Origin of the sequence: Phenylobacterium sp. (assembly GCF_030681155.1) — a bacterium.
GTDB lineage: Bacteria > Pseudomonadota > Alphaproteobacteria > Caulobacterales > Caulobacteraceae > Phenylobacterium.
On record NZ_JAUXXE010000039.1, the window covers coordinates 1 to 55382 of the forward strand.

Consider the following 55382-nt stretch of genomic DNA (forward strand, 5'->3'; position numbering starts at 1 on the left):
CTGGCGGGGCTTTTTTATGTGTGATTTCAACCCCAACACACACCAATACATTGCAATGGGCCGTAGCGCTCGTAGTGTTGATTGCCCGGCGCCAACGCCGGGTCGCAAGACAGGAGCACAGTGATGGCGCTCATGGTCACGTATGACGAGCCCAATGTCAGCCGCGAAGACTACGACTCGGTGCGCGCGCAGGTAGGCTGGGAAGCCGCCCCGCCATTGGGATGCCTGCTCCATATGTCCTACTTCGACGATGCCGGCTTCCACACCGTCGACATCTGGGACTCGCAGGCCGAGCTGGACGCCTATCTGGCCAAGCGGTTCAACCCCGCCTTGAAGGTCCTGCAGCTTCCAGACGCGGCGCCGAAGGCGATGGAGCTTCATCTTGTCGCCGCCTCCCCCGCTCTGGAGAAGTACTTCCTGCCGGCCGCGACGGTCGACTAGGCGGGCCTGGCGAGCAGCGTGAGGACGGCGTCGGCGGCCGCCTCGGAGGGGTCTGGCCCACCGCGCCCCATCTTCAGCAATGCAGCCGCCTGCGCCTCGACCTGGCGCCGGCGCAGCTCGGGATCGTCCAGACGCTTGGCGACTTCACGCGCCAGTGCTGGGCCGTTGCAATCGTCCTGGACGAGTTCTGGCGCCACGAAGTCCTTCGCGGCGATGTTGAAGAGCGTGATGTAGGGCGTGCGGATTAGGTGCTTGAGGATGGCGTGGGTGAGATTGCCCAGCCGGTAGCCCACCACCATCGGAACGCCGGCCATCGCCACTTCCGTCGTCACCGTGCCCGAGCAGGCCAGCGCGACGGTCGCGGCCTTCATGGCGTCGAGCTTGCCGCGCTCGCCCTCGACGATGTGCGCCCAACCTCCGGCCTGGGCCTTCACGGCCTCGGCGACGGTAGGAGCGGCCGGGATGACCACGGCCAGGTCTGGGTGGCTCGCCTTCAGGATCGCCACGGCGTCTGCGAAGGGCGGTAAAATTCGTGAGATTTCACTTGGCCGGCTACCCGGCAGCACAAGCAGCAGCGGGACGTCGAGCGCCACGCCCAGCTCTCGCCGCAACCGCTCGCCGTCTGCACCCGAAAAATCGAGCGTAAGCGCCGAGTTGCCCACAAAGGTCGTCGGTAGACCCTCGGCCTCGAAATAAGGCGCGTCGAACACGTGGATCGAAAGCAGATGGTCGACGCTGGCGGCCAGGGTCTTGGCGCGGCCCGGCCGGGTCGCCCAGACCTGAGGCGCTACGTACTTCACCAGCGGCAGTTTCGGATCGAGCTTTCGCAGGCGCTGGGCTACGCGCAGGGTGAAGCCCCAGGAGTCGATCAGCACCACCACATCGGGCTTCTCGCGGGCCGCCAGGGCCACGGTGTCCTCGACCCGCGCCATCACCCGCCGATAGGCCAGCAGGCCTTCCAGCAGGCCCAGGATCGACAGCTGGGAGATATCGAACGGGCTTTGCACGCCCTCGGCGGCCATGCGTGCGCCACCGACGCCCACAAACCGCACGCCATCTCCCAGGCGTCGCCTCAACGCCCGGGCCAGACCGGCCCCTCGATCATCGCCCGAGGCCTCCGCGGCCACCAGCATGACGCACAGCGGCTTGGTCACGGCGCGGTCGACGGCTCCACGCCCACCACAAACAGGCCCAGCTCGTCGGCCAACTCGATCACGGCGTCGCGGTCGAGCACCAGCAGCCCCCCGGCCTGCCCTGCAACCCCTGCCAGGCCCGCCTGAGCAGCCCTGTGGATGGTGTTGAGGCCGATGGTCGGCAGATCGATGCGGGTCTCCTGGATCGGCTTGGGCGCCTTGGCCAGCACGCCGCGTGGCGCGTCCGGAGCACCGCGCAGGTTTCGGGGCAGTTCAGCCACCCGTCGCAGCATGGCGTCGGTGCCTTCCTGCGCCTCGACCGCGAGAACCAGGCCCTCGCAAACCACGGCGCCCTGCCCCACATCCAATTCGCCGACGGCGCGCGCGACCTTCAGGGCCCGCTCGACATCGGCCATTTGCTGGGCGTTGGGCGTGACACGGCCCAGCGCGCCCACCGGCAGCGTCAGGTCGCCCATCACCTCATGGGCGCCTTCGACCGAGAAGCCTTCCTTCTCGAATTCCCCGACCAGGGCGCGCAACAAGGCGTCGTCGCCCTTGCGGGCGGCGGCGATGACGCTCGGCAGGGCCATCAGGCCCCTCAGGTCGGGGGTCAGCGACTTGAAGTCCGGACGATCGACCGTCCCGACCAGGGTCACGGCCTTGCAGCCGGCGCGCTTCAGCGCCTTGAAGCACTTGCCGAGCTCAGCCAGGCCGATGTCGGCGCCGGGATAGCGGGCGATGTCCGGACCGGAAAAACCCTTTAGCCGTACGATGAAGAATGGTCGTCCGGACTGTTCGCAATGCTGCGCGATCTCGACAGGCAGATTCCCGCCACCTGCGATGAGCCCCAGTTTCTGCACGTCCTAGATCTCCCGCACCGGCAAACACAGCGGCCGGCTGGCGTCCGCACGGATGAAGTCGATGATTTCCATCACCTCCGGGGTTCCCGAATAGGTCTCGACCGTGTCGTCGAGCCGCTCCTGGAATGTCCCCTCGTCGGCGAACAGCATCCGATAGGCCGCCCGCATGATGTTGATGGTCTCGCGGCTGAAGCCCCGGCGCTTGAGACCCAGCAGGTTCAAGCCCTCCAGGTGGGCGTGGTTGCCCCACACCGAGCCATAGGGGATGACGTCCTTCACAACGGCGGCCAGGCCGCCGACCATGGCGTGGCGCCCGACGCGGGTACGCTGGTGAATCGCCGCCAATCCGCCGACGATCACATAGTCGCCGATGTCGCAGTGCCCGCCCAGGGTCGCCTGCTTGGTCAGGATCACCTGATCGCCAACCACGCAGTCATGGCCGACATGGCTCTCGATCATGAACAGGCCGTCCGACCCGACCCGTGTGACGCCGCCGCCACCGACCGTGCCGGTGTTCATCGTCGCATGTTCGCGGATCAGGTTACGATCGCCGATCACCAGCTCAGTCGGCTCACCCTTGTAGGCGGTGTGCTGCGGTGGGCCGCCCAGCATCACGAACGGATAGAGGACATTGTCCTCCCCGACCGTAGTGCGGCCATCGACGACCACGTGGGACATCAACTTGGTGCGCGGGCCAAGCTTCACATCGGGGCCGACCGAGCAGAACGGGCCGATGACGACGCCGTCGGCGAGTTCCGCCTTCGGATCGACGACGGAGCTGGCGTGAACCTCGACGCTCATGGCGTTTCCACCAGCATGGCCGCGAACTCGGCCTCGGCGGCGGTCTTGTCGCCAACCATCGCCTTGCCCTGGAACTTGAAGAGGCCGCCCCGCACCCGCAGGACCTTGACGTGCATGTTCAGCACGTCCCCCGGGCGAACGGGTTGGCGAAATTTGCAGTTGTCGACCGAGGTGAAAAGGATGGTCTTGCCCGCCCGGTCGACGTTCAGCGACTTGGACATCAGGAGGGCGCCCGTCTGGGCCATCGCCTCGACGATCAAGACCCCTGGCATCACCGCATAGTCCGGGAAGTGCCCCTGGAAGAACGGCTCGTTGATGGTCACGCACTTGATGCCGACAATCGATTCATTCTGGCGATACGCCTCGGCGCGATCGACCAGCAAAAAGGGGTAGCGGTGCGGGATCCGCTCCATGATCTCGCCGATATCGATCGAAATCTCGGCCTCAGCCACATCAGTGCTCATTTGTCCGCTCCCTTGCGGTTGGCCGATCTAGAGAGCCACGCGACTTCACGCATCCAGCGGCGAATAGGTTGGCCCGGGAATCCGCCCCAGGTTTCTCCGGCGGGAATATCACGGAACACGCCCGCGGCGGCCGCAACCTGTGCGCCATCCCCGATGCTGACGTGATCGGCGACCCCGGCGCGACCGCCAAAGGCTGCGCCGTCCCCGATGGTGACACTGCCAGATATCCCCGTGTGGGCGGCCATGACGCAGTTGCGACCCACCCGGACGTTGTGGGCGATCTGCACTAGGTTATCGATCTTGGTGTTCTCACCGATCGACGTGTCGTCGAAAGCGCCCCGGTCGATGCAGCTATTGGCGCCGACCGTGACCCCGTCCTGCAGGATCACCCGGCCGAGTTGGGGGATATCCACCACGCCCTTGGTCCCGCCGGCCGCCCCGAAGCCTGGCTCGCCGATGACCGCGCCGGCAAGGATCCGAACCCGGTCCCCGAGCAGCGCAAAGCCGAGGGTGACATTGGCGCCGATGACGCAATCTCGGCCGATGGTGACGCCCGGACCGATGACGGTATTGGCGCCAACCAGCGTACGCGCGCCAATCCGCGCGCCAGGGCCGACCACCACGCCGGGGGCGAGGACGACATCCTCCTCAAAAACCGCGTCGGCCGAGACGGCCTGATCGCCCAGATGGCGTCTGGGCCGATGCAGGCGATTGGCCGCGCCGGCATAGGCCGCCTGGGGAACGGGCGTAATCAGCGCCGCGCAGCCCTCAGGCGCCAGATCGGCGTCCCGCTGGGTTAGGAAAACCGCGCCGGCCTTTGAGCTGGCGAGCTCGGCGGCGTGCTTTCGGTCTGAAAGGAAGCTGATCGTGTCGGGCTGGGCGCTGGCGAGGACAGCGACGGCGCGCACCTGGCGGGCGCCATCGTCAGGCGCCAGGAGTTCGGCGCCTGTCAGGCTCGCGAGCTCGGCGAGCGTGACAGGGCCAAGGTCTTCAAAGAAACGGGGGTCGGGCATCGAAATCCTTCGGCTCGACCCGCCTTTATCGCGAGTCGCGCCCTACTTGCGGGTCGCGGGCGCCGGAGTTTGCGCGGGCGCCGCCGCCTGGTCCAGACGTTCCCGGTCGAAGTTGAACTGGGTGATCTTGGCGTTCAGGGCGGTGACGACCGGCTGGCTGATATCCATCGCCGGATTGGCGATGACGACCGAGTCGCGGTTGAGCAGCAGGCTGCACTGACGCTGTTGATAAACCTGACGGATGATCGGGTCGAGTTCCTGACCGACGCGGCCAAGAGCCTTTTGCTGGGTGGCTCCGAGTTCGCGCTCACGCTGCTGGGCCTTGCGCTGGAAAGCATTGGCCTTGGTTTGCAGGGCGTTGGCGCGCGTCTCAAAGGTGGCTTGATCGAGCGAGGCGCGTTGACCTTCGAGGGTCTTGGCTTCGTTCTGAAGGGCGGCTTCTTCGGCCTTCAGTTCGGCCTGAACCTGGGTCGCGATCTGCTGCAGGCGCGTTTGCACGTACTTGCCGACCGTCGAACCGGTGATCGCGCCTTCCAGCGAGATCACGCAAACGCCGGGAAGCGCCGGGCCATGACTGACCGCCGGGGCGGCGGCTGGAGCCGCGGCCTGGGCGAAGGCCGCCGTCGACACGGACGCGGTGATGGCGGCGACGCAGGTCGCCGCAACTAGGGCTTTGATCGTCATGAGGAGATATTAGAACCTGGTTGAGGTTGAGAACCGGAAGGTTTCGGTCTTGTCGTAGTCTTCTTTGGCCAAAACTTGGCTGAAGTCGAATCGGATGGGGCCCATCGGCGACCGCCAGAAGATCGACAGGCCGGCGGTGGCGCGCAGAGACAGGTCGTCCTTGATGGCCGGGTCGACAGTGCCGTCGGCCTTCAGCTTGTACTCGTCATCCAACAGGCCGAGCGTACCGACATCGCTGAACAGCGCGGCCTTGATGCCGTACTGCTCGGGCAGGAACGTCGGAATGGTCAGCTCGGCGGTGCCGATCGCATAGGCACGGCCCCCCAAGGAGTCGGAGCGGCCGAAGTTGGTGTCACGCGGGCCGATACCAGCGGTTTCGAAGCCGCGGAAGGTGTTGCCGCCCTTGTAGAAGTGGCTGTTGACCCGAATGGTGTCCCCGTTCCAGCCGGCGATGTAACCGCCCTGGCCGGTCAGGCTGAAGATGAAGTCCTTGTTGAACCCGTGCCACCAGCCGCCAGTCACTTCGGTGCTGATATAGTTCACGTCGCCGCCCAGACCCGCCAGATCCTGGCTGATGTCGAAGCGGAAGCCACGGGTCGGATTGATCGGGTCGTTCCGGCGATCGTACAGATAGGTGTAGCCGATCAGCGACGTCAGGTACTCGCCGCGCTGGTCGCAGATCGAGCGCGACACCAACGGCGCGGCCGGATCGCAGTAGGAATCGTCGATCTGGACGTCTTCCTGCCGGAGCGTATAGCGCGTCGACATCCGCGAGTTCAGCGTCAGCGGGAAGGCCAAACGCAGGTTCCCGCCGACTGTGACGGTCTTGTAGGACGTGTATTCGGTCAGGTCGTAGCGGTACGAGTAAAGGTCGATGCCGGCGCCCAGGTCGCGGCCCAGGAACCGCGGCTCGGTGAAGCCGAAGTCGATCTGCTGACGCAGCGAACCGACCGACACCCGAGCTCGAACGCTCTGGCCGCGACCACGGAAGTTTCGCTCGGTCACGCCCAGGTCGAGCACCAATTGGTCGACGGACGAATAGCCGGCGCTGAAGGAGAGTTCGCCCGTGGGCTGCTCTTCAACCTGCACTCGCAGGCCGGTCCGGTCAGGCGCCGAGCCTGGCATTTCCTCGATGTTTACGTCCTTGAAGAAGCCAAGGGCGCGGACATTGTTGCGCGAACGATCGACCAGAGCGCGGTTGTAGGCGTCGCCCTCCACGATGTTCAGTTCACGGCGAATGACGGAGTCCAGCGTGCGCGTGTTGCCGGTGATGTCGATGCGCTCGACATAGACCCGCGGTCCTTCGCGAACCTGGAACACCACATCGACGAGGCCCGTCTCGCGGTTGGCGACATAGCGCGGACGCACGTCCACGGCGGCGAAGCCGGCGGCGCCGGCGGCGAAGGTCAGCGAGTCGGTCGCCGCCTCGATCTTTTCGTCCTGGTAGATTTCGCCCGAGCGGATCGGGACCAGCTGCAACAGGACATCCTTGTCCAGCTTCTGGAGTTCGGTTTCGACCGAGATCTTCCCGAACTTGTACTCCTGCCCCTCGTCGAGGGTGTAGCTGATCACGAAGCCGTTCTTGTCCGGGGCCAGCTCGGCGATCGCCGAGACCACGCGGAAGTCATAGAAGCCGCGGTTGCGGTAGTGCTTACGCAGCTGTTCCTTGTCGTACTCGAGCCGGTCCGGGTCGTAGTTCGCGTTGGTCGAGAAGAACTTGTACCAGCTCGACTGCTCGGTCACGACGACGTCGCGCAGGTCGTTGTCCGAAAATTCCTTGTTGCCCAGGAAGTTGACGCGCAGCACGCCGCTCTTGGGGCCTTCATTGATCTCGAAGATCAGGTCGACGCGCTTTTGGGGCAGTTCGACGATCTTCGGCGTGACGGTGGCCGAGATCCGGCCCGACCGGCGATAGAGTTCGACGATGCGCTGAACGTCAGACTGCACCTTGGCGCGGGTGAAGATGCCCCGCGGGCGAACGCTGACCTCGTCGCGAAGCTTTTCTTCCTTGAGGCCGGAGTTCCCCTCGAAGACCACCTTGTTGATGATCGGGTTCTCGACGACCGTCACGATCATGTCCGAACCCTGAAGATCGATCTTCACGTCGGCGAACAGGTCGGTGCGGAACAGGGTCTTCAGCGCCAAGTCAGCCTTGGCCGGGTCCAGGACCTCGCCCGGCTGGATAGGCAGGTAGGACAGCACGGTCGATTGCTCGATCCGTTCGTTTCCGCGCACGATGATCCGCTGGACCACGCCCGACTGCTGGCCCTGCACCTGCGGCGCGGCCTGAGCGGCCGGTGCAGCCGGCGTTGGAGCAGCCTCCTGCGCCAGCGCGGCGCCAGGCAAGGTGAGCGCCGTCGATCCCATCAACAGGGCGAGGCCGGAGGCGAGCGCGGCGCCATTGGCGCGGGTTCTTTGCATCGTATCAGCCGTCAACGGAAATGGGCGGGTCAGGAGAACACGCCGCCAAGGATTTTGAACACACGCATCTGCTGCAGATCGTTCCAGGTGGCGAACAACATCAATCCCAGCAGCAGCGCAAGCCCCACACGGTAACCGGCGGCCTGCACCTTGGCCGCCACCGGCCGGCGGGCCACCGCCTCATAGGCGTAGAACAGCAGGTGCCCCCCATCCAGGACAGGGACTGGCAGCAGATTCATGAAGCCGATACTCACCGAAATGAACGCAGCGAGTTGGAGCAGATTAACGCCGCCGCCGAGGATCATACTCCCGACGTCGGGCGCACCCTCCGCGCCAGCCTGGGCCACCTTGCCTGAGATTCGCGCGATTCCCAGCGGTCCGCTGAGCTGGTCGGCGGCCACCTGGCCGGTCACCATGCGGCCGAGATAGTAGACCGTTGTCTCAAGCGTCCGCCAAGTACGCTCTACCCCGCCGGCCACCGCCTGGATCGGGTTGTAGCGAACGTGAATGTAGTCGTTCTTGGATTGCGCCGGCGACAGGCCGAGCATGCCCTGACGGCGCTCGCCCGCGACCTGGTCGGTGCGCATAGCCCACTCAGGCGTGGCGACAATCTCGATCTCTCGCCCTGCCCGCTCGACGACGAAGTCGGTCGGGACATTGGCGCGCACCTGGACCAGCTGCGCGAGTTCATCGAAACCCTTGATAGGGCGGCCCTCGGCCTTGAGGACCAAGTCCCCAGGCAGGAATCCGGCCCGCTCGGCCGGGCTGCCCGGCTGCACGGCGGCGATCTTGGGCGGCAGGACGTACTGGCCGAACGCCAGCAACAGCGCGGCAAAGAGTGCGATGGCCAGGGCGAAGTTGGCGAATGGTCCGGCGGCCACCACGATGGCCCGCTGCCAGAGCGGCTTGAAATGGAAGTAGCGAAGGACCGCCTCACGTCCCTCCTCGGCCTCGATATCCCGGCGCAGATTCGCCAGGTTTTCGCTGTCGGGGACGCTGGCGGCGTTGTCGTCGCCTGAGAACTTGACGTAGCCGCCCAGCGGGATCCAGCCGACCCGCCATTCGACGCCCGACTTGTCAGTCCATGAGGCGATCGCCTTGCCAAAGCCGATGGAGAACCGGTCGATCGCCACGCCAAAGCTCTTGGCGGCCAGGAAGTGGCCCAGCTCGTGGATGGTCACCACCAGTCCCAACACCAGGACGAAGGGAACCACGAACGTTAGAGCGGTGAGGATGAAGTCGATCACAGGCGGTAGTCCTCCAGGACCCTAGCGGGTCAGGCCGCTGACGACGTCATTGGCCACACGGCGAGCGATCGAGTCTGTGTGCCGCGCGGTTTCGAGCGTGTCGCCATCGGTTGCCGCGGCCAAGCCCTGAGCGTCCACGCGTTCAAGCGTCTCGGCCACCGTGGTGGCAATATCGAGAAACCCAATCTTGCGGTCAAGGAAGGCGGCCACAGCGACCTCGTTGGCGGCGTTCATCACCGCGGGCGCGGCCCCACCGGCCGCCAATGCTTCTTTGGCGATCTTCAAGGCGGGAAAACGGCGCAGGTCGGGTTCTTCGAAGGTCAATTGGCCGATCGACGCCAAATCCAGCTTCGGCGCCGGCCAAGGCAGGCGATCAGGCCACGCGAAGGCGCAGGCGATAGGCGTGCGCATATCCGGCGCGCCCAGTTGGGCCAGGGTCGAACCGTCGGCGTATTCCACCAGGCTGTGGATGATGGACTGGGGATGCACCAGGACGTCCACCCGCTCGGCCGGCATCGCGAACAGATAGGCCGCCTCGATCATCTCGAGGCCCTTGTTCATCATCGTCGCCGAGTCGATGGAGATCTTTACGCCCATGTCCCACTTCGGATGGGCGACCGCCTGCTCCGGCGTCGCATGGGCCATCTGCTCCATGGTCCAGCCTCGGAACGGGCCGCCAGAGGCCGTCAGAATCAGGCGGCTCACATGCTGGGCATTCATCGGATCCAGCACTTGGAAGATCGCCGAGTGCTCCGAATCGACCGGGATCACCGCCCCGCCCGCGAACTTCGCGGTTCGAAGCAGCGAGGGTCCCGCGCAGACCAGGCTTTCCTTGTTGGCCAAGCCTATAACGGCGCCGGCCTTGGCCGCCGCCATGGTCGGCGCCAGGCCCGCGAACCCAACGATGGCCGACATAACCCATTGGGCGTCGCCAGCGGCCGCGTCCGCCACCGCGCCTGAACCAGCAGCCGTCTCGACGCCAGAGCCGGCTAGGCGTGCCCGCAGTTCGTCGTACTTGGTTTCATCCTCGATGACCGCCAACTTCGGCCGCCAGCGAAGGGCCTGCTCGACCAGACGTTCTACGTTCTTGCCCGCCGTCAGCGCCGAGACCTCGACCTCCGCACCGGCCTTGTCCAGCAGGTCCAGGGTGGAAACCCCGACCGAGCCTGTAGAACCCAGAACGCTGACGCGACGCGGTAGAGTCAATTTGCCCATCCCAGATGGTTGATCAGGCGGGCGGCGGCCAAGACGACGGCGGCGAACATCAACCCATCGACCCGATCAAGCAATCCTCCATGGCCCGGAATGAGATCGCCGGAATCCTTCACGCCGAAGCGGCGCTTGAGCATCGATTCCCAGAGGTCGCCGGCCATGGTCGCCAGACCGCCGACCAGACCGATCAGGGCGCCGGCCTGCAGGCTGAGTACGATGTCGCTGAATGCGGCCATCGCCACGCCAGCGCCAGCCGCCGCGATGAGCCCGCCGATGAACCCGGACCACGTCTTGTTTGGGGAGAACCGAGGCCACAGCTTCGGCCCCTTAAGCGCGCTGCCCACCGCGAAGGCCGCGATGTCCGCCGACCATGCGACCACGAACAGCAGCACCGTCCATTGCCGGCCTTCCGGCATCCAGCGCAGCCACACCAGGCAGATGACGGGAATGGCCAGATAAATCACGCCAAATGCAGCGTTGGTGGGCCGTTCGGCGACACCCCGCGCAACCAGCGCGGCGGCAAGAGCGCCAAGAGCCGCCGCCCCCCAGGCCAACGGCATATGACCGGAGTGCGCCAAGAACGCCCCCGCCAGGATCGCCACGGTCAGGGCGGTCGAAACCCGGATCGGCGCATGCGGCGCGGTCATCGCACCCCATTCGATGGCCAGCAGCGCGACCGCGACCGCGACCAGCACCAGGAATAGCCAACTCAGGCCCGGATAGTCGGCAAACCAGACAGCACCCAGCACCGCGGGCACCAGGACCGTGGCCGAGGCGACGCGGATCGCCAGATTGGACCAGTCGAAACGTCTAGCCGGTGGCAAGGACATCATCGGCCACGGCGCCGCCGTATCGCCGCTCGCGCTTGTAAAACTCGTCGATGGCCGCCTCTAGGTGCTCGGCGCCGTAGTCCGGCCAGAGAACATCCTGGAACACGAACTCGGAATAGGCCGACTCCCACAGCAGGAAGTTGGATAGCCGCTGCTCGCCGGAGGGGCGAATCACCAGGTCAGGCGCAGGTCCGGCCCCAGTCGACAGATGCGCAGCGAAAGCCGCCTCGTCGAGGTCCCCGGGCGAGGCCCGACCGGCCGCCACCTCGGCCGCGAACTTGCGCGCCGCCTCGACGATGTCCGCCTGGCCGCCATAGTTGAAGGCGATCTGCAGGAAGAACTTGTCATTGTGGGCGGTACGGCGCTCGGCCTCGTCCAGCATCTTCACCAGATCGGCCGAGAGCCCTTCTCGCCGGCCCAGCACCCGGACACGCACGCCGTCGCGCTCAAGCCGCGCAAGGTCGCTCTCGAAGTAGCGCTTTGGCAGCGCCATCAGCTCGCTGACCTCGGCGGCGGGGCGGCTCCAATTCTCGGTCGAGAACCCGAAGACCGTCAGCCATCGGACATTGAGGTCCGGCGCGGCGGCCACAGTGCGCTTGAGCGATTCGACCCCAGCGCGGTGGCCGAGCGAGCGCGGAAGACCGCGACGCTTCGCCCAGCGCCCGTTGCCATCCATGACGATGGCCACGTGCAAGGGCGCGTGCGCCTGGGGCTGCTCTTGATCGACCGTAGCCATGGGGTTCCCGTTCGTCCTCCCGCCTATCTAGGACGATTAAACCTGCATGATCTCTTGTTCTTTGGTTTTCAAGGCTTCGTCGACGCGCTTGATCGACTCGTCGGTGAACTTCTGAACCTCGGTTTCCATACGCCGCTGTTCGTCCTGGGTGATCGTGCTGTCCTTCTCGGCCTTCTTCAGGTCGTCGTTGGCGTCACGTCGAACGTTGCGAATGGCGATTTTCTGCTGCTCGGCGTACTTCGCGGCGATCTTAGCCAAGTCCCGACGACGCTCTTCCGTCAGCGGCGGAACCGGCACGCGCAGGCTTTGTCCGTCCACGACCGGGTTCAGGCCGAGGCCGGCGTTTCGAATCGCCTTCTCGATCGGGATCACCATGGCGCGGTCCCAGATGCTGACGCTGATCGAGCGCGGTTCAGGCACGCTGACCGACGCCACAGTGTTGATCGGCACTGACGAGCCATAGGCCTCGACCATGACCTGGTCGAGCAGGCCAGCCGTCGCACGTCCGGTGCGCAGGCTCGCGAACTCGTCCTTGAGGGCGCTGATGGCCTTGTCCATACGATCCTTGTAACGAGCCAGGACCGGCTTTTCCGCAGCAGCCATAGGAGCTTCTCCCGTATTTCTAGTGTGTCTGGACCAGGCGTCAGGCGATGGTGGTGAAGACGCCCTGTCCCTTTAGTACTTTGAGGAAATTACCCCGCTCGCGGATAGAAAACACCACGATCGGGGTCTTGTTGTCTCGCATCAGGGCGATGGCTGAAGCGTCCATGACCCGCAGGTCTTTGGCCAGCACTTCCTGATAGCTCAGCGTTTCGTAGCGTTGGGCGCTCGGGTCCTTCTTGGGGTCGGCCGTATAGACGCCGTCCACGCTGGTCCCTTTGAAGAGCGCGTCGCAGCCCATCTCGGCCGTGCGCAGGGCCGCGGGCGTATCGGTCGTGAAGAACGGCGCGCCGAGCCCGGCGGCGAAAATCACCACCCGCCCCTTTTCCAGATGGCGCAGCGCGCGGCGGCGGATGTAGGGCTCGCACACCGCGTCCATCGGGATCGCCGACTGTACGCGGGTATAGACCCCCACCTTTTCCAACGCGCCCTGCAGCGCCAGCGCATTCATCACCGTGGCCAGCATGCCCATATAGTCGGCGTTGGCGCGGTCCATCCCCTTCCCGGCCAGCGAAACGCCACGGAAGATGTTGCCGCCGCCGATCACCAGGCAGAGTTCGATGCCGTGTTCGACGACTTCCTTGATGTCCTCGGCGACCGCTTCGATGGTCTTGGTGTCGATGCCGAACAGCGCGTCGCCCATCAGGACCTCGCCCGACATCTTCAAGAGGATCTTCTTGTAGCGGGGCTGGGCTTCGGGCATCGGCGGCATCCGTCGAGAATCTGGGCTGTACTACATAAACCAAGGGCGCCGTGCGCGTCGAACGCACGGCGCCCTTGGGGCACTCAATTTGGGCTAAATCAGCCCTGGCCGGTCATCGACGCCACTTCGGCGGCGAAATCGTCCACTTTCTTCTCGACGCCTTCGCCCAGGGCGAAGCGCACGAACGCCTTCACGGTCACCGGCGAGCCGGTTTCCTTGGCGGTTTCAGCGATCAGCTGCTCAATGGTCTGATCCGGGTTCATGACGAAGGGTTGCTTCAGCAGCACCACTTCTTCCTGCCACTTGCGGATGCGGCCTTCGATCATCTTCTCGACGACGCCGATGGGCTTGCCCGATTCCAGCGCTTGGTCGGTCAGGAACTTCTTTTCCTTCTCGACGGCGGCCGGATCGAGGTCGCCCTCGTTCAGCGCCAGCGGCGGGGTCGGAGTGCCGGCCACGTGCAGAGCGATCTTGCGGCCGACATCCTTCAGCACGGCTTGATCGCCAGCGCCTTCCAGAGCCACGAGCACGCCCAGACGGCCGACGCCTTCGCCCTGCGCGTTGTGCAGGTAGAGGGAGACGGCGCCTTCGCTCACCGACAGGCGAGCCGAGCGACGCAGACGCATGTTCTCGCCGATGGTCGCGATCAGGTTGGTGATCACGTCGCTGACGACTTCACCCTTGGCGGTCTTCGCCGCGGTGATGGCGTCCACACCTTCGATTTCCAGGCCGATGGCCGCGAAGTCGCGGGCCGCGGTCTGGAACAGATCGTTCTTCGACACGAAGTCGGTCTCGGCGTTCAGCTCGATCAGCACGCCGGTCTTGCCGTCGTCGCTCAGCTTGCCGGCCACGAGGCCTTCGGCGGCCGCGCGGTCAGACTTCTTGGCGGCCTTGGACAGGCCCTTGGTGCGCAGCCAATCGACGGCTGCTTCCATGTCGCCGTTGTTTTCCTGCAAGGCCTTCTTGCAGTCCATCATGCCGGCGCCGGACTTCTCGCGCAGGTCCTTGACCAGCGCAGCGGTGATTTCCGCCATAGTCAGCTCCTTCTAGTCGGAATGGTTTGACCGGACCCCTTATGGGGCCCGGCCATGATCGTTTGACGTCAACCGGTGAGACGCCGAAGCGTCTCAGGCTTAGGCTTGGTCGGCGGCCGGAGCTTCGGCGGCCGGAGCCTCCGAGGCGGCTTCGGCAGCTTGGGGCTCCGGCGTGAGCTCTCGCGCCAGAGTCGGCTCGATCGGCGCGACGGAAGCGCCCAGGTCGACGCCCGAGGCCGATTGGCCGGCGGCGAGACCGTCGAGGACCGAGTCGGCCATCAGGTCGCAGTAGAGCTGGATGGCGCGCGCGGCGTCATCGTTGCCTGGGATCGGATAGGTGATGCCGTCCGGATCGCAGTTGGTGTCCAGGATAGCGATGACCGGGATGTTCAGCTTGCGAGCCTCTTGGATCGCGATCGACTCCTTGTTGGTGTCGATCACGAACATCAGGTCCGGAATACCGCCCATGTCCTTGATGCCGCCGAGGCTCAGCTCGAGCTTATCGCGCTCGCGAGTCATCTGCAGCAGTTCCTTCTTGGAACGGCCTTGGCCTTCGCCTTCCAGCAGGCCTTCCAGCTCACGCAGACGCTGGATGGAGCCCGACACGGTGCGCCAGTTGGTGAGCGTGCCGCCCAGCCAACGGTGGTTCACATAGTATTGGGCGCTGCGCTTGGCGGCGATGGCGACCGGCTCGGAAGCCTGGCGCTTAGTACCCACGAACAGCACGCGACCGCCGCCGGCGGCGACTTCGCGCACCTTGACGAGAGCTTGGTGCAGCAGCGGGATCGACTGCGACAGGTCAATGATGTGGATGTTCGACCGCGAGCCGAAGATGTAGCGGTCCATCTTCGGGTTCCAGCGGTGGGTCTGGTGGCCGAAGTGGGCGCCAGCTTCCAGGAGCTGACGCATGGAGAATTCAGGAAGCGCCATAGGCTTTTTCGTCCTTTTTCCGGTTAACCTCCGCAGGCAAACCCTCCTGATGGAGGACCGGAATGGATACGAGCGGGATTTCTCCCCGCGCGTCGCCAAACGCCTACGTGTGGAATGAGGCGGGCAAATAGGGGTTTGCCGCGCAAAATGCAAGCCTTGCCCTGCTTTGGCGCCGGCCCGGCGCTTGCAGAGCCTGCGCCGCCAGTTCACTCTCTGGTGGTCGGAGGATCAAAATGACACCTATCATAGTGCTCGGCGCGGGACTGGCCTTCCTGGCCGGCGGGACCCTGGTTCCGTCGCAAGGCACCTTCGGGCAACCGACGGGCACGCTAAGGCCAAGCCCGACCTATGCGCCGACCTATACCGCGCCGCCACCGCCCGCGCGCTACACCCCGCCGCGTACATATTCCGCTCCACAACCGCCGCCGACCGTGGGTCCCGACCGCTTCCGGCCCTACGAGCCGCAGTCGGTCTATTCCAACCGCGGCGGCGTCAACGGCTATCCCAGCGCGCCCAAACCGCCAGGCTACATCAGCCCCTACGGCAAGTGACGTTGCTTACTGGTGGACGGCTTCCAGCCGGTAGCCGTCCGGATCAGTGACGAAGGCCGCGTAGTAGGCCGGGCCATAGTCCGGTCGTGGCCCTGGCGCGCCGCGATCGGTTCCCCCCGCGGCCAGCGCCGCGGCATGAAAGCCATCCACCGCATCACGATCTGGCGCATCGAAGGCCAGGTGGAACCCTGGACCTGGCGCTCGCGCGTCTAGGTAAGGAAACAGGTTGAGTTTTTCGCCCCCGCCGGGCGGCCCATAGCCTAGACCTCGGGGACTATCCCACAGCCGAACCCAGCCGAGCGGCGCCAGCACCGCATCATAGAACACTCCACTTCGGGCGAGGTCGCGCACGCCGAAAGAGATGTGCCCCAGCACCGGCCTAGAGGTCTTCGACGAACGAGACGCCGGGCGAGGTCTTCAATGCTCCGCGCACCGCGCCATCCAGTGTGAAGCGTCCAGGCAGCTTCATCTCCACCTCGCGCCCGCCTTCGATGGCGGCCACCAGAATGATCTCGCCCCCGCGTGGATTGGCGACGCCCAGCCGCTTCTTGATCGCCTCGATCTCGGTGCTGCGCGGGACCAAGTGAACTCTTAGCGCGGCGACCGCATTCTCGATCGCCTTGTCGACCGGCTCGCAATCATCGCCAAAGAACCGCACCTCGCCGTCGCGAGCCTTGGCCCGCACCTTCAGGGAGACCGCCATTCCGGGCTCTAGCATGTCGCGGCACTTGCGCAGCGACTCCGGCGGGAACAGCACCTCGTACTCACCGGTCGGGTCCGACAAGGTGACGAAGGCGAATTTCTCCCCGCTCGACTGCGAGGCGCGTTCCTGCTTGCGACGCACGACCCCGGCCATCCGGAACGCCTCGGCGCCGGCCTCGGCCTTAGGGATCACTTCGGCCAGCAGGTCGGTCCGGCGACGACGCAGCGCCTCGACCATGTCGTCCAGCGGGTGCCCCGACAGATAGAAGCCAACCGCCGCCAGTTCCTCGTCGAGCCGCTGGACCGGGGTCCACGGATCGCTCTTCGGCATCTTCTTTTTCTGGGCTTCGACTTGGAAGTCGCCAGCCGCGAAAAAGTCTTGCTGGTCTGAGTTCCGTTGCGCGGCGACCGACTGGCCGTAGGCGACCAGGAAGTCAGCGGCCCCAAAGACTTGCGCGCGATTGGGATGGATGGAGTCGAACGCCCCTGCCCGCGCCAGCGTCTCGAACGCGCGCTTGTTGACCTGCTTGGGGTCCACCCGCTCGACAAAGTCGAAGATGTCCTTGAACGGGCCGCCTTCGTTGCGGACCGCCACCACGTGTTCCATCGCCTGGAGGCCGACATTGCGGATCCCGCCGAGCGCATAGAGAACCTCGCCGTTCTCGACCTCAAAGTCCGCGCCCGAGCGGTTCACGTCGGGACTGCGGACCTTCACCTTGAAGCGCTTGGCGTCCTGGTAGAACACCGCCAGCTTGTCGGTGTTGGAGATGTCGAGGCTCATCGAGGCCGCGAAGAACTCGACCGGCGCGTTCGCCTTCAGCCAGGCGGTTTGATACGACACATAGGCGTAGGCGGCCGCGTGGCTCTTGTTGAAGCCGTAGCCGGCGAACTTGTCGACGAGATCGAAGATCGACCCGGCCTGCTCGGCGGGCACGCCTTTCTCGGACGCACCGGACACGAAACGGGCCCGCTGGAGGTCCATCTCCTCCTTCTTCTTCTTGCCCATCGCCCGGCGCAGAAGGTCGGCTTCGCCGAGCGAATAGCCCGCCAGGATCTGGGCGATCTGCATCACCTGTTCCTGGTAGACGATGATCCCGTAGGTCTCCTTCAGCACCGGCTCAAGGGTCGGATGCAGATAGTCGATCTCACGACGACCAAACTTGCAGTCGATGAAGGCCGGGATGTTGTCCATCGGGCCTGGCCGATAGAGCGAAACGACCGCGGTGACGTCCTCGATGGACCCCGGGCGAAGCTGCCGCAGGGTGTCGCGCATCCCTTGCCCTTCAAGCTGGAACACCCCCACGGTGCCGCCGCTGGACATCACCTCGTAGGCCGGCGCGTCGTCGAGCGGCAGGGTCGCGAAGTCCACGATCTCACCGCGCTTCTTCAGGAACTTCAGCGCCCGGTCGATGACGGTCAGGGTCTTCAGACCCAGGAAGTCGAACTTCACCAGCCCGGCGCTCTCGACCCACTTCATGTTGAACTGGGTCGCCGGCAGCTCCGAGCGCGGATCGCGATAGAGCGGCGTCAGCTCGGTCAGCGGCCGGTCGCTGATCACCACGCCGGCGGCGTGGGTCGAGGCGTTCCGATAGAGGCCTTCCAACTGCAGGGCGACGTCCAGCAGCTGGGAAACCGCTTCGTCATCCTTCTTGGCCTGTTTCAGGCGCGGCTCGATCTCGATGGCCTTGGCCAAGGTCACCGGATTGGCCGGATTGGCCGGCACCATCTTGGCCAGCCGGTCGACCAGGCCTAGCGGCAACTGCAGCACCCGGCCGACGTCGCGCAGGACGGCGCGGGCCTGGAGCGTACCGAAGGTGATGATCTGGGCCACGCGGTCGCGGCCGTAGTGCTGCTGCACGTAGGAGATCACCTCTTCCCGCCGCTCCTGGCAGAAATCGATGTCGAAGTCGGGCATGGACACCCGCTCGGGGTTCAGGAACCGCTCGAACAGCAGGCCGTAGCGCAATGGATCAAGGTCGGTGATGGTCAGCGAATAGGCGACCAGCGAACCAGCCCCGGAGCCCCGCCCCGGCCCGACCGGAATGTCGTGATCCTTCGCCCACTTGATGAAGTCCGACACGATCAGGAAGTAACCGGGGAACCCCATATTGGAGATGACCCCGATCTCCCGCTCCAGCCGCGCCTCGTATTCCTCCGGCGGGAAGGCGCTGGCCTGGCCGCGCGCGATGCGAGCCTTCAACCCCTCGCGCGCCTGATAAGCCAATTCGTCGGCCTCGGAGCGACCGCCTGCCGTGTCGAAGCGCGGCAGGATGGGGTCGCGCTTCTTGACCATGAAGGCGCAGCGGCGGGCGATATCGAGCGTGTTGTCGCAGGCTTCCGGCAGATCGGCGAACAAGGCCCGCATGTCGGCGGCCGGCTTGAACCAATGTTCCGGCGTCACCCGCCGACGCTCGTCCTGCATGATGAAAGCGCCGTCGGCGATGCACAGCAGCGCCTCGTGAGCGGCGTACATCTCCTGCTTGGCGAAATAGATGTCGTTGGTCGCGACCAGCGGAACATCGTGGTCGTAGGCGAAGGCGACGAGTTCGCCCTCGGCCGCCGCCTGCGACGGCAGGCCATGGCGCTGTAGCTCGACATAGAACCGGTCGCCGAACACGCGCGCCATTTCAGCTAGCGCCGCCTTGCCTTCCGGGATCTTGCCAGCGGCCAGCAGCGGATCGACCGGTCCATCGACCCCGCCCGAAAGCAGGATCAAACCTTCGTTGTGTTCGACCACCTTTTGCCAGGGGACCGAAACGTCCTCGCTGCCATCGGCCTCAAGGTAGCAATAGGAGGAAAGGACGCTGAGATTGAGATAGCCCTGCTCGCTTTGGGCCAGCAGAACAATGGTCGGAACCTTGGCCCAGCGTTCGGTTTGGCCGCCGCCGATCCCAGTGACCGGGAGCGCGCAGCCGACGATCGGCTGAACCCCCGCGTCCTTGCTGTAGACAGAAAATTCAAGCGCGCCGAACAGATTGGCCCGGTCCACCAGGGCCACGGCCGGCATTCCCGCCGCCGCCGCCAGACTGCTGACCTTGTCGGCCTTGATCGCACCTTCCAGCAGCGAATAGGCGGAGCGGACCCGCAGGTGGACGAAGCCGTCGTTCACCGCATCGCTCACCGCCAAACCCCCGCTGCTAAGCCGCCAACTGAGCGACCATACACATCATCCACACAAAGCCGGCGACCGACATAAAGGCCAGCGATTCCCGAGCTAGACGAACCATGATCAGCACTCTCTTGTGGAAGTTCTTGGTTCGTTCTTATTCTTGTTTTGTTCTCATCCGTCAAGCGGTCTTGTGGATAATTATGAGGATGGATTTGTACGCTGGGAGGTTCGTTGAAGGGGCCTGTGGCGCGACGACGCCTCCCCCTCTCCGAACCTCTCCCTGGGAAGAGGTCAGCTGAGGGGCGTCGCGCAGCGACGAACGCGGCGTATCAGATGGTCCACACCTAGAGCGTCTGCGGCTCTAGATGCCCGTCCTTCAGCGCCACGACCCGGTCCATGTGCCGGGCAAGCTCCAGATTGTGGGTCGCGACCAGCGCGGCCACACCCTGGCTGCGGGCAAGCTCGTAGAGGCTTTCAAACACCGCGCCCGACGTGTTCGGATCAAGGTTGCCGGTCGGCTCGTCCGCCAGCAGCAAACGCGGCGAGTTGGCCAGGGCTCGCGCGATCGCAACGCGTTGCTGCTCGCCGCCCGACATCTGGGCCGGCTGGTGGTTGACGCGTTCAGCCAGGCCAAGGCTCGACAGCAGCTCGTCGGCCCGCGCCCGGGCCGCCTTGCGCGAGCGTCCGGCGATCATCTGCGGCAGGGCGACATTGTCGAGGGCCGTGAACTCGGCCAGCAGATGGTGGGCCTGATAGACGAAGCCGATGGTGGCCAGCCGCACCCGTGTGCGCTGGCGGTCGCTGAGATCGGAGCAGTCCCGCCCCTCGATGATGATCTGGCCGGCGTCAGGATGCTCAAGCAGACCCGCGGCGTGAAGCAGCGAGGACTTGCCCGAACCAGAAGGGCCGATCAGCCCGACGATCTCGCCGGGCTTAACGTCCAGATCAACGCCGTTCAGGACAGTCAGGGTCTTGTCGCCGCTCTTATAGGTGCGGCTGAGACCACGGATCGAAAGGACAGGATCACTCATAGCGAAGCGCCTCCACCGGATCGAGACGCGAGGCGCGCCAGGCCGGCGGCAAGGTCGCCAGGAACGACATGGTCAGCGCCCAGAAGGTGATCACCCCAACCTCCTGCCAGTCGATCTTGGCTGGGATGCGGGTGAGGAAATAGATGTCGGAGTTGAAGACCTCCGCACCGGTGACGAACTCCACGAACTGCTGGATCTCACCGATGAAGATGCAGAACAGCGAGCCGATCAGCAGGCCGGCCAAGGTGCCCAGAACACCGACCGATGCGCCGGCCATGAAGAAGATCCGCAGGATGGAGCCCTGCCCCGCCCCCATGGTGCGCAGGATGGCGATGTCGCGGCCCTTGTTCTTCACCAGCATGACCAGGCCAGAAATGATGTTCATGGCCGCGATCGCCACCAGCATCATCAGGATCAGGCGCATCACGTTCCGCTCGACCTTCAGCGCGCCCCAATAGGCCGAGTTCTTCTCGGTCCAGTCGGTGAGCAAGGCGCCCGGCCCGGCGACCCGCGCCACGTCCGCCTTCATGGCGATGGCCTTGTCGGGGTCCTGGAGCTTGATCTCCAGGTAGTCGACCCCGGTGTCCCGCCCGAAGAACAGTTGGGCCTGTTCCAGCGGCATGTAGATGAACGCCTGGTCGTATTCGCTCATCCCGACCGTGAAGGTGCCGGCGATGGTGTAGGTCTTGCGCAGCGGGGTTGCGCCGAACGCAGTCGCCCCGCCGGTCGGCGAGACAAGGCTAAGCTCGTCGCCAGGGCCGACTCCCAGCGTCTGGGCCAGGCGATCCCCGACCATGATCATTTCGCCGCCGTACTCACCCTCGCCGAACCCCGCCATGGTGCCACGCGTGATGTTGCCGGATACGATCTTGGTGGCCTTCAGGTCAGACAGCGTGATGCCGCGCACGATGGCGCCGCTGATCTGGCCGTTGCCGAGCGCCATGGCCTGGGCCTCGACCACGGGGGTGACCTGGATGACGCCGGGCAGGTCGGCGATCTTCTTCACCACCATGTCGCGGTCAGGCGAGTTCAGCACGCCGCCGGCGACATAAAGGTGACCGCTGAAGCCCAGGATGCGCGACAGCAATTCGGCCCGGAAGCCGTTCATCACGCTCATGACGATGATCAGGACCGCCACGGCCAGCATGATGCCGATGAAGGAAATCACCGAGATCAGCGCCACGCCGCCCTGGCTGCGCTTGGCCCGCAGGTAGCGCGCGGCCACCGAGCGTTCCCATTGGCCGAAGGGAGGCGCCCGTCCGGAAGCCCCATTGGTCGCCTGGACGCTCACGCGGGGACCGCCCCGCCAGCGAGCGGCGTCAGAAATCTGGAAAAGCGCATATGGTAGGAAGAGCCCCAATGAGCTGCTTGAACGGCTCTGATAGCCATTGGTTCGCGAGCTTGGCAATGAAGCTGAGCGAAAAGAAGGCCGCCCAACCTTTGGACGGCCTCCAAGTTCGGGGAAAACGCCACCGGCGCCCCGAAGGCCGCCCGTGTCTGTCACCACAAGTAACGTGAGTTACATTGGGTGCAGCGCCGCTTTCGACGAAGCCGCCCAGCGAAACCTCCGGCCGCTCAAAACTTGAGCGAGCCGCCGCAGCCTTGGGCGCCTAGCGCCAGCTACGCGGCACGTCGGGCAGTTGGATCAGCTTGAAATGCAGCACCAGGGCCAGGATCACCCACAGCACGGTGGCGATCATGGTGGTGGTCATGAACTTGCGCTTGAGCTTGGGGTCCACCGGTGCGCCGGGATCGCCGCCGTCGCCGGGGTCGATGCCCGCTTCGGCATGGCTCGTCACGCCCAGCGGCAGGATCGAGAACAGCACGGTCCACCAGATGGTGAAGTAGATCGCGATCCCAGTGAAAACCGTCATCAGTGCGCTTCCTTAGGGGCTTCCATCAGTTCAACGAGGACCCCGCCCATGTTCTTCGGATGGACGAAGATCACCGGCGTGCCGTGCGCGCCGATCCGTGGCTCGCCCGTACCTAGCACCGTCGCGCCCTTGGCCCGCATGTCGTCGCGGGCCGCGATAATGTCGGCCACCTCGAAACAGACGTGGTGTTGCCCGCCGGCCGGGTTCTTCGCAAGGAACCCGACGAGCGGCGAATCGTCACCCAGCGGTTCGATCAGCTCGATCTGGCTGTTGGGCAGGTCCACGAAGCAGACATAGACGCCCTGCTCCGGCATCGCCTTGGTTTCGGTGATGTTGATGGCGCCCAGCACGTCGCAATACAGCTTCACGGACTCGGCGATGGAGGGGGTCGCGACCCCGACATGGTTCAATCTTCCGATCATGACCTGGGTATAGACCTCTCCATCACCGTACGCGAGATCACGTAACGGCGCCTGCCTCTAGACCCGCAGCACGGTCGTCTCGACCACGGGGCGGCGGCCCCAGACGCGCTGGCTGGCCTTCTTGACGGCGCGCGAGAGGGCGGTCTCGACCTCGCTGTCGATATCGCGCTGGTCGCCCTTCAAACGGCCGAACGCCTGCTGGGCCTCGCCCGCCAGATCGTCCAGCACCTCGTCCATCGGATAGTCGTCATCGGCCGGCAGGCCGAGCGCGCGGACCAGGGGACCCGAGACGATCTTGCCGCGCCCATCGAGTACGACCGACACCGCCAGCACGCCATTGAAGGCCGCATGACGGCGCTCGCGCAGGGCGTCGCCGTTCTCCGGCGTCAGGACACCGGCGTCGACATAGATGCGGCCGGCCGGAACCTCGTCGATGATCTCAGCCCGGCCGGGCGCGAGGCGGACCATGTCGCCGTTGCGCGGAGCCACGGTCTGCGGGACCTGCAGGTCCTTGGCGAAGGCGGCGTGCTCGAGCAAGTGGCGGCGTTCGCCATGGGTCGGCACCGCGATCTGCGGCCGCGCCCAGTGATACATCCGCGCCAGCTCGTCGCGGCACGGGTGGCCGGAGACGTGGATACCGGGGTGATCGCGCTCGGTGTAGAGCCGCACGCCGCGGTCGGCGAGGCGGTTCTGCAGGTTGCGGATCGGGATCTCGTTGCCCGGAATAACCCGCGAGGAGAACACGCAGGAATCGCCCGCGCCCAGCTTCACATGCTGGTGGGTGCCGTCGGCGATCCGCGACAAGGCGGCGCGCGCCTCGCCCTGGCTGCCGGTGCAGAGGAACAGCACCTCGTTGTCGGGCGCAGCCCCGGCCTGCTGGTCTGTCAGGAAGTCCTTGATGCCCACGAACAGGCCAACGGACTTCGCCGCCGCCGCCATCCGGTGCATCGAGCGTCCAACCAGGCAAACGCGACGACCGGCCGCCTCGGCGGCCCGGATCACGCTGTCCATCCGCGCGACGTTGGAGGCGAAGCAGGCCACCGCGACCTTGCCTCGGAGCCCGGAGATCAGGTCGGCCAGCGCGTCGCGCACGTCGGCTTCGGATCCAGCCTCGCCGTCCACGAAGACGTTCGTGGAGTCGCAGACCATGGCCAGAACGCCCTCGTCGCCCAACTTGACGATCGCCGCCTCATCGGTTGTCGAGCCCAGCACCGGATCCGGATCGATCTTCCAGTCGCCGGTGTGCAGGATCGTGCCCAGCGGCGTGCGGATCGCCAAGCCGTTCGGCTCGGGGATCGAGTGGGTCAGGGTGATCAGGTCGATCTCGAACGGGCCGAGCGTCACCTTGCCGCCGAGCGGCACCTCGGTGATCTGAGCGTCGGCGCAGTCCTCGTTCTCACGCAGCTTCTCGCGCAGCAGGAAGGCGGTGAACGGCGTCGCATAGAGCGGCGCGCGCAGTTGCGGCCACAGCCACGCCACAGCGCCGATGTGATCCTCGTGCGCGTGCGTCAGCACGATGCCAAGGATGTCCTTGGCGTGTTCGCGGATGAATTCCGGGTCGGGCAGGATGATCTCCACGCCCGGTGTCGTCTGGTCGCCGAAGGTGACGCCCAGATCGACTACGATCCACTTGCGCGCATGCGGCGGGCCGTAGCCGTAGAGATTGAAGTTCATGCCGATCTCGTTCGAGCCGCCGAGCGGCAGAAAAACGAGTTCGTCTTGGTCTTTTGCTTTCATTACGTCCTTGTCGCCGCGTTCCGGCGATGAATCTCGAGAAGACCGCGGATCGTCAGATCCGGGTCGAAGTGATCGATGGCCGTGGTGGCCCCGTGGAACAGCGAAGCCACGCCGCCCGTGGCGACGACGGTCATCGGAGCCTCACGCTCAGCCTTGATCCGGGCGATCAGCCCCTCGATCAGGGCCACATAGCCCCAGAACACCCCCGACTGCATGGCGCCGACCGTATCCTTGCCGACCACACGCTGGGGCTTCTGGATCGCGACCCGGGGCAGTTTCGCCGCCGCCGAGTGCAACGCCTCCATAGATAGGTTGATCCCGGGCGCAATCACCCCCCCTTCGAACCCCCCGTCCGCAGCGATGACGTCGAAGGTAGTGGCCGTCCCGGAGTCGATGACGATCAGGTCGCCCGGATAGACGATGTGCGCGCCCAGGGCGTTGACCAGCCGGTCAGCCCCGGCTTCTGAGGGCTTGTCGATCCGAACCTCGATCCCCAGGTCGGCGTTCTCGCCGATCACCAGCGGCTCGACGTGCAGATAGCGTCTGGCCAGGTTGCGCAGGTTGAAGATCGACTGCGGGACGACGCTGGAGATGATGCAGGCCGTGAGCACCCCGAACTGCAGCCCGGCCATGTTCAGCAGCTGCGACAGCCAGACCGCATATTCGTCGGCCGTGCGGCTGGCGTCGGTCGCCGCCCGCCACTGAGCGATCCAGCTTTCGCCGTCGTGGACCGCGAAGAGCGTGTTGGTGTTGCCCTGTTCGATCGCCAGAAGCATCGGGTTCAAGCCTCCCCAAAGAAGATGTCGCCGGCGGTGATCCTCAGGACCGCGCCGTCATCGAGCCGAAGACGCAGGGCGCCGTCAGCATCTAATCCCTCGGCCACGCCCCGGTGCGTCTGGTTCGGCAACCGCGCCTCACAGGGTTGGCCCAAACCATGGGCGTAGGATGTCCAGGCCGCGGCGATGGGGCCAAATCCCTCCCGCTCCCACGCCGCTCGCCAACGCTCGAAGCTGCCGGCCAGGACTTCAAGGGCGTCGAGCGGCGCGGGGGGCGGGACCGCCATATGCTCGGCGAAGGCCGTGGCCGGACGTTCGACGTCCTGCGGGGCATGAGCCAGATTGATGCCGATTCCGACCGCCATCCACAGCGTCCCGTCGGGTCGCGCGCCGGATTCGATCAGTATCCCGACCGCCTTGCGGCCATAGACCAGCACGTCGTTCGGCCATTTGAGACGCGCCGCGCCGTGGCCGAGGCAGGTGTCGGCCAGTTCGGCGGCGGCCAGCGCCGCCACGAACGACAACTGCGCCGCCTCGCCGGCCGGCTTGGCCGTCGTGAAGAGCAGGGTAGCGGCGAGATTGCCGGTGTTGGTCGACCAGGCGCGTCCCCGTCGCCCGCGTCCCGCCGTTTGCCGCGCCGCCGTGATCCAGACCGGACCGCCCTCCCCCGCCTCGGCGCGACGACGCGCCTCGGCGTTGGTGGAGTCCAGTTCGTCGTAGGCTTCGATCGGCGGGTGGACGCCCACCTAGGAGGCGAGCCCGAACGCGGCCGCCGCCGCCTTGGCCAGCGGGTCAAGGAAGACCAGCGCACCCAGCACGACCGGGAAGGAGAACAGCGCCGCACCGATGGCGACGGCCTTGGCCTCGCCCGGAATGGCGTCGGTGCCGCTCGGCGCGGGGTCGAACCACATCACCTTGATCAGCCGCAGATAGTAGAACGCCGCCACAACGCTGCCGACCAGGCCGAGCACGGCCGCGATCTGGATCATCGGGTCGCCGACATTGATGGCGGCCTTGAAGACGTAGAACTTCGCCCAGAAGCCGGAGAACGGCGGCAGGCCCAAAGCCGACAGCGAGAACACCGACATCGCCAGGGCGATCGCCGGACGTTCCTTGAACAGGCCCGCCATGTCGTCGATCGTCTCCATCGGACGGCCCTCGCGCGACAGCGCGGTGAGGCAGGCGAAGAAGCCGGTCACGTCGACCATATAGAGCACCATGAAGACCAGCATGGCCTGCATGCCCTCGGCGTTGCCGGCCGCGAGGCCGAGCACCGCGTAGCCGATATTGGCGATCGAGGAATAGGCCCACAGGCGCTTCAGATTGGTTTGGGCGAGGCCGACGAAGGCGCCGACGAAGATCGACAGCAGCGCGATCAGCACCAGAACCTGGCGCCATTGATCGGCGGCGCCGGCGAAGCCTTCCGACAGCACGCGTGCCAGCAGCACCATGGCCGCCAGCTTCGGCGCGCCCGCGAAGAACGCCACGACCGGGGTCGGCGCGCCTTCGTAGACGTCCGGCGTCCACATGTGGAACGGCGCGGCGGAGACCTTAAAGGCCAAGCCGCAGATCAGGAACACCAGGCCGAACAGAACCCCGGTGCCCGCGCCCGCCTGCACCGCCACGGCGATGTCGTCGAACTTGGTCGAGCCGGCGAAGCCGTAGATCAGCGACGAGCCATAGAGCAGCAGGCCCGAGGACAGGGCGCCGAGCACGAAGTACTTCAGACCAGCCTCCGAGGCCTTGGCGTCCTCGCGGTGCATCGCGGCCAGGACGTAAAGCGCCAGAGAGTGCAGTTCGACGCCGATATAAAGCGAGATCAGGTCGCCGGCAGAGGCCATCATGCCCATGCCCAGCGCGGCGAGCAGGATCAGGATCGGGAATTCGAAGTTCCGGATCGCCTTCCGCTCGAACCACTTCTGGCCGAGCGGGATGGCCACGGCGCTGGCGATGTAGATCGCCACCTTCGCGAAGGCGGAAGCCTGGTCGGAGATCATGCCTCCAGAGAAGCCGCGGCCGATCGGACCGACGGCGGCGGCCCAGGCCGCCAGCGCCAGAGCGCCCATGGCGGCCAGGGCCAAGGCGCCCGTCTGCCGCGGCGCGAAAGCGCCGACGACGAGGAGGCCAAGCGCCGAGATCGCTAGGATCAGTTCGGGAACGGCGAGAGCGAGGTCGTTTGACAAGATCATGACTTTACAGGTCCCCTCACCCGCCGATGGCCGCGCGGTAGACCGCGGCGAGGTTGTCGACCGAGGCTTGGGTCAGATCGAAGACGGCGGCCGGATAGACGCCGAGGTACAGGGTCATGGCGATCAGCGGGGCGAAGATCGCCACCTCACGCCAGTCGAGGTCGGTGATGTCAGCCAACGCCGGGTTGGTGATCTCGCCGAAGATGACCCGACGATAGAGGCTCAGGGCGTAGACGGCCGAGAAGATGACGCCGGTGGCGGCCACGACCGCGGTCCAGGTGGAGATCTCATAGACCCCGACCATGGTGGTGATTTCGCCGACGAAGCCCGACGTGCCCGGCAAACCGACATTGCCCATGGTGAAGAGCATGAAGGTCGCCGCGTACCAAGGCATCCGGTTCACCAGCCCGCCGTAGAAGGCGATCTCGCGGGTATGCATCCGGTCATAGACAACGCCGACGCAGAGGAAGAGCGCGCCGGAGATCACCCCGTGGCTCAACATCTGGAAGATCGCGCCCTGCACGCCCAGGGCGTTGCCGGCGAAGATCCCCATGGTCACGAAGCCCATGTGAGCGACCGACGAATAGGCGATCAGCTTCTTGATGTCGGTCTGACGGAAGGCGACCAGCGAGGTGTACACGATCGCGATGACCGACAGAGCGAAGACCAGCGGCGCGAAGTAGTCCGAGGCCTGGGGGAACATCGGCAGGCTGAAGCGGAGGAAGCCGTAGCCGCCCATCTTCAGCAGGATGCCCGCCAGGATCACCGAACCGGCCGTCGGCGCCTCAACGTGGGCGTCGGGCAGCCAGGTGTGCACCGGCCACATCGGCATCTTCACCGCGAACGAGGCGAAGAACGCCAGCCAGAGCCAGGTCTGCACCTCCGGCGCGAAGCTGTAGGTCATCAGTTCCGGGATCGAGCTGGTCCCGCTGGAGCCGATCATGAACAGGATCGCCGCCAGCATCAGGACGGAGCCCAGCAGAGTGTAGAGGAAGAACTTGTAGGCCGCGTAGACCCGCCGCTTGCCGCCCCAGATGCCGATGATCAGGAACATCGGCACCAGGCCGAATTCGAAGAACAGGTAGAACAGCACCAGGTCCAGCGCGCAGAACACGCCGATCACCAGGGTCTCGAGGACCAGGAAACAGACCATATAGGCCGGCACCCGCTTCTCGATGGTGTTCCACGAGGCCGCGATGCAGATCGGCAGCAGGAAGGCGGTCAGCAGGACGAACAGGATCGAAATCCCGTCGACGCCCATGCGGTAGTGCAGGCCCGCGAACCAGGCGTGGTCTTCCACGAACTGGAAGCCAGGATTGGCGGGGTCGTATTGGGCCACCAGCAGGACGGAGAGCGCCAGGGTCGCCAGCGTCGTGACCAGGGTGATCCACTTGACCGCGTTGATGGTCTTGGGATCGTCAGCCGGACGGAGCGCCTGCAGCAGCAGGATCGCCGCGACGCCGATCAGCGGCGAGTAGGTGATGAGGGAGAGAATGCCGGTCATTGGATCGCCCTCCCCTTAAGCCCAGGCCCAGAGCGCGTAGGACAACAGTCCCGCCACGCCGAGCAGCATCACGAACGCATAGTGGTAGACGTACCCACTCTGAAGACGGCCAGCTCGCCGCCCCAGCTTGTAGGACAGAGCCGACACACCATCGGGGCCCAGGCCGTCGATGATCTTCTGGTCGCCACCCTTCCAGAACAGGTCGCCCAGGAACTTGGCAGCACGCACGAAGGTCGCCTCATAGAGTTCGTCGAAGAACCACTTGTTGTAGAGGAAGGTCCAGAGCGGCCCCTTCCGAGCTGCGAGCGCCGCGCCGAGGCCCTCGCGCATGATGTAGACGTAGTAGGCGATCCCGAAGCCGACCGCCGACACCGCTAGCGGCGCCCACTTCACCCAGGTCGGGGAATGGTGAGCGTGCTCCAAGATGTGGTTGTCCGCGCCATTGAAGATCGCGCCGCGCCAGAAGTCCTTCCAGCCCTCGCCCACGAAGTGGTCGACGAAGACATAGCCGGCCGCCACCGCGCCAAAGGCGAGCAGGATCAGCGGAACGAGCATGATCCAGGGGCTCTCGTGCGGCTTGTGATCATGGCCGTGGCCATGGTCGTCGTGACCGTTCGGCAGCGGCTCGTCATGGCTCTCGATCTGCGCCGAGCTGGCGTGATCGTCGGCCGCATGGCCGTGATCGTGACCATGATCGTCATGAGCCCACTTCGGCGTGCCGTGGAAGGTCATGAAGGCCAAGCGCCAGGAGTAGAACGCCGTCAGGCCGGCCGCGAACAGGCTGATTACGAAGGCGAAGTACGCGACGCCGCCGAACTGCTGGCCCGCCGCGAAGGCGCTCTCGATGATGGTGTCCTTCGAGTAGAAGCCGGCGAAGCCCAGGTGCAGGCTCGGGATGCCGAAGCCGGTGATCGCCAGGGTGCCGATGGTCATGACCACGTAAGTGATCGGCAGGTACTTCCACAGGCCGCCCATCTTCCGCATGTCCTGTTCGTGGTGCATGCCGTGGATCACGGAGCCGGCGCCGAGGAACAGCAGGGCTTTGAAGAAGGCATGGGTGAACAGGTGGAACATCGCCGCCTGATAGGCGCCTACGCCAGCGGCGAAGAACATGTAGCCGAGCTGCGAGCAAGTCGAATAGGCGATGACCCGCTTGATGTCATTCTGCGCCAGGCCAACCGTGGCCGCGAACAGGGCCGTGACGGCGCCGATCAGGGTGACGATCTGCTTGGTGTAGGGCGCGTACTCGAACATGGGCGAGAGCAAGCAGACCATGTAGACGCCCGCGGTCACCATGGTCGCGGCGTGGATCAGGGCCGAAACCGGAGTCGGGCCCTCCATCGCGTCCGGCAGCCAGGTGTGCAGGAAGAACTGGGCCGACTTGCCCATGGCGCCGACGAACAGCAGCGCGCAGGCCAGGTCCACCGCGTGCCAGTAGGAACCGGCGAACCACCAGCCCTGATTGGCGAACTCGGGAACCTTCGGGAAGATCTCGGCGAACTGGATCGTGCCGAACATCCAGAAGACGGTCATGATGCCGAGCGCGAAGCCGAAATCGCCGACGCGGTTGACCACGAAGGCCTTGATCGAGGCGGCGTTGGCGGTGGGCTTCTTGAACCAGAAGCCGATCAGCAGGTAGCTCGCCAGGCCCACGCCTTCCCAGCCGAAGAACAGCTGCATGAAGTCGGCGGCGGTCACCAGCGCCAGCATGGCGAAGGTGAACAACGACAGATAGGCGAAGAACCGCGGCTTGCTGTCGTCCTCGGCCATGTAGCCCCACGAATAGACGTGGACGAGGCAGGAGACGCTGGTCACGACCACCAACATGACGGCCGACAGACCATCGAGCCGGATCGACCAGTTGGACTGGAATTCGCCGATATTGATGAACGGCAGCAGTTGGATCGTGAACGGCTCAAGGCCGCCCCAGGTCCACTGTGCGAAGATCGTCCACGAGAGGACGGCGGCCAGGATAAGCAGGCCGGTGGTCACGGTCTGGGACGCCATGTTCCCGATGCGGCGGCCGAACAGGCCGGCCACGATCGCGCCGATCAGCGGCGCGAAGACCACGGTGGTGATGAGAGACTGCGGTGTCATGTCTAGGTCCGTCAGCCCTTCATCACTGAGACGTCGTCCACGGCGATGTCGCCGCGGTTACGGAAGAAGGTGACAAGGATGGCGAGGCCGACGGCGGCTTCAGCGGCCGCCACGGTCAGCACGAACATCGCGAAGATCTGCCCCGTGACATTGTGAAGATAGACCGAGAAGGCCACCAAATTGATGTTCACGGCGAGCAGGATCAGCTCGATCGACATCAGGATGACGATGATGTTCTTGCGGTTCACGAAGATCCCGAACACCCCGATGGTGAACAGGATCGCGGCCACCGCGAGGTAATGGGTGAGCCCGATGCTCATTGGTCGATCCCCTCGCCCGACTTGATCTGGACGATGCGCATGCCGGTCTTCGGCTCGCGGGCGACCTGATCCATGATGACCTGACGGCGAACGCCCGGCTTATGGCGCAGGGTCAGCACGATGGCGCCAATCATGGCCACCAGCAGCACCAGCCCCGCGGCTTGGAAGAAGTAGACGTAGTCGGTGTAGAGCACCCGGCCGATGCTCTCGATGTTCGACACATCGCCATGCACCATCGGAGCGTTCTTGGTCGCGCCCTCGGTCGCCACTGCGCTCGCCACGACAATCATCTCGACCGCCAAGATGCCCGCCACCAGGCCGCCTAGCGGCATGTAGCGTGCAAAGCCCTGTCGCAGGGCGGCGAAGTCGACGTCCAACATCATGACGACGAACAGGAAGAGCACCGCGACCGCGCCGACGTAGACGACGACCAGCAGCATTGCGAGGAACTCGGCCCCCAAGGTCACGAACAAGCCCGCGGCCGAGAAGAAGCTGAGGATGAGGAACAGCACCGAGTGCACGGGGTTGCGGGATGAAATCACCCCGAACCCGGCGCCTACGGTCACCGCCGCCAGCAGATAAAATGCGATCGCCAAGGCCATGACGGCTCTTCTCAGCCCCTTAGTTACTTAAGTCGCCTGCGCCGGCCGGAGGCCCGCGAAAACGACAATGGTTCGTCTCGGAATCGCGCCCGGGTTCTTACCGGTAGGGCGCGTCCAGTTCCAGATTCTTAGCGATCTGCCGTTCCCAGCGGTCGCCGTTCGCGAGCAGGCGCTCCTTGTCGTAGTAGAGCTCTTCCCGCGTCTCGACCGCGAACTCGATGTTCGGGCCCTCGACAATGGCGTCCACCGGGCAGGCCTCCTGGCACAAGCCGCAGTAGATGCACTTCACCATGACGATGTCGTAGCGGGTGGTGCGGCGGCTGCCGTCGTCCCGCGGCTCGGCCTCGATGGTGATGGCCTGGGCAGGGCAGATGGCTTCGCAGAGCTTGCAGGCGATGCAACGCTCTTCGCCGTTGGGATAGCGGCGCAACACGTGCTCGCCACGGAAACGCGGCGATTGCGGGCCGCGCTCGTGCGGGTACTGCACGGTCGCCTTCGGCTTGATCATGTACTGCATCGCCAGCCCGAAGGCGCCGACGAAGTCCATCAGGGCCGCGCCCCGAACCGCTTGTGAAATCCGCTGCATCATCTCGCGGTTACTTTCTCTTGCACGCGAAGTCGGACATGCGCTTGCCCGAGTTCAGGTCGTCCCGCACCAACTCGCCGCCCTTGGCCACGCAAGCCGCGCGCGCGTTCTTCAGCGCATCGTAGCTGGCCACGCCGCCCAGCGGATCAGGTCCGCCGGTCGGCCCGGCGCAGGCCGAGAGGGAAATGAGGAGGAGGCTGGACATCAGGATCTTCATGCGCCGCCCGGTCCGAAGACCCGCCAGGCCGCGACCAGGATGACCGCCACGAGCGAGGTCGGCAGGAAGACCTTCCACCCCAGGCGCATCAGTTGGTCGTAGCGGTAGCGAGGCACGATGGCCTTCACCATGGCGATCAGGAAGAAGAAGAAGCAGATCTTCACCACGAACCACATCAGGCCGTAGAAGCTCTGCACCGTGTCAGGCCAGGTGTGGACGAAGCCGAAGTCGATCGGCGCCTGCCAGCCGCCGAAGAACAGCAGCGAGATCAACGCGCACATCAGCACGATGTTGATCAGCTCGCCGATCATGAACAGCAGGAACGGCGAGGACGAGTATTCGACCTGATAGCCGGCCACCAGCTCCGACTCCGCTTCCGGTAGGTCGAAGGGAGGACGGTTGGTCTCGGCCAGGGCCGAGATGAAGAAGATCACCGCCATCGGGATCATCACCAGGGCGAGCGGCAGGTTCTGTAGGCCCGGACCGCCGAAGACGTTCCAGTTCCAGAAGCCGCCAGCTTGCTGCTGCACGATGGTCTGCAGGTTCATGGTCCCGGCCAGCAGGATCACAGTGACGATCACGAAGCCGATGGAGACTTCATACGAAACCATCTGCGCGGCAGATCGCAGGCTGCCCAGGAACGGGTACTTCGAGTTCGAAGCCCAGCCGCCCATGATGATGCCGTAGACGCCCAGCGACGAAATCGCGAACAGGTACAGCACGCCCACATTGATGTCGGCGACCACCCAGCCCGGCGCGAAGGGGATCACCGCCCAGCCCACGAGAGCCAGGGTGAAGGTCAGCACCGGAGCCAGCAGGAAGACGAACTTGTCGGCCCCGTCGGGGATGACGATTTCCTTCAGCACGAACTTGATCAAGTCGGCGAAGGACTGGAGCAGGCCGAAGGGCCCGACCACGTTCGGGCCTTTGCGCATCTGCACGCCGGCCCAGATCTTGCGGTCGGCCAGCATGAAGAAGGCCAGGGCCACGAGCAGCGGCAGGATCACGGCCATGATCTGGGCGACCGTGATCAGGGTCCAACCGCCGGGCGTGGTCCAGAAGGTGTTGGCGACAGCGTCCATGCCCCTACTCCGCCGCGATCTTGGCGGCGCCGGAAGCCACGGCGGCGCACTCAGCCATCGTCACGCTGGAGCGCGCGATGGGGTTGGTCAGATGGAAAGCCTTCACCACGCTCGCAAACGGCGCGTCGGAGAGCTCGCCCTTGGAACCCAGCAGCCCGAAGTCCAGCGAAGCCGCACCGGCAGGACCGGCCACATAGTCGACCTGGCCGAAGCTTGGGTGATCGGCGAACAACTTGGCCCGGAGCTGAGCCAGGGTGTCGTAAGGCAGCTTGGCGCCGAGGCGTTCGGACAGCGCCCGCAGGATCGACCAGTCTTCCTTGGCCTGTCCCTTCGGGAACACCGCGCGATAACCGAACTGAACCCGGCCCTCGGTGTTGACGTAGATGCCGTCCTTCTCGGTGTAGGCGGCGCCCGGCAGGATCACGTCGGCCAGGTGGGCCCCCGCGTCGCCATGGGTGCCGAGGTAGACCGTGAAGGCGTCCGAGCCCTTGGCGTCGATTTCGTCGGCGCCCAGCAGGAACAGCACGTCGAGCGCGCCCTTCTCCACCATTTCGCCGGCGCTCTTGCCGCCCACGCCCGGGACGAAGCCCAGGTCGAGACCGCCCACGCGGGCGGCGGCCGAGTGCAGCACGTTCCAGGTCATGCCGAAGGTTTTGGCGGCGACGGCGGCGGCCGCCAGTACGGCCCCGCCGTCAGCCCGCGCCAAAGCGCCGGCGCCGACGATAATCGCCGGGTTTTTGGCGCCCTTCAGGGCGGTGACGAAGTCGTTCTTGGCGCGCGCGAGGCCCGAGAGGGTCTGCGGCCCGGCGCCGAGATAGTCGTAGCTATAGGTCAGGTCGGCCTGCTCGCCGATCACGCCCACGCGCAGCGCGCCGGCCAGCCAGCGCTTGCGCAGGCGGGCGTTAAACACCGGAGCCTCGACGCGCGGGTTGGTCCCGACCAGCAGGATGACGTCGGCCTCTTCGATGCCGGCGATGGTGGAGTTCAGCAGCCAGCTCTCACGCGGGCCGGCGCCCAGCGCCATGCCGTCCTGGCGGCAATCGAGGTTCTTAACCCCAAGGCCGCCGAACAGGTCGAGCGCCGCCTTCATGGATTCGGCGTCCTGGACGTCGCCGGCGATGACGCCGACGCGCTCGGGCGTGGTCGCCTTCACCTTGGAGGCGATCAGGTCGAAGGCCTCGGCCCAGGTCGCGGGCTGCAAGCGGCCACCCTTGCGCAGGAACGGCTGGTCCAGGCGCTGGCGCGAGAGACCATCGACCGCGTAGCGCGTCTTGTCGCTGATCCACTCTTCGTTGATGTCTTCGTTCAGGCGCGGCAGCACCCGCAGCACGGCCGGGCCGCGGCTGTCGACGCGGATCGACGAGCCCAGCGCGTCCATCACGTCCACGCTCTCGGTCTTCTTCAATTCCCACGGACGGGCGTTGAAGGCGTAGGGCTTGGAGGTGAGCGCACCGACCGGGCAGAGGTCGATCACATTGGCGGACAGTTCGGATGCGACCGACTTGTCCAGATAAGTCGTGATTTCAACGTCTTCGCCGCGAGAGATGAGACCGATGTCCGGCACGCCTGCCACTTCGGTGATGAAGCGGACGCAGCGTGTGCACTGGATGCAGCGGGTCATGACCGTCTTGATCAACGGCCCCATATACTTCTCTTCGACCGCACGCTTGTTGTCGGCGTAGCGGCTGTCGTCGCGGCCATAACCCATGGCCTGATCTTGCAGATCGCACTCGCCACCCTGGTCGCAGATCGGGCAGTCGAGGGGGTGGTTGATGAGCAGGAACTCCATAACCCCTTCCCGCGCCTTCTTGACCATGGGCGAGTTGGTGATGATCTCGTTGCCTTCGGCGGCCGGCAGCGCGCACGAAGCTTGCGGCTTCGGCGGACCAGGCTTCACCTCGACCAGGCACATCCGGCAGTTGCCGGCGATGCTGAGACGTTCGTGATAGCAGAAGCGCGGGATCTCTTCCCCGGCCAGTTCCGCGACCTGCAGAACCGTCATACCGGGTTCGAACTCGACCTCGACGCCGTTGACTGTGGCTTTTGGCATGCCGTTACTCCGCCGCCGCCAGGGTCGCGCCCTGCACGTGCGGCTTGCCGATACGGTAGTTGGTGATCCGCTCTTCGACCTCGTGGCGGAAGTGGCGGAACAGGCCCTGGATCGGCCACGCCGCAGCGTCGCCCAGACCGCAGATGGTGTGCCCTTCGACCTGGCTGGCGACGTCGAGCAGGAGATCGATCTCCTTCATCTCGGCCTCGCCCGTGGCCATGCGCTCCATCACCCGCCACATCCAACCGGTGCCTTCACGGCACGGCGTGCACTGGCCGCAACTCTCGTGCTTGTAGAAGTACGAAGCGCGCGCGATGGCCCGGACGAGATCGGCGTCCTTGTCCATCACGATCATGGTGGCGGTGCCCAGGCCCGACCGGCGACCGGCCAGGTCGTCGAAGTCCATCAGCGCGACCTCGGCCTCTTCGGCCGGGATCATGCGCATCGAGATCCCGCCCGGGATAACGGCCTTCAGATTGCCCCAACCGCCGCGCACGCCCCCGAAGTGGTCTTCGATCACCTGGCGCATCGGGATCGACATGGCCTCTTCGACCACGCAGGGCTTGTTGATGTGGCCCGAGGCCGCCATCAGCTTGATGCCCGAGTTCTTGGGACGGCCAAAGCCGGCGAACCAGTCCGCGCCGCGGCGCAGGATAGTGCCGACGACCGAGATCGACTCGACGTTGTTGATGGTGGTCGGCGCGCCGTAGATGCCGGCGCCGGCCGGGAACGGCGGCTTCAGGCGCGGTTGGCCCTTCTTGCCTTCCAGGCTTTCCATCAGCGCGGTTTCGTCGCCGCAGATATAGGCCCCGCCACCGTGGGTGACGTGGAGGTCGAAGTCCCAACCGTGGACGTTGCCCTTGCCGATCAGCTTGGCCTCGTAGGCCTGCTTGATCGCCGCTTCCAGGCGCTCGCGCTCATGCACGTATTCGCCGCGGATGTAGATGTAGGCCGTGTGGGCGCGGATGGCGTAGCTGGCCACCAGGCATCCCTCGATCAGCAGATGCGGATCGTTGCGGATGATCTCGCGGTCTTTACAGGCCCCCGGCTCGGACTCGTCGGCGTTGACGACCAGGAAGTGCGGTCGCTCGCTTTCGGCCTTCGGCATGAAGGTCCACTTCAGACCCGTGGGGAAACCGCCGCCGCCGCGTCCGCGCAGGCCCGATTCCTTGATCTGATCGCAGATCCACTCAGGGGTCTGCTTCAGCATTTCGCGGGTGCCGTTCCAGCAGCCGCGCGCCTTCGCGCCCTCTAGGCCCCAATCATGGACGCCGTAGAGGTTCGTGAAGATGCGGTCCTTGTCTTCGAGGATGCCGACCAAGGCCCCTACACTCCCTTTTGCGCAGGGCGAACGCCCGCGACGAAAATCATGCTGCTCACGCCGCCGGCTCCGTGGCGCCCTTGGTAGGCTTGGGCGCGTTCGGGAGTGACTTGATGGGCTTGGCGCGGCTGCCGTCATACAGCGACGGATCGATAAGGACGAGCGGCCCGCCTTCGGGCGCCGAACCTTGACGGCCAGTGACCGAGCCAGGCGCCGGCGTGCGGCCTGCGGCGAACTCGTCGAGCAGCTTGTCGAAGCTCTCGACCGTCAGGTCTTCGTAGTAATAGTCGTTGATCATCGCCATCGGCGCGTTCGAACACGCGCCCAGGCACTCGACTTCCTGCCAGTAGAACTTTCCGTCGGCCGAGCGATGATCCTTCGGACCCAGCCGCTTCTTGCAGTGGGCCAGCAACTCGTTCGCGCCGCGCAGGGCGCACGGCGTGGTGCCGCAGACCTGGACCAGCGCATGGGTGCCGACCGGCTCCAGCATGAACATGGTGTAGAAGGTCGCGACCTCCAGCACCCGGATCTGGGCCATGCCGAGCATCTCGGCGACAGCGCGGATGGCGGGCTCGGAGACCCAGCCTTCCTGCTTCTGGACCAGCCACAGGATCGGGATCACCGCCGACTGCTGCTTGCCGGCCGGGTATTTCGAAATCCACCACTGCGCCTGCTCCAGGCTCTCTTTCGAGAAGCTGAAGCTCGCGGGCTGGTTCGGGGAGAGGCGGCGAACGCTCAAGCGATCCTCACTTCACGAAGTCGACGCGGACGATCTTGGCGTCGGCGATGGTGTAGATGGCGGCGACCTCGAAGGGGTCGGCGTCAGGCGAACGCTTGACCCGCTCGTGGTCGATGACGTTGTTCCCGACCACGATGCGGTTCAGCAACTCCGCATGGTTCTGCGGAAAGTCCGCGAAAACCTGCTCGTACTTGGCGCGATAGGCGGCGATGCCGCTGATCGTCACCGCGCCGTTCAAATCGGCGACCACGATGTTGTCGGCGAAGCAGGCGCAGTGACCGTCAAGATCCTGGGCGTTGTAGGCCTCGAGTTGGGCCTCGGCCACGTCGAACGGGCTGATGCAGGCAGGCGCGCTCAACGGTCGATCTCCCCGAACACGATGTCCAGCGACCCGAGGATCGCCGAGACGTCGGCCAGCATGTGGCCGCGATTGATCCAATCCATGGCCATCAGGTGCGGATAGCCCGGCGCGCGGATCTTGCAGCGATAGGGTTTGTTGGTGCCGTCCGACACCAGGAACACGCCGAACTCGCCCTTGGGGGCTTCGACGCAGGAATAGACCTCGCCCGGCGGCGTGCGGAAGCCTTCGGTGTAGAGCTTGAAGTGGTGGATCAGCGCTTCCATCGAACGCTTCATCTCACCACGACGCGGGGGGGCGAACTTGTTGTCCTCGGTCATCACGGGACCGGGGGTCTTCTTCAGCCGCGCGACGCATTGCTGGATGATCCGCACGGACTCGCGCATCTCCTGCATGCGGCAGAGATAGCGGTCATAGCAGTCGCCGTTCACGCCCAGCGGGATATCGAATTCGAAGTCGTCGTAGCACTCGTAGGGCTGGTTGCGGCGCAGGTCCCAGGCGATCCCCGAGCCACGCACCATCACCCCGGAGAAGCCCCAGGTGATCGCCTCTTGCTTCGTCACCACGCCGATGTCGACGTTGCGTTGCTTGAAGATGCGGTTGCCGGTGATCAGCTTGTCGATGTCGCCGATCGGACGCGCGAAGGCGTCGGCCCAGTCGCCGATGTCGTTGACCAGCGCCTCGGGCAGATCCTGGTGGACGCCGCCGGGACGGAAGTAGTTGGCGTGCAGGCGAGCGCCGCAAGCGCGCTCATAGAACACCATCAGCTTTTCGCGCTCTTCGAAGCCCCACAGCGGCGGGGTGAGCGCGCCGACGTCCATCGCCTGGGTCGTCACGTTGAGCAGGTGGTTCAGGACCCGGCCGATTTCCGAGAACATCACCCGGATGATCGAGCCGCGGATCGGAACCTCAAGGTCCAGCAGCTTCTCGATGGCCAGGCAGAACGCATGCTCCTGGTTCATCGGCGCCACGTAGTCGAGACGGTCGAAGTACGGAATGTTCTGGAGGTAGGTCCGGTACTCCATCAGCTTTTCGGTGCCGCGATGCAGCAAGCCGATGTGCGGATCGACCCGCTCCACGACTTCGCCGTCCAGCTCCAGGACCAGGCGCAGAACGCCGTGGGCCGCGGGGTGCTGCGGGCCGAAATTGATGTTGAACTTGCGGACCGGGGTTTCCTGAATGGTCACGGGTGTCGAAGCGTCGTCAGCCATCACTTCGTGCCTCCCGCTTGGGGCGCGCCGGCCCCGGCCACCTTCTCATCGCCAGGCAGCACGTAGTCGGCGCCTTCCCACGGCGAGAGGAAGTCCCAGTTTCGATATTCGACGGCCTTGACCGGTTCGTAGACGACGCGCTTCAGCTCATCGTCGTAGCGCAGCTCGACATAGCCCGTCATCGGGAAGTCCTTGCGCAGCGGATGGCCGTGGAAGCCGTAGTCGGTCAGGATCCGGCGCAGGTCGGGATGGCCTTCGAAGAAGATCCCGTACATGTCGAACGCCTCGCGCTCGAACCAATCGGCGCACGGATAGACGCCCGTGATGGTCGGAACCGGCGTGTCTTCGTCGGTCTGGATCTTCAGGCGGCAGCGGTAATTCTTGGTCAGCGACAGCAGGTGGTAGACCACGTCGAACCGCTGGATGCGGTCCGGATAGTCGACCCCGCAAAGGTCGATCAGTTGCTCGAAACCGAACTGATCGCGCAATTGGGTCAACGCCTGCACGATCCGGTTGGCCGGAGCCGTGAGGGTCAGTTCGCCATAGGCCACATCATAGCCGGCGACAGCGCCGGCCGCGGAGGTGACGATCTCGTTGCCCAGCGCCTGCAGGGCGTCCTCGGTGACGGGCCAACTCATCGCTCGATCGTCCCCGTCCGGCGGATCTTTTTCTGCAACTGCAGAACGCCGTAGACCAGGGCCTCAGCCGTGGGCGGGCAACCGGGCACATAGATATCGACCGGAACGATCCGGTCACAGCCGCGCACGACGGAATAGCTGAAATAGTAGTAGCCGCCGCCATTGGCGCACGAGCCCATCGAGATGACGTAGCGCGGCTCCGGCATCTGATCGTAGACCTTGCGCAGAGCCGGGGCCATCTTGTTGCACAGCGTGCCGGCGACGATCATCACGTCCGACTGGCGCGGTGAGGCGCGCGGCGCGAAGCCGTAGCGCTCCAGGTCATAACGCGGCATCGAGGCCTGCATCATTTCCACGGCGCAGCAGGCCAGGCCAAACGTCATCCACATGAGCGAGCCGGTGCGCGCCCAGGTGATCAGGTCGTCAGCGGCCGCAGTGATGAAGCCCTTGTCGGCCAATTCGCTCGACACGCCGTCGAAGAACGGGTCGTGGACTTTGGGGTCGTAGCCCTCGACCGTCGTACGGCCGGCCGAACCCGCGGGAACGATCACTCCCATTCCAGGGCGCCTTTCTTCCACTCGTAGATGAAGCCGACAGTCAGAATGCCCAGGAAGGACATCATCGACCAGAAGGCGAACTGGGCCACGTCCTGCGGCAGCTTCATAAGCGCCACGGCCCAGGGGAACAGGAAGGCCACTTCAAGGTCGAAGATGATGAAGAGGATCGACACCAGATAGAACCTGACGTCGAACTTCATCCGCGCGTCATCGAACGCGTTGAAGCCGCACTCATAGGTCGACATTTTTTCCGGATCGGGAGCCGACGGCGCAAGCGTCGCTGACGCCACGAGGAAGGCGAGCCCCAAAACGGCCGCGATCCCCAGGAAGATCACGATGGGCAGATACTGCAAAAGAAAGGCGTTCATGGAATCCTCGAAGGAGTCGCGCGCCCTTCTAGACCACCATTGCGCAGGGTTCAAACGGCGTGGTGCGACCGTTGGTATCGCAGCGCCACATAAATAGCATCGGGTGAAAATTTCGACGCGTCTGTGAGGCTCAAGCCCTTTCCACGCCTTGGAAAACGCCCGTTTGCCGCGCGATTACCTTCACTCGCACCTAGAGGCGCTAGTAATAATCACTCTCAACTGAAAGCGCCTTTTGGAGTGCCTAGCGGCGATTTGGCCCTCGCATTAGACCTGAAGAACGCCTTGTCACCCGTTTGACGCCCGGCTCTCCGCCCCCACCCGGTCCGGACTCCGCCCGCGCCGTGTAATTGGCGATCTTATGCACGGCCCTCTCGCCTTCATTTGCAGATGGCCGTTGACACGATTCAAGTCGGGTCATATCAGACGCCCCTCGCGGCGACGTAGCCGTCACGCGGATGTAGCTCAGTTGGTTAGAGCGCCGGCCTGTCACGCCGGAGGTCGCGGGTTCGAGTCCCGTCATTCGCGCCATTTCTTCTTTCGCTTCTCAGCGGTTCAAGTTCCGGTCCAACCGGGGTGCGAACAGCCGGTCTGCGGATGTAGCTCAGTTGGTTAGAGCGCCGGCCTGTCACGCCGGAGGTCGCGGGTTCGAGTCCCGTCATTCGCGCCACCCTCCCCCTCACAATCAAGACGCCCTGGTAGCAGCCTCTCCTGGCCGCAGGAACAGTCTCGCGATCTCGGGATGCTCCAGTTGCAGCTTCTCGCTCAAATCCTGGGCCGCGCGCTCGATCTCGCCACCGGGCAGATCGTCGTCGAAATCGATGGTCACCCCGGCGAGGATTTCCTGCGGCTCTCACGCCAGGCCACAGCGAACCAGGCGCTCTCGAAACCGATGGCCACGCCCGGCATCAGGAAATTGATCCACGGCTTGGTCAACGGCTCGGGGTTAATGATCTTGAGAAAGCCCTCGGAGATCGAGAACGCGCCGCCCAAGGCCAAGATCATCAGGGCTCAGTCAGCATGGCCGAACTGCCAGTGAACATGAAGGCGGCGAACTTGCTGGCTGCGATGGCGAGATTCCCCGCGGCGGCCGCGTAGATCGCGAAGCGTGAGTCCCCGGCCATCAGCTACTCCCCTCGCCGCAACTCCCTGTACCATCCACGGTTCCGCCGGGCTTGACCATTCCAGCCGGGAGGCGATCCTGCATCACTGCTCAGCTTGAGGTGCGCTGCCATGAAAACCTATCGCTCGGTCGCCGCGCTCGTCGTGTGGTTCGGCTTGCTGCTGCAGTACTTCCTGATGGTGCGAGGACAGAGCGGCGAGGCGCTAGCCACGCGCACCATCAACTTCCTCAGCTACTTCACCATCTTGAGCAATCTGCTGGCGGCTGTCGCCCTTTCGGCCCCAGCGGTCGCTCCGGGCGGTCCCATTGGGCGCTTCTTCGCCAAGCCCTCGGTACGCACCGCCGTTGTGCTCTACACATCGGTGACGGCGGCGACCTACATCGTGATCCTGCAAGGCCTGTGGAATCCGCAGGGCCTGCAATGGGTGGCGGACACCACCCTGCACTATGTGACGCCCGCGCTCTTCCTCATCGACTGGCTGCTGTTCACCCCGAAGGGCGCCCTGCGCTGGCGCTCGGTGCTGCCGTGGCTGACCTTCCCGCTCGTCTACGGTCTCTACAGCATCTTCCGTGGGCCGCTTTCGGGCTTCTATCCCTATCCGTTCCTCGACGTTTCCAACCTTGGATTGGCCCGGGTGGTGGCCAACATGGCGGCGATGAGCGGCTTCTTCCTGGCGATGGGATTGGCCTTCGTTCTCATCGACCGCCTGTTGAAGCGCCGGCGCGCCTAGCCCGCCGCGCGCATCGCCTTCAGTGCGCCGCCCCAGCGCACCAGTTCGTCCAGCATCGCCTTGGCCGAAGTCTCATGCAGGTCATTCGGCGTGAAGGTCTTCTCAGCGTCCAGGTGTTGCGGGAACATCGGGATCGTCACCTGCTCGGGCAAAGGCATGATCTTGAAGCTGGTCAGCATCAGCTTCTCGGCCTGGACCGCGCGCAGCCCGCCTGAAACGCCGCCGTAGCTGACAAAGCCCGCGACCTTGTTGCCCCACTCATGAACCAGATAGTTCATCGCGTTCACCAGCGAAGGCGGCGGGCCGTAGTTGTATTCCGGGGTCACGAAGACGAACGCATCGCCGCTCTCGACGCTCGCGCTCCAGGCCTTGGTGTGCTCGTGCTCGTACTTCCGCAGCCGCGGGTGGTGCGGCTCGTCGTAGACGGGCAAGTCGAAGTCGGCGAGATCGACCAGTTCGACCTCGAAGCCGCCATGCGCCTTCGCATAGGTCTCGAACCACCGGCCGATCGAAAGCCCGACCCGGCCGGGGCGAGTGGAGCAAACGATGACGTTGAGCTTCAGGGACATAGTCGACCTCATCGAGTGCAGAGGTCAGCTATAGCCTGTTGAGCGCCGACCGCTAGCCGGGCGGACCCTGTGGGAACGCTGGAAGGCCCGGAGTGAGCTGGTGCCAGGGCGGCGCCTCGGCGGTCCAGATGTGCATGGCCGGCGACGGCTCCCCCGGATCATCCAGGCTGCCGACCTTCACGGCCAGAAACGGCATGGCCAATGGGTCCGAATAGAGCGGCGTACCGCACTCGGGGCAGAACACTCGCTCGACGTCCGAGCCGCTGCCGCCGGGACTCTTGAAGCCCTTCGGGTAGCCCTTGGTGAGTTCGAAGGCCGTACGCGGAGCGAGCGCGACGTAGTTCGGCCCGCCGCCGGAACTGTACTGACACTGTCGGCAGTGGCAGACCCCGACCGCCATGGGCGGCTGGGTGATCTTGTAGCGCACAGATCCGCAGGCGCAGCCGCCTTGCAACTCGCTCATGTCGTCCCTTCCCTTATCCGACCAGTTCGGCGCTTTTGGTAAGTACGAAGTCCTTCGGATCCGGTGCCAAGGTCGCGCGCCAATAGTCCACGAGGGCGAAGGGCCAGTTCTGGCTCACCCGGCCCTTCTCGTTCTTGTACCAACTGGTCACTTGCGGCGCGCCCCAGGCCATCAGGCTGTTGCCCGCGTCGACCTTGGCGTTGAAGGCGTCATGAACGTCCTGCTTCGGCTCCATGGCCGCCGCCCCGGTCTCGGCCAGCAATTTCAGGCATCCGAGGATGTAGCGAACGCTGCATTCGGAGAAGAAGATGATGGAGCCATTGACCACGATATTGGTGTTCGGTCCGTAGATCATGAAGAGGTTGGGGAAGCCCGGCGTCGTCATGCCCAGGTAGGCGCGAGCGTCGCCATCCCAGCTGGCATGAAGGTCCGCGCCGTCGCGGCCAATGATCTTCATCGGCCACAGGAACTTCGAGGCGTAGAAGCCGGTGCCGTAGATGATCACGTCGAACTCGCGGCTCTCGCCATCGACGGTGACGATGCCCTGCGGGGTGATTTCGGAGATGCCCTCCGTCACCAGCTCGACATTTTCGCGCTTCAGCGCCTCGATCCACACGCCGTTGTCCAGCAAGGACCGCTTGCCGCCGACCGGATAGGTAGGGATCACCTTGGCGATCAAGTCGGGACGATCTGGCGCCTGGGCGGCTATGGCCTGCGCGATCATCTCGCGGAAGCCGAAGTTCATTTCGCTGACCGCCGTCGACGGTCCGGTCCAATTGGGGTCGGCGGTAACCATCGGCAACAGCCCATCGGTTACGGTCCAGAACATCCAGAAGCGGTACCATTTGTCGTAGAACGGCACGTGCTCCATCAGCCAGTTCATCCCGGCCGGCACGTCCTCGTGATAGTGCGCCACCGGGAAACCCCACGGCGGCGTGCGCTGGAACACGGTCAAGCTGCCGACCTTTCTCGCGATCTCCGGCACGAACTGGAAGGCGCTGGCTCCCGTGCCGATCACGGCCACCCGCTTGCCAGTCAAATCGACGTCGTGCCGCCACTCGGCCGAATGGAAGGCCGCGCCCGCGAACCGTTCGCGCCCCTTGATGTCGGGATAGCGGGGCCGGTTGAGCTGGCCGACAGCGGTGATGACCGCCTGGGCTTCGACATGCTCGATCCCTGACGGGGTCTTCAGCCGCACTTTCCAGACCGCGCGCGGTTCATCCCAGACCATTTCCTCGACCGTGGTTTCGAACCGGACGTGCTTCTTGACGTCGTGGCGAGCGGCGACGCCGCGGAAGTAGTCCAGCAGCACGGGCTGGGTGGAGAAGTGCTGGGGCCAAAAGTGGTTCGGCTCGAAGCTGTAGGAGTACATGTGATTGGAGGAATCCACCCGGCAACCCGGATAGGTGTTCTCCAGCCAGGTGCCTCCCACATCGGCGTTCTTGTCCACGATCTCGAATGGCACGCCGGCCTGGGTCAAACGGATGGCCGCGAGGATGCCGGACATCCCGGCGCCGACGACCAAGACGTTCAGGCGCCGCGCCGCGGCCTTGAGCTGCGGCGAGGACCATTGCGGGTCTTTTGAACTGTGGCCATCGAGCGCAAGCTCATCGGTGAGAAACTCGCCATAGCCGTCGGGAATGTCCGCGCCGGCAACGAAGCTCATCATCTGGCGGACGGCTTCGGGCCCTGGTATCGGCGCCATCGACCGCTTGCCGGTCAGATAGTCGGTGATCGCGATCTTGGCGGCCGCTCGCATCTTGGCCTGCTCGGCCTCGGACACGCCTGTCTCGCCACGCGAGAGCGGCATGTAGGTCGGCCGCCACTCTGGCCGCAGCCAGGTCATATCACCCGTCAGATGCACCAGGGCCGCCGACAACGCCGGCAAATGGGCGCTCTCCAAAGCCTGATCGAGGGGGGTCAAATCGACCGCCATGCTCTTTCTCCCTGGATAATCATTGTTCTTTCAAGGGAGCTTACGCCTCTCGCGGGCGAGGAAAAGGGCGCCCTGGCGTCAGGGCGCCTGCCGCTCAGGCGACGATCCGAACCGGCAGGGTCTCGTAGCCCTTCACGAAACTGGACCGCACCCGGCGTGGCTCTTCCACCACCTCAATCCGCTCGAACCGCTTGAGGATCTCCTCCCAGACGACGCGGAGCTGCATTTCCGCCAGCCGATTGCCGACGCAACGGTGGATGCCAAAACCGAAAGAGAGATGCTGACGGGGTCGCTCGCGATCGATGATGAAGCGCTCGGGCTCGGCGATCGTCTCGTCGTCGCGGTTGCCCGAGACGTACCACATGACGACCTTGTCGCCCTTCTTGATGGTCTTGCCGCCCAGTTCGAAGTCCTCGGTCGCCGTCCGGCGCATATGGGCGAGCGGCGTTTGCCAGCGGATGATCTCGGGCACCATCGAGGTGATCAGCGAGTGATCGGCGCGCAGCTTGTCATACTGTTCGGGATTCTGATTGAGGGCGTAGAGGCCGCCGGACATCGAGTTGCGGGTGGTGTCATTGCCGCCGACGATCAGCAGGATGATGTTCCCGAGATACTCGTCGGGCGTCATGTTCCTCGTAGCCTCGCCGTGCGCCAACATAGAGATCAGGTCTCCGCGCGGCGGCTCATTGACCCGCTGGTTCCAGAGCTCTGTGAACTCGGCCAAGCACTCCATGAGTTCGGCCTGACGCTCATCCTCTGTCTCGCAGATCCCGCCCGGCATCGGGATGCAGGTCGCTACGTCCGACCAGCGGGTGAGCTTGCGCCGCTCCTCGAAGGGGAAGTCGAACAGGGTCGCCAGCATCTGGGTTGTCAGTTCGATCGACACACGGTCAACCCAGTCGAAGGTCTCGCCCCTCGGCAAGGCGTCCAGGATCTTGGCCGCCCGCTCGCGGATGATCGGCTCCATCATGTGCAGGTTCGCCGGCGAGACGATCGGGCTGACCGTCTTGCGCTGCACGTCATGGCGCGGAGGATCCATGGCGATGAAGCTTGGCCTGCGCAGGTCCGGCCGCGCATCGCGAATGGTGATGCCGCCGAGCGCGGCCTCCGACGAGAAGACCCCGTGGTTGGTGTCGACCACCATGATGTCGTTGTACTTGGTGACCGACCAATAAGCCCCGAACTCGGAGTCGGCGCAGTAGTGGACGGGGTCCTCCCGCCGCAGGCGTTCGAAATAGGGCCAGTGGGTGTTGGTTCGGAACAGCTCCGGATCGCCCGGATGCATTTCCTCAAGCGGCATTGAGTAGGCGCGAGCCCGCGCTTCGTCGGCCAGCTTCATGGCGCCGTCAGCCATTCGATCCTCCCTGGTGCGGCGCCTGGTTTTCGGCTGGGAGGCCGTGACCGGCGTCGTTCAGGCGATGAAATCCCAAACGAGACGCGGTCACAACGCCTTAAAAATCCAAACTAGGTTCGGTTCGGCCTCAAGGGCGAAGCAATCGCCAAGCCGCATAGGGAGACTCTTGGTCGGCGCCGACGGGTTGGTGGCGCACGTCGAGCGCCTGATCTTCGAGTGGCTTGGCGAGCTCGGCATACACCGTCGCGGTCGAAAGCCCGAACGGCTCTCCATCTTCATTGGAGTAGGCGAACCTGACGGCGCTCACACCAGTCAGGTACATGGCCGACAGGCACATCGGGCATGGCTGCCCGCTCGCATAGACGACGCACCCGTCCAGCCGCGGGGCGCCCAGCACCTGGGCGGCCTTGCGGATCGCGGAGAGTTCGGCGTGGGCCGTCGGATCTCCCGTCGCACCGATCTCATTCACCCCCGTGGCGATCACCTCGCCGTCCTTCACGACCAGCGCGCCGAAGGGACGTCCGTCGTGGTCGCGTACATTGGCGAGCGCCAGGTCGATCGCTTGCCGCAGGAAGTGCTCCTCAGTCGCCATAGCCGCCTCCTAACCTTGCGCCCGCGCTATCTGATCCAGCACCTCCCGCGACAGGGTCATTCCTGAGGCGTCCAGGTTTTCGATCAAGTGCGCCATCCTGGTGGTCCCCACCACGGCGCACGACACATTCGGATCGGACAGCACATAGGCGAGCGCCGCCTGCGCCGCCGTCATGTCCGGGATCTGCGACAAGAACCCGAACCGCGCACCTCTGGCGACATCGGCCCGATGGTTCTTCATTGCCCGCAGCGCATACCAGACATCCCTCGGCGCGCGCAGGCGAAGGACTTGGCGATTGGCGTGCCCCATGGCCAGCGCCATCCCGGCCAGTACGCCCTTCCCCTGCCCCGTCGCCCTGGCGATCAGCGGCGCGCGTTCGGGGCGTAGGACATTGTAGTCCACCATCACCACGTCAAAGACCGGTAGGCCGACCACATGCTCGATCAGGGCCGGGTCGAAGCTGTTGACGCCCAGCGCCTGTACTAGCCCGCGGCGCTTCAGACCGCCCAACATGGCCAGCATCTTGTCATCGAGTTCAGCCGCCGCCGGTCCATGGAGCTGGAGAAGCGGCAGCGTCTCAAGGCCAAGGTTGCGCAGGCTGCGCTCGACGCTCGCCTCGATGCCCTCAAGGGAAAAATCACGGATCACACGGCGGCCGTCATGCCGCGTCCCGGCCTTGGTGGCGACCACGACCCTGTCCAGGTTCCGGCCTTTGAGCGCTCGGCCCAGTCTCGGCTCGGCCGCCCCGCCCGAATAGGCGGCGCCGGTGTCGAAGAACGTGACGCCATGGTCCAGCGCCGCATGCACCAGCTTCACGGCTTGGCGCTCGTCAAACGCCTTCTGACCCCACCAACTCGCGCAGCCGAGCCCGATCTCTGAGACGATCAGGCCGGTCTTGCCGAGCGGTCGGTAACGCATTTGAGGGACACTTCTTGGCAAGGCCCGCCCTAAGCGTAACCTACGAGCCGGGCCCACGCGTGGGCGAAGAATGGTGGGCGGCGAGGGGCTCGAACCCCCGACCCCCTGGGTGTAAACCAGGTGCTCTGACCAACTGAGCTAGCCGCCCGATCGCGCCAAAAATGGCGCGCCTATAGATAGCGAAAAGGGCGACCTCCGGGTACGGAAGCCGCCCTGAATGCTAAGACCGCTTGCACAAGCCTTAGTTCAAAGAGCCCTTCAGGCCTTCGCCGACGCGGAAACGCGCGGTCTTCGAAGCCGGACGGCTAACCGTCTCGCCGGTACGCGGGTTGCGCGCGGTGCCAGCGGCGCGGTTCACAGGCACGAAGCTGCCGAAACCGACGAGTCGAACTTCTTGTCCCGCCTTCAGCGACTCGGTGACGCTGTCGATGAACGCTTCCAGCGCGTCCTTCGCCTGCGCCTTATTCAGGCCCGCCTTATCGGCAATCGCCGTGACGAGTTCGGCCTTGGTCATTGTTTGTCTCTCCCAGCCCGTTATCTCAAACCGCGAACCTCTCGCGGAAGCGCGAGGCTGCTTCGCGTCGCGCGATTATGGCGGGCGATTCCCCCGCGTCAAACAAAGGCGGCGCGGGAAATACCCGCGCCGCCTGAATTTACCTCACTTTTCCACCGATTAGTGGGTGATGACCGCCTCGTCGCCAGCGTCATCGACCGCAACCGATACCGGCGGTTGGTCGGCTGGGTTCCAGTCGATGGGCGTCAGGGGCTGAATCAGCGCCTGCGCCAGGACTTCGTCGACGTTGGAGACCGGGATGATCTCCAGGGCTGACTTCACATTCTCAGGAATGTCAGCCAGGTCCTTCACGTTCTCCTGCGGGATCAGCACGGTCTTGACGCCTGAACGGTGGGCCGCAAGCAGCTTCTCTTTCAGACCGCCAATGGCCGTCACCCTGCCCCGCAGGGTGACCTCGCCCGTCATGGCGATGTCCTTGCGGATCGGGATGCCCGTCAGCACCGAGACGATGGCGGTGGCCATCGCCGCGCCGGCCGAGGGGCCGTCCTTTGGCGTCGCGCCGTCCGGCACGTGGATGTGCACGTCGGTCTTCTCGAAGATCGGCGGCTCGATGCCGAAGTGGGTCGCGCGGCTGCGAACATAGGAATTCGCGGCCGAGATCGACTCCTTCATCACATCCTTCAGGTTACCCGTGATGGACATGCGGCCCTTGCCGGGCATCTTGACCGCTTCGATGGTCAGGATGTCCCCGCCGAACTCGGTGTAGGCCAGGCCGGTGATGATGCCGACTTGGTCTTCCTCGTCCGTCTCGCCGTAACGATACTTCTGAACGCCCGCGTACTTGGCCAGCCGTTCGGCGTCGATGGTGATCGACTTGACGTTTTCACGCGCCAGGTCACGCACCGTCTTCCGCGCCAGGTTGCCCAACTCCCGCTCAAGCGAGCGGACGCCGGCTTCCCGGGTGTAGTAGCGGATCAGGTCGCGCACCGTTTCGGTCGGCACCACGAACTCCTCGGCCGTCAGGCCGTGGTCCTTGGTCAGCTTGGGCAGCACATGCCGCAGCGCGATCTCGACCTTCTCATCCTCGGTGTAGCCGGGGATGCGGATGATCTCCATGCGGTCCAGCAGTGGCTGGGGCATGTTCAGGCTGTTGGCCGTGGTGACGAACATCACTGGCGACAGATCGTAGTCTACTTCGAGATAGTGGTCCGCGAAGGTCGAGTTCTGCGACGGATCCAGCACTTCAAGCAGGGCCGAGGACGGGTCGCCGCGATAGTCGGAACCCATCTTGTCGATTTCATCCAGCAGGAAGAAGGCGTTGGTCGACTTGGCCTTCTTCATCGACTGGATGATCTTGCCCGGCATGGAGCCGATATAGGTCCGGCGGTGACCGCGGATCTCGGCCTCGTCACGCACCCCGCCCAGGGAGACCCGGACGAATTCACGGTTCGTGGCCTCGGCGATCGACTTGCCCAGCGAAGTCTTACCCACCCCCGGAGGACCGACGAGGCAGAGGATCGGCCCCTTCAGGGAACCGGTCCGGGCCTGCACGGCCAGGTACTCCAGGATGCGTTCCTTGACCTTCTCCAGACCATAGTGGTCGCGGTCGAGGACCTCTTCGGCCTTCACCAGGTCGATAGTCTTGGTCTTCGCCTTGCCCCACGGGATCGAGAGCAGCCAGTCGAGGTAGTTCCGCACGACGGTGGATTCCGCCGACATCGGGCTCATGTTGCGCAGCTTCTTCAGCTCCGCATCAGCCTTGGTGCGGGCTTCCTTGGTCAGCTTGGTGCGCTTGATGCGCTTTTCCAGCTCGAGCAGTTCGTCGCGTTGATCGTCCTGCTCGCCCAGCTCGCGCTGGATCGCCTTCATCTGCTCGTTGAGATAGTACTCGCGCTGGGTTTTCTCCATCTGGCGCTTCACGCGGTTACGGATTTTCTTTTCCGTCTGCATGACGCTGATCTCGCCCTCCATGAGGGCGTAGACCTTCTCCAGGCGCTTCACGACGTTGAAGACCTCAAGCAGGCTCTGCTTTTCAGCGATCTTCACCGACAGATGGCTGGCGATGCGATCGGCGAGTTCGCCGGGCGCGTCGACTTGCGGCATCGAAGCCAGGGCTTCCGGCGGCACCTTCTTGTTCAGTTTGACGTAGTTCTCGAACTGCTCGACGACCGCACGCGACAGGGCTTCGGCCTCGGCCGACGCTCCGCCGTCTTCGGAAATGAAGGCGATCTCGGCTTCGTAGAACTCTTCCTGTTCGGTGAAGCGGGAAATGCCGGCGCGAGCCTTGCCTTCCACCAACACCTTCACAGTGCCATCGGGCAGCTTCAGAAGCTGCAGAACCGTGGCGACCACACCGACGTCATAAATGGCTTCGGGCGACGGATCGTCGTCGTCCTTGTCCTTTTGGGTGGCCAGAAGGATCTGCTTGCCTTCGCCCCGCATCGCCTCTTCGAGCGCGCGTACGGATTTCTCCCGGCCCACGAAGAGCGGCACCGGTTGATGCGGGAAAACCACGATGTCCCGCAGCGGTAGAATGGGAAGGGTCTTAATCTCGGACATGATGCATTCAACTCCTGCCGGCCTGTTGGGGAGTCAGGCTCGGCCCCCGGGCCGTGGTCACATCAGACGATGCGTCTGAGTCGGACGACCCGTCCGCCTTGGTTGGCGGCTTGTTGGTTCATTTATGTGGACGCTTCTGCTGCGCATTCAAGCGTGGCGGCAAAAGGCTGCGGCGTTCTGTCTAGGAAGTGTGGCGCCCGATACTCAAGCGCCTTCCCCTTTTGCGACCTGTTCGCGAGCGTTTTTCAGCATTTCATCCAGGGCCGTGCGATCAAAGTACCGCCCTTTCAATACGATACCGTGGATCTTCCGCGTAGCGGCGATGTCGGCCAGTGGGTTCTGGTCCAGAATCAGGATGTCGGCGGTCTTGCCTGCGGCCACGGCGCCGTAGTGCTCGGTCTTGCCCAGAAACCGCGGGCCGTTGATCACGGAAGCTTGCAAAGCCTGTAGCGGCGTCAGCCCGCCGTCCACGAACACCTGAAGCTCGTCGTGCAGGCCAATACCCGGATAGTTGAACGAGTTCAGGAAGCCGGCGTCGGTGCCAGCCAGGATGGAGACCCCAGCTCCCTGCAGCAAAGGCAGGAGCGAGACGTTCTTCTCATAGATCGCGTGGCGACGGGCGATGGCGGCCGCGTCGTCCTTGGCCGCTCGCTCTACGCGCCAAGCATAGGTGCCTTTCAGGCCAGGGCCGATATAGGCGAGGTACGGATCGGCGGCGTGGTTGTCCTGGTCGAGATAGGCGGTGATGCGGCTGCCGTTCAGGGTCGGAGTGACGAAGGTTCCCCGCGCCGCCAGGCCGCGATAGGCGGCGATGGCGGTGGCTTCATCAAACGTCGCCAGGGTGCGTGCGGTGGCTTCGGCTCCGGTGATCCGGCCGGCGGCCACGTCGGCGGCGATCTGCGCCTCCTGCGGCGAACCCATTTTCAGCGCGTATCCCATGTGTTCGATCGAGCCGAGACCGGCTTGGCTCGCCTGCTCCACGGTGATCGCGGCCGGGATATGCGCCGAGGTCGTCAGCCCTCGGGCCTTCGCCTGCTTCAAAGTGTAGAGAAAGAGGTCCGGCTTCAGGGTGTTGTCGGTCACCTTCACGAAGTCCACGCGCAGGCCCTGCAGCTTGGTCAGGGCGGCGTCCACCTCGGCCTCGGTTCCAACCTCGAGGGTTCCTTTCCAGATCGGCTTGAGGCCTTCGATCTTGGGTCCGGAGCTATAGATCGTCGGTCCAAGCAGCTTGCCGGAGGCCACCTCGCCGCGCCACGCCAAGACATCCTGCGGCAGGTCGCCGGAGGCGTCGCGCACGCTCGTGACGCCATGCGCGAGGTAGAGCGGCAGGAGCGCCTTGTTCTCGCCAATCAGATCCGGCCCGCCGCCAAAGTGGACGTGATTGTCCCAGAGCCCCGGCATCACAAAGCGGCCGCCGGCCTGAACAACCTGAGACGCGGTGTAGGTCTTGCGGGCCGCTGCAGTCGGCGCCACGGCGACGATGTCCCCGCCACGCACCGCGACAGCGCTCTTGGGCGACAAGGCGCCCGTCGCCACGTCGATCACCGTCACGTCAAGGATCAGCAGATCGACCCGCTCAGCCGCCCGCGCGGCGAAGCCGCCGAGGCTGAAAGCCGTGGCGAGAGCGATGGAAAGCAGCGGACGACGACGCATGGAGGGCCTCTGGTTCGAGAATCCTCCCCCTGTTAGCGCCTCAAAGCCGCCTCGTCGCGCCGGGGCCAGCGGAATTCACGGCTATTTCGTCGCGGGCGGCCCGGCCGACGGGGCGTACATGAACGTCCCGCAAAGCTCGTTCTCGGGAGAGTTTACCGACGGCGGGCTCGCGCCGTTGAAGGCGACCAGGAACAAGGCCGGAGCGCCGCCGCTATCCACGCCTTCGTGGGTCACGATGAAGGTCGTCGGGGCCGCGCCACAGAAGCCGCCGTTGCGTGCCTGGGCGTGATCTTCCTTGGTGACGCGGAAAACGTCCAACACCGCGGCGTCGGGCACGTTGATTAGACTTGAGAAGCTCGCCTTGGTGTCGGCGTAAGGATCTGCGCCGCTGGCCGTGCCGACGCCTTCCAAACCGTAGATCTGTCCCTGCGAAAAAGCGAAACCGGCGTCCGTGGCGCTCAGGTCGCCAGTCACCCCCATCGCCGTAGTGGATATCGCATCGAACTTGCCGCGCGGAGCCGCCAGCGTTGGCGTTGGGACGCCTGCAGCCACAGGGGCGGCCACCGGCTGCGACGGGACCGGCTTGGCCGGCTCGGCCGACCGGTCGCAACCAGCCTGAAGCGCCACAACCATGGCCAGGACCGCGGCGGCGAGCACGCGCATCTAGTTCAGCTCCACATTGGCGTAGCGACCATCGAAGTCGCAGTCGAAGCTGTAGGTCACGGTCCGCGGCCCGACGTCGGCGGCGACATAGCCCTGAACCGAATAGCCGCGATTCTGCGCGCGGGCCGAGGTGATGCGGTCGATCCGCGCCCGCGAGCCATAGCGCGAGGCCTGGCTCATGGCCTCGTTCGAGCAGCTGTCGACCGCACGGCGGGAATCCCCGCTCCAGGAAGACCCGCTGCCGTTGTCGTTGTTGTTGTTCTTGGAGTTTGCCGCCAAGGCCCCGAGCAGCAGCCCGCCGATCAGCAGTCCGCCGACCACGGCGGCGGTGTTGTCCTTATCCTTGCCGCCTCCTGAGTAGCGATCCTCGACCCGGAAACGCCCACGGCATCCGCGATCCACCCAGATGCCGCGCCCGTCTTGGCCCCAGGTCTGGTTCTCAATGCATGGGCCACGATCGTTGCTGTACTGGCGATCCAGCCACACCCGGCCGCGGGTGTTCACCGAGCAGTAGTTGCGGCCATAGCCGCTGGACGAACAGTCAATGTAGGAGTCGGCTAAGGCGACCGTAGGAGGCGCCGCGCCCCATAGCCCGAGGATCGTCGCCGTAATCATCAAGCCGACGCGCATGGTGGTCTCCGCTAACGCTGATCAACACCCTAACGCGAACATCCTTACGTTGAGAATAGACCTTGTCATCGGCGCCCAATCGAACTCACATCATGGGAGAGCTGGGCGAGGTTTCCACATGCGGCACGGTTTGCTTACGAGCGCCATCCTGGGGCTGACTCTCTTGGCCGGATCGGCGGGAGCACAGACCTTTGACGCGGCCGTCAAGCGGGGCGCCCTGAAAGTCTGCATCGTCGAGACCGCTCCCTACGCGATCAAGACCCCCCGCGGACACTGGATCGGCCACGAGGTCGATGTCGCCAAGCGTTTGAGCTCAGACTTCAATCTGACCCCTGAATTCGTGCCGGTCACCTATGAGGACATGATGGGCCGACTGGCGAAGGGGGACTGCGACCTGATCGCCGCCTCCCTGGCCATCGAGCCTGATCGCCTGCGCCAGGCCTGGTTTACCCGTCCCTATGGCGAGAGCG

57 protein-coding genes, 3 tRNA genes and 2 pseudogenes (1 of these 62 running past the window's edge) are annotated in these 55382 nt (G+C 64.9%); 7 read left to right on the forward strand and 55 right to left on the reverse strand.

Annotation, left to right across the window (positions count from 1 at the left end):
* Window positions 1–123: 123 nt before the first annotated feature.
* Window positions 124–441, forward strand: a complete 318-nt coding sequence (locus tag Q8M13_RS09940; protein WP_305299786.1) for a hypothetical protein — start codon at window positions 124–126, stop codon at window positions 439–441.
* Here the strand turns inward: Q8M13_RS09940 and lpxB are convergent.
* The 15 genes from lpxB to rpsB all read right to left on the reverse strand — a co-directional run bounded on the left by lpxB (window position 438) and on the right by rpsB (window position 15169).
* The gene (lpxB, locus tag Q8M13_RS09945; RefSeq protein WP_305299787.1) at window positions 438–1595 is read right to left on the reverse strand and encodes a lipid-A-disaccharide synthase; all 1158 of its coding nucleotides are present in this window, start codon (window positions 1593–1595) and stop codon (window positions 438–440) included. The two genes, Q8M13_RS09940 and lpxB, sit on opposite strands and share 4 nt — an antisense overlap.
* Window positions 1592–2434 carry an LpxI family protein gene (locus tag Q8M13_RS09950; RefSeq protein WP_305299789.1) on the reverse strand — a complete coding sequence of 281 codons (843 nt, stop codon included), beginning with the start codon at window positions 2432–2434 and terminating at the stop codon, window positions 1592–1594. The genes lpxB and Q8M13_RS09950 overlap by 4 nt, the downstream gene beginning before the upstream one ends.
* 3 nt (window positions 2435–2437) lie before the next feature.
* Entirely contained in the window at window positions 2438–3235 is a 798-nt protein-coding gene (gene lpxA / locus Q8M13_RS09955; RefSeq protein WP_305299791.1) for an acyl-ACP--UDP-N-acetylglucosamine O-acyltransferase, read from the reverse strand.
* Window positions 3232–3699 carry a 3-hydroxyacyl-ACP dehydratase FabZ gene (fabZ, locus tag Q8M13_RS09960; RefSeq protein WP_305299793.1) on the reverse strand — a complete coding sequence of 156 codons (468 nt, stop codon included), beginning with the start codon at window positions 3697–3699 and terminating at the stop codon, window positions 3232–3234. Before fabZ ends, lpxA begins: the two co-directional genes overlap by 4 nt.
* A complete protein-coding gene (lpxD, locus tag Q8M13_RS09965; RefSeq protein ID WP_305299794.1) occupies window positions 3696–4712 on the reverse strand; it encodes a UDP-3-O-(3-hydroxymyristoyl)glucosamine N-acyltransferase in 1017 nt (338 codons plus the stop codon). Before lpxD ends, fabZ begins: the two co-directional genes overlap by 4 nt.
* A gap of 42 nt (window positions 4713–4754) precedes the next feature.
* Complete coding sequence (locus tag Q8M13_RS09970) at window positions 4755–5396, reverse strand: OmpH family outer membrane protein (RefSeq protein WP_305299795.1); 642 nt, start codon at window positions 5394–5396, stop codon at window positions 4755–4757.
* A 9-nt stretch (window positions 5397–5405) separates the two neighbouring features.
* Window positions 5406–7817 carry an outer membrane protein assembly factor BamA gene (bamA, locus tag Q8M13_RS09975; protein WP_305299797.1) on the reverse strand — a complete coding sequence of 804 codons (2412 nt, stop codon included), beginning with the start codon at window positions 7815–7817 and terminating at the stop codon, window positions 5406–5408.
* A 29-nt stretch (window positions 7818–7846) separates the two neighbouring features.
* A complete protein-coding gene (gene rseP / locus Q8M13_RS09980; RefSeq protein ID WP_370870017.1) occupies window positions 7847–9064 on the reverse strand; it encodes an RIP metalloprotease RseP in 1218 nt (405 codons plus the stop codon).
* A gap of 21 nt (window positions 9065–9085) precedes the next feature.
* Complete coding sequence (locus Q8M13_RS09985) at window positions 9086–10279, reverse strand: 1-deoxy-D-xylulose-5-phosphate reductoisomerase (protein WP_305299799.1); 1194 nt, start codon at window positions 10277–10279, stop codon at window positions 9086–9088.
* Window positions 10267–11109 carry a phosphatidate cytidylyltransferase gene (locus Q8M13_RS09990; RefSeq protein WP_305299801.1) on the reverse strand — a complete coding sequence of 281 codons (843 nt, stop codon included), beginning with the start codon at window positions 11107–11109 and terminating at the stop codon, window positions 10267–10269. Before Q8M13_RS09990 ends, Q8M13_RS09985 begins: the two co-directional genes overlap by 13 nt.
* Complete coding sequence (uppS, locus tag Q8M13_RS09995; protein ID WP_305299803.1) at window positions 11087–11842, reverse strand: polyprenyl diphosphate synthase; 756 nt, start codon at window positions 11840–11842, stop codon at window positions 11087–11089. Before uppS ends, Q8M13_RS09990 begins: the two co-directional genes overlap by 23 nt.
* 36 nt (window positions 11843–11878) lie before the next feature.
* Window positions 11879–12445 carry a ribosome recycling factor gene (frr, locus tag Q8M13_RS10000; RefSeq protein ID WP_305299804.1) on the reverse strand — a complete coding sequence of 189 codons (567 nt, stop codon included), beginning with the start codon at window positions 12443–12445 and terminating at the stop codon, window positions 11879–11881.
* Between the two features lie 40 nt (window positions 12446–12485).
* Window positions 12486–13205: a UMP kinase gene (gene pyrH, locus Q8M13_RS10005; RefSeq protein WP_305299806.1), complete on the reverse strand. Its 720-nt coding sequence runs from the start codon at window positions 13203–13205 to the stop codon at window positions 12486–12488.
* 98 nt (window positions 13206–13303) lie between these two features.
* Entirely contained in the window at window positions 13304–14239 is a 936-nt protein-coding gene (gene tsf, locus Q8M13_RS10010; RefSeq protein WP_305299808.1) for a translation elongation factor Ts, read from the reverse strand.
* 99 nt (window positions 14240–14338) lie between these two features.
* The gene (gene rpsB / locus Q8M13_RS10015; RefSeq protein WP_305299810.1) at window positions 14339–15169 is read right to left on the reverse strand and encodes a 30S ribosomal protein S2; all 831 of its coding nucleotides are present in this window, start codon (window positions 15167–15169) and stop codon (window positions 14339–14341) included.
* A 233-nt stretch (window positions 15170–15402) separates the two neighbouring features.
* On the opposite strand from rpsB, the gene Q8M13_RS10020 reads away from it, so the two are divergent.
* On the forward strand, window positions 15403–15720 hold the full coding sequence (locus Q8M13_RS10020; protein WP_305299812.1) for a hypothetical protein: 318 nt from the start codon (window positions 15403–15405) through the stop codon (window positions 15718–15720).
* Window positions 15721–15726: 6 nt separating this feature from the next.
* On the opposite strand, the gene Q8M13_RS10025 is transcribed toward Q8M13_RS10020, so the two are convergent.
* Genes Q8M13_RS10025 through sidA form a run of 3 tightly spaced genes read right to left on the reverse strand, consistent with a single transcriptional unit; the run spans window position 15727 to window position 19649 of the window.
* Window positions 15727–16095, reverse strand: coding sequence for a VOC family protein (locus Q8M13_RS10025; RefSeq protein ID WP_305299814.1), 369 nt, complete (start codon window positions 16093–16095; stop codon window positions 15727–15729).
* A gap of 4 nt (window positions 16096–16099) precedes the next feature.
* Window positions 16100–19543 (reverse strand): DNA polymerase III subunit alpha, encoded by a 3444-nt coding sequence (gene dnaE / locus Q8M13_RS10030; protein WP_305299816.1) that lies wholly within the window; start codon window positions 19541–19543, stop codon window positions 16100–16102.
* A 16-nt stretch (window positions 19544–19559) separates the two neighbouring features.
* On the reverse strand, window positions 19560–19649 hold the full coding sequence (gene sidA, locus Q8M13_RS21020; RefSeq protein ID WP_370653630.1) for a cell division inhibitor SidA: 90 nt from the start codon (window positions 19647–19649) through the stop codon (window positions 19560–19562).
* Between the two features lie 247 nt (window positions 19650–19896).
* Here sidA and Q8M13_RS21025 point away from each other — a divergent pair.
* A pseudogene (locus tag Q8M13_RS21025) lies at window positions 19897–19962 on the forward strand (hypothetical protein); the annotation flags it as partial.
* Window positions 19963–20055: 93 nt separating this feature from the next.
* Here Q8M13_RS21025 and Q8M13_RS10035 read toward each other — a convergent pair.
* The 23 genes and pseudogenes from Q8M13_RS10035 to Q8M13_RS10145 form a co-directional block, all read right to left on the reverse strand.
* A pseudogene (locus Q8M13_RS10035) lies at window positions 20056–20562 on the reverse strand (ABC transporter ATP-binding protein); the annotation flags it as partial.
* Window positions 20555–21787: a lipoprotein-releasing ABC transporter permease subunit gene (locus Q8M13_RS10040; RefSeq protein ID WP_305299821.1), complete on the reverse strand. Its 1233-nt coding sequence runs from the start codon at window positions 21785–21787 to the stop codon at window positions 20555–20557. The pseudogene Q8M13_RS10035 and the gene Q8M13_RS10040, both read right to left, overlap by 8 nt.
* A gap of 385 nt (window positions 21788–22172) precedes the next feature.
* A complete protein-coding gene (locus Q8M13_RS10045; protein WP_305299823.1) occupies window positions 22173–22436 on the reverse strand; it encodes a DUF1467 family protein in 264 nt (87 codons plus the stop codon).
* Window positions 22436–22858: a methylmalonyl-CoA epimerase gene (gene mce, locus Q8M13_RS10050; RefSeq protein WP_305299824.1), complete on the reverse strand. Its 423-nt coding sequence runs from the start codon at window positions 22856–22858 to the stop codon at window positions 22436–22438. The genes Q8M13_RS10045 and mce overlap by 1 nt, the downstream gene beginning before the upstream one ends.
* Before the next feature lie 57 nt (window positions 22859–22915).
* A complete protein-coding gene (locus tag Q8M13_RS10055; protein ID WP_305299826.1) occupies window positions 22916–24595 on the reverse strand; it encodes a ribonuclease J in 1680 nt (559 codons plus the stop codon).
* On the reverse strand, window positions 24595–25371 hold the full coding sequence (locus Q8M13_RS10060; RefSeq protein ID WP_305299827.1) for a type III pantothenate kinase: 777 nt from the start codon (window positions 25369–25371) through the stop codon (window positions 24595–24597). Before Q8M13_RS10060 ends, Q8M13_RS10055 begins: the two co-directional genes overlap by 1 nt.
* A 5-nt stretch (window positions 25372–25376) precedes the next feature.
* Window positions 25377–26117, reverse strand: a complete 741-nt coding sequence (locus tag Q8M13_RS10065; protein ID WP_305299828.1) for a biotin--[acetyl-CoA-carboxylase] ligase — start codon at window positions 26115–26117, stop codon at window positions 25377–25379.
* On the reverse strand, window positions 26118–27560 hold the full coding sequence (gene nuoN / locus Q8M13_RS10070) for an NADH-quinone oxidoreductase subunit NuoN (protein ID WP_305299829.1): 1443 nt from the start codon (window positions 27558–27560) through the stop codon (window positions 26118–26120).
* Window positions 27561–27576: 16 nt separating this feature from the next.
* The gene (locus tag Q8M13_RS10075; RefSeq protein WP_305299830.1) at window positions 27577–29064 is read right to left on the reverse strand and encodes an NADH-quinone oxidoreductase subunit M; all 1488 of its coding nucleotides are present in this window, start codon (window positions 29062–29064) and stop codon (window positions 27577–27579) included.
* A 15-nt stretch (window positions 29065–29079) separates the two neighbouring features.
* Window positions 29080–31161 (reverse strand): NADH-quinone oxidoreductase subunit L, encoded by a 2082-nt coding sequence (nuoL, locus tag Q8M13_RS10080; RefSeq protein WP_305299831.1) that lies wholly within the window; start codon window positions 31159–31161, stop codon window positions 29080–29082.
* An 11-nt stretch (window positions 31162–31172) separates the two neighbouring features.
* Window positions 31173–31481 (reverse strand): NADH-quinone oxidoreductase subunit NuoK, encoded by a 309-nt coding sequence (gene nuoK / locus Q8M13_RS10085; RefSeq protein ID WP_304809362.1) that lies wholly within the window; start codon window positions 31479–31481, stop codon window positions 31173–31175.
* Complete coding sequence (locus tag Q8M13_RS10090) at window positions 31478–32083, reverse strand: NADH-quinone oxidoreductase subunit J (protein ID WP_305299832.1); 606 nt, start codon at window positions 32081–32083, stop codon at window positions 31478–31480. Before Q8M13_RS10090 ends, nuoK begins: the two co-directional genes overlap by 4 nt.
* 97 nt (window positions 32084–32180) lie before the next feature.
* Window positions 32181–32672, reverse strand: coding sequence for an NADH-quinone oxidoreductase subunit NuoI (gene nuoI, locus Q8M13_RS10095; protein ID WP_305299833.1), 492 nt, complete (start codon window positions 32670–32672; stop codon window positions 32181–32183).
* Window positions 32673–32679: 7 nt separating this feature from the next.
* Entirely contained in the window at window positions 32680–32874 is a 195-nt protein-coding gene (locus tag Q8M13_RS10100; RefSeq protein ID WP_305299834.1) for a hypothetical protein, read from the reverse strand.
* 8 nt (window positions 32875–32882) lie between these two features.
* Window positions 32883–33968, reverse strand: a complete 1086-nt coding sequence (gene nuoH, locus Q8M13_RS10105) for an NADH-quinone oxidoreductase subunit NuoH (protein WP_305299835.1) — start codon at window positions 33966–33968, stop codon at window positions 32883–32885.
* Between the two features lie 4 nt (window positions 33969–33972).
* Window positions 33973–36018, reverse strand: coding sequence for an NADH-quinone oxidoreductase subunit NuoG (nuoG, locus tag Q8M13_RS10110; protein WP_305299836.1), 2046 nt, complete (start codon window positions 36016–36018; stop codon window positions 33973–33975).
* Window positions 36019–36022: 4 nt separating this feature from the next.
* The gene (nuoF, locus tag Q8M13_RS10115) at window positions 36023–37339 is read right to left on the reverse strand and encodes an NADH-quinone oxidoreductase subunit NuoF (protein ID WP_305299837.1); all 1317 of its coding nucleotides are present in this window, start codon (window positions 37337–37339) and stop codon (window positions 36023–36025) included.
* A gap of 55 nt (window positions 37340–37394) precedes the next feature.
* A complete protein-coding gene (gene nuoE, locus Q8M13_RS10120; protein WP_305299838.1) occupies window positions 37395–38078 on the reverse strand; it encodes an NADH-quinone oxidoreductase subunit NuoE in 684 nt (227 codons plus the stop codon).
* Window positions 38079–38085: 7 nt separating this feature from the next.
* Window positions 38086–38436 (reverse strand): nuclear transport factor 2 family protein, encoded by a 351-nt coding sequence (locus Q8M13_RS10125; protein WP_305299839.1) that lies wholly within the window; start codon window positions 38434–38436, stop codon window positions 38086–38088.
* Window positions 38433–39647, reverse strand: a complete 1215-nt coding sequence (locus tag Q8M13_RS10130; RefSeq protein ID WP_305299840.1) for an NADH-quinone oxidoreductase subunit D — start codon at window positions 39645–39647, stop codon at window positions 38433–38435. The genes Q8M13_RS10125 and Q8M13_RS10130 overlap by 4 nt, the downstream gene beginning before the upstream one ends.
* Entirely contained in the window at window positions 39647–40285 is a 639-nt protein-coding gene (locus Q8M13_RS10135; protein ID WP_305299841.1) for an NADH-quinone oxidoreductase subunit C, read from the reverse strand. The genes Q8M13_RS10130 and Q8M13_RS10135 overlap by 1 nt, the downstream gene beginning before the upstream one ends.
* Window positions 40282–40863 (reverse strand): NADH-quinone oxidoreductase subunit B family protein, encoded by a 582-nt coding sequence (locus tag Q8M13_RS10140; protein WP_304806340.1) that lies wholly within the window; start codon window positions 40861–40863, stop codon window positions 40282–40284. Before Q8M13_RS10140 ends, Q8M13_RS10135 begins: the two co-directional genes overlap by 4 nt.
* Window positions 40833–41210 carry an NADH-quinone oxidoreductase subunit A gene (locus Q8M13_RS10145; RefSeq protein WP_304806339.1) on the reverse strand — a complete coding sequence of 126 codons (378 nt, stop codon included), beginning with the start codon at window positions 41208–41210 and terminating at the stop codon, window positions 40833–40835. Before Q8M13_RS10145 ends, Q8M13_RS10140 begins: the two co-directional genes overlap by 31 nt.
* A gap of 451 nt (window positions 41211–41661) precedes the next feature.
* Here Q8M13_RS10145 and Q8M13_RS10150 point away from each other — a divergent pair.
* Window positions 41662–41738: transfer RNA gene (locus tag Q8M13_RS10150), tRNA-Asp, on the forward strand.
* 62 nt (window positions 41739–41800) lie between these two features.
* Window positions 41801–41877 (forward strand) — tRNA-Asp (locus Q8M13_RS10155).
* Window positions 41878–41892: 15 nt separating this feature from the next.
* Here the strand turns inward: Q8M13_RS10155 and Q8M13_RS10160 are convergent.
* Together Q8M13_RS10160 and Q8M13_RS10165 are read right to left on the reverse strand one after the other, a co-directional pair.
* The gene (locus Q8M13_RS10160) at window positions 41893–42036 is read right to left on the reverse strand and encodes a hypothetical protein (protein WP_305299842.1); all 144 of its coding nucleotides are present in this window, start codon (window positions 42034–42036) and stop codon (window positions 41893–41895) included.
* Window positions 42033–42212, reverse strand: coding sequence for a hypothetical protein (locus tag Q8M13_RS10165; RefSeq protein WP_305299843.1), 180 nt, complete (start codon window positions 42210–42212; stop codon window positions 42033–42035). The genes Q8M13_RS10160 and Q8M13_RS10165 overlap by 4 nt, the downstream gene beginning before the upstream one ends.
* 228 nt (window positions 42213–42440) lie before the next feature.
* On the opposite strand from Q8M13_RS10165, the gene Q8M13_RS10170 reads away from it, so the two are divergent.
* Window positions 42441–43061, forward strand: a complete 621-nt coding sequence (locus tag Q8M13_RS10170) for a Pr6Pr family membrane protein (RefSeq protein WP_305299844.1) — start codon at window positions 42441–42443, stop codon at window positions 43059–43061.
* Here Q8M13_RS10170 and Q8M13_RS10175 read toward each other — a convergent pair.
* From Q8M13_RS10175 to Q8M13_RS10230, 12 genes are all read right to left on the reverse strand, one after another.
* Window positions 43058–43630, reverse strand: a complete 573-nt coding sequence (locus Q8M13_RS10175) for an NADPH-dependent FMN reductase (RefSeq protein WP_305299845.1) — start codon at window positions 43628–43630, stop codon at window positions 43058–43060. The two genes, Q8M13_RS10170 and Q8M13_RS10175, sit on opposite strands and share 4 nt — an antisense overlap.
* A 52-nt stretch (window positions 43631–43682) precedes the next feature.
* Window positions 43683–44093: a GFA family protein gene (locus Q8M13_RS10180; RefSeq protein ID WP_305299846.1), complete on the reverse strand. Its 411-nt coding sequence runs from the start codon at window positions 44091–44093 to the stop codon at window positions 43683–43685.
* 13 nt (window positions 44094–44106) lie between these two features.
* Window positions 44107–46029 (reverse strand): NAD(P)/FAD-dependent oxidoreductase, encoded by a 1923-nt coding sequence (locus tag Q8M13_RS10185; protein WP_305299847.1) that lies wholly within the window; start codon window positions 46027–46029, stop codon window positions 44107–44109.
* Between the two features lie 94 nt (window positions 46030–46123).
* Window positions 46124–47383: a cytochrome P450 gene (locus Q8M13_RS10190; RefSeq protein ID WP_305299848.1), complete on the reverse strand. Its 1260-nt coding sequence runs from the start codon at window positions 47381–47383 to the stop codon at window positions 46124–46126.
* 127 nt (window positions 47384–47510) lie between these two features.
* Entirely contained in the window at window positions 47511–47975 is a 465-nt protein-coding gene (locus Q8M13_RS10195; RefSeq protein ID WP_305299849.1) for a nucleoside deaminase, read from the reverse strand.
* Between the two features lie 9 nt (window positions 47976–47984).
* Window positions 47985–48893, reverse strand: coding sequence for an aldo/keto reductase (locus tag Q8M13_RS10200; protein ID WP_305299850.1), 909 nt, complete (start codon window positions 48891–48893; stop codon window positions 47985–47987).
* A gap of 71 nt (window positions 48894–48964) precedes the next feature.
* A tRNA-Val gene (locus Q8M13_RS10205) sits at window positions 48965–49041 on the reverse strand.
* Between the two features lie 93 nt (window positions 49042–49134).
* Window positions 49135–49407 carry an HU family DNA-binding protein gene (locus Q8M13_RS10210; RefSeq protein ID WP_305299851.1) on the reverse strand — a complete coding sequence of 91 codons (273 nt, stop codon included), beginning with the start codon at window positions 49405–49407 and terminating at the stop codon, window positions 49135–49137.
* A gap of 159 nt (window positions 49408–49566) precedes the next feature.
* Window positions 49567–51966, reverse strand: a complete 2400-nt coding sequence (lon, locus tag Q8M13_RS10215) for an endopeptidase La (protein ID WP_305299852.1) — start codon at window positions 51964–51966, stop codon at window positions 49567–49569.
* A 204-nt stretch (window positions 51967–52170) separates the two neighbouring features.
* Entirely contained in the window at window positions 52171–53619 is a 1449-nt protein-coding gene (locus tag Q8M13_RS10220; protein ID WP_305299853.1) for an amidohydrolase family protein, read from the reverse strand.
* 81 nt (window positions 53620–53700) lie between these two features.
* Window positions 53701–54282, reverse strand: coding sequence for a hypothetical protein (locus Q8M13_RS10225; protein ID WP_305299854.1), 582 nt, complete (start codon window positions 54280–54282; stop codon window positions 53701–53703).
* Window positions 54283–54912: a DUF3011 domain-containing protein gene (locus Q8M13_RS10230; protein ID WP_305299855.1), complete on the reverse strand. Its 630-nt coding sequence runs from the start codon at window positions 54910–54912 to the stop codon at window positions 54283–54285. It lies immediately after the preceding gene.
* A gap of 118 nt (window positions 54913–55030) precedes the next feature.
* On the opposite strand from Q8M13_RS10230, the gene Q8M13_RS10235 reads away from it, so the two are divergent.
* Window positions 55031–55382, forward strand: partial view of an ABC transporter substrate-binding protein gene (locus tag Q8M13_RS10235; RefSeq protein WP_305299856.1) — the start only. It continues 452 nt past the right edge of the window; 352 of the gene's 804 nt are visible here — the first part of the coding sequence; its start codon is at window positions 55031–55033; its stop codon lies off the right edge, out of view.

Excerpts from the sequence above, each read along its gene's own strand:
- Q8M13_RS10180 (WP_305299846.1), bottom strand. The coding sequence starts at position 44,093 with ATGAGCGAGTTGCAAGGCGGCTGCGCCTGCGGATCTGTGCGCTACAAG.
- Q8M13_RS09985 (WP_305299799.1), bottom strand. The coding sequence starts at position 10,279 with ATGGGCAAATTGACTCTACCGCGTCGCGTCAGCGTTCTGGGTTCTACA.
- lon (WP_305299852.1), bottom strand. The coding sequence starts at position 51,966 with ATGTCCGAGATTAAGACCCTTCCCATTCTACCGCTGCGGGACATCGTG.
- lpxD (WP_305299794.1), bottom strand. The coding sequence starts at position 4,712 with ATGCCCGACCCCCGTTTCTTTGAAGACCTTGGCCCTGTCACGCTCGCC.
- Q8M13_RS10210 (WP_305299851.1), bottom strand. The coding sequence starts at position 49,407 with ATGACCAAGGCCGAACTCGTCACGGCGATTGCCGATAAGGCGGGCCTG.
- pyrH (WP_305299806.1), bottom strand. The coding sequence starts at position 13,205 with ATGCCCGAAGCCCAGCCCCGCTACAAGAAGATCCTCTTGAAGATGTCG.
- nuoN (WP_305299829.1), bottom strand. The coding sequence starts at position 27,560 with ATGATCTTGTCAAACGACCTCGCTCTCGCCGTTCCCGAACTGATCCTA.
- Q8M13_RS10100 (WP_305299834.1), bottom strand. The coding sequence starts at position 32,874 with ATGTCCAGCCTCCTCCTCATTTCCCTCTCGGCCTGCGCCGGGCCGACC.
- frr (WP_305299804.1), bottom strand. The coding sequence starts at position 12,445 with ATGGCTGCTGCGGAAAAGCCGGTCCTGGCTCGTTACAAGGATCGTATG.
- bamA (WP_305299797.1), bottom strand. The coding sequence starts at position 7,817 with ATGCAAAGAACCCGCGCCAATGGCGCCGCGCTCGCCTCCGGCCTCGCC.
- Q8M13_RS09970 (WP_305299795.1), bottom strand. The coding sequence starts at position 5,396 with ATGACGATCAAAGCCCTAGTTGCGGCGACCTGCGTCGCCGCCATCACC.
- nuoI (WP_305299833.1), bottom strand. The coding sequence starts at position 32,672 with ATGATGCAGCGGATTTCACAAGCGGTTCGGGGCGCGGCCCTGATGGAC.
- Q8M13_RS10230 (WP_305299855.1), bottom strand. The coding sequence starts at position 54,912 with ATGCGCGTCGGCTTGATGATTACGGCGACGATCCTCGGGCTATGGGGC.
- Q8M13_RS10020 (WP_305299812.1), top strand. The coding sequence starts at position 15,403 with ATGACACCTATCATAGTGCTCGGCGCGGGACTGGCCTTCCTGGCCGGC.
- sidA (WP_370653630.1), bottom strand. The coding sequence starts at position 19,649 with ATGGTTCGTCTAGCTCGGGAATCGCTGGCCTTTATGTCGGTCGCCGGC.
- Q8M13_RS09940 (WP_305299786.1), top strand. The coding sequence starts at position 124 with ATGGCGCTCATGGTCACGTATGACGAGCCCAATGTCAGCCGCGAAGAC.
- Q8M13_RS10170 (WP_305299844.1), top strand. The coding sequence starts at position 42,441 with ATGAAAACCTATCGCTCGGTCGCCGCGCTCGTCGTGTGGTTCGGCTTG.
- rpsB (WP_305299810.1), bottom strand. The coding sequence starts at position 15,169 with ATGGCGCTTCCTGAATTCTCCATGCGTCAGCTCCTGGAAGCTGGCGCC.
- Q8M13_RS10090 (WP_305299832.1), bottom strand. The coding sequence starts at position 32,083 with ATGGCCTTGGCGATCGCATTTTATCTGCTGGCGGCGGTGACCGTAGGC.
- Q8M13_RS10145 (WP_304806339.1), bottom strand. The coding sequence starts at position 41,210 with ATGAACGCCTTTCTTTTGCAGTATCTGCCCATCGTGATCTTCCTGGGG.
- nuoK (WP_304809362.1), bottom strand. The coding sequence starts at position 31,481 with ATGAGCATCGGGCTCACCCATTACCTCGCGGTGGCCGCGATCCTGTTC.
- Q8M13_RS10225 (WP_305299854.1), bottom strand. The coding sequence starts at position 54,282 with ATGCGCGTGCTCGCCGCCGCGGTCCTGGCCATGGTTGTGGCGCTTCAG.
- Q8M13_RS10135 (WP_305299841.1), bottom strand. The coding sequence starts at position 40,285 with ATGAGTTGGCCCGTCACCGAGGACGCCCTGCAGGCGCTGGGCAACGAG.
- Q8M13_RS10220 (WP_305299853.1), bottom strand. The coding sequence starts at position 53,619 with ATGCGTCGTCGTCCGCTGCTTTCCATCGCTCTCGCCACGGCTTTCAGC.
- Q8M13_RS10200 (WP_305299850.1), bottom strand. The coding sequence starts at position 48,893 with ATGCGTTACCGACCGCTCGGCAAGACCGGCCTGATCGTCTCAGAGATC.
- Q8M13_RS10055 (WP_305299826.1), bottom strand. The coding sequence starts at position 24,595 with ATGAAAGCAAAAGACCAAGACGAACTCGTTTTTCTGCCGCTCGGCGGC.
- Q8M13_RS10060 (WP_305299827.1), bottom strand. The coding sequence starts at position 25,371 with ATGCTTCTGGCGATCGAACAGGGCAACACCAACACGCTCTTCGCGGTC.
- fabZ (WP_305299793.1), bottom strand. The coding sequence starts at position 3,699 with ATGAGCACTGATGTGGCTGAGGCCGAGATTTCGATCGATATCGGCGAG.
- nuoG (WP_305299836.1), bottom strand. The coding sequence starts at position 36,018 with ATGCCAAAAGCCACAGTCAACGGCGTCGAGGTCGAGTTCGAACCCGGT.
- Q8M13_RS09990 (WP_305299801.1), bottom strand. The coding sequence starts at position 11,109 with ATGATGTCCTTGCCACCGGCTAGACGTTTCGACTGGTCCAATCTGGCG.
- Q8M13_RS10195 (WP_305299849.1), bottom strand. The coding sequence starts at position 47,975 with ATGGCGACTGAGGAGCACTTCCTGCGGCAAGCGATCGACCTGGCGCTC.
- tsf (WP_305299808.1), bottom strand. The coding sequence starts at position 14,239 with ATGGCGGAAATCACCGCTGCGCTGGTCAAGGACCTGCGCGAGAAGTCC.
- nuoH (WP_305299835.1), bottom strand. The coding sequence starts at position 33,968 with ATGGACGCTGTCGCCAACACCTTCTGGACCACGCCCGGCGGTTGGACC.
- Q8M13_RS10130 (WP_305299840.1), bottom strand. The coding sequence starts at position 39,647 with ATGGCTGACGACGCTTCGACACCCGTGACCATTCAGGAAACCCCGGTC.
- Q8M13_RS10165 (WP_305299843.1), bottom strand. The coding sequence starts at position 42,212 with ATGATCTTGGCCTTGGGCGGCGCGTTCTCGATCTCCGAGGGCTTTCTC.
- lpxA (WP_305299791.1), bottom strand. The coding sequence starts at position 3,235 with ATGAGCGTCGAGGTTCACGCCAGCTCCGTCGTCGATCCGAAGGCGGAA.
- mce (WP_305299824.1), bottom strand. The coding sequence starts at position 22,858 with ATGATCGGAAGATTGAACCATGTCGGGGTCGCGACCCCCTCCATCGCC.
- Q8M13_RS10045 (WP_305299823.1), bottom strand. The coding sequence starts at position 22,436 with ATGACGGTTTTCACTGGGATCGCGATCTACTTCACCATCTGGTGGACC.
- Q8M13_RS10190 (WP_305299848.1), bottom strand. The coding sequence starts at position 47,383 with ATGGCTGACGGCGCCATGAAGCTGGCCGACGAAGCGCGGGCTCGCGCC.
- Q8M13_RS10075 (WP_305299830.1), bottom strand. The coding sequence starts at position 29,064 with ATGACCGGCATTCTCTCCCTCATCACCTACTCGCCGCTGATCGGCGTC.
- nuoL (WP_305299831.1), bottom strand. The coding sequence starts at position 31,161 with ATGACACCGCAGTCTCTCATCACCACCGTGGTCTTCGCGCCGCTGATC.
- uppS (WP_305299803.1), bottom strand. The coding sequence starts at position 11,842 with ATGGCTACGGTCGATCAAGAGCAGCCCCAGGCGCACGCGCCCTTGCAC.
- Q8M13_RS10175 (WP_305299845.1), bottom strand. The coding sequence starts at position 43,630 with ATGTCCCTGAAGCTCAACGTCATCGTTTGCTCCACTCGCCCCGGCCGG.
- Q8M13_RS10185 (WP_305299847.1), bottom strand. The coding sequence starts at position 46,029 with ATGGCGGTCGATTTGACCCCCCTCGATCAGGCTTTGGAGAGCGCCCAT.